The sequence below is a fragment of the Azospira sp. MPR-E4 genome (genome assembly GCF_058809645.1).
The window spans coordinates 1-56066 of the sequence record NZ_JBXAST010000007.1; the positions used below are offsets into that span (position 1 = coordinate 1).

Genomic DNA, 56066 nt, shown 5'->3' on the forward strand with positions numbered 1-56066 from the left:
GGGTAGGGATTTTCGTTGGTGTTCAGCTTCACCAGATTGGGCAGCTTGGGCTGCTCCCCGGGAACGTAGGGGGTGAGGCGATTTACCAGGGGGCTCCAGAATTTGCTCATGGCCGGACGGATCAGGGAAAAGTGGATGGGGCGGGCGGCGCGAAAGGGCACGCCGCCACGGCTGGTGCAGGGCTGAAATGGTATCATGGCCGCTGTTTCCGACTTACCCATTCAACGGTGCTCCCATGCGGCAAGCCGAAGTTTCCCGAAATACCCTCGAAACCCAGATCACGGTCCGTCTCAATCTGGACGGCACCGGCTGTGCCAAGCTCAATTCCGGCATTCCCTTCCTCGACCACATGCTGGACCAGATCGCCCGCCACGGCCTGATCGATCTGGAGGTGGAGGCCAAGGGCGACCTGCACATCGACGGTCACCACACGGTGGAAGATATCGGCATCGCCATCGGCCAGGCCCTCACCCAGGCCCTGGGCGACAAGAAGGGCCTGACCCGCTACGGCCACGCCTATGTGCCCCTGGACGAAGCCCTGTCCCGCGTCGTGGTGGACCTTTCCGGCCGCCCCGGCCTGGAGTTCCATGTGGACTTCAAGCGGGCCATGCTCGGCACCCTGGATACGGAACTGGTGCACGAGTTCTTCCAGGGCCTGGTGAACCATGCCTTCATCACCCTGCACGTGGACAACCTGCGCGGCGAAAACGCCCACCACCAGTGCGAGACCGTGTTCAAGGCCTTCGCCCGCGCCCTACGCATGGCGGTGAGCCCGGACCCGCGCACTGCCGGCGTCATTCCCTCCACCAAGGGAGCGCTGTAATGGGCAAGATCGCCGTCATCGACTACGGCATGGGCAACCTGCGCTCCGTCTGGCAGGCCCTGGAGCACGTGGCCGAAGGCAGGGAAGTGGTGGTCACCGCCGATCCGGCGGTGGTCGCCGCCGCCGAGCGGGTGGTCTTCCCCGGCCAGGGCGCCATGCCCGACTGCATGGCCGAACTGGACGCCCGGGGCCTGCGCCCCGCCGTGCTGCAGGCCGCCAAGGACAAGCCCTTCCTCGGCATCTGCATCGGCCTGCAGATGCTCTTCGAGCACAGTGAAGAGGGCGACGTGCCCGGCCTGGGCGTTTTCGCCGGCCAGGTGCGCCGTTTCCCCGCCGACAAGATGGTGGCCGCCGACGGCAGCCGTCTCAAGGTGCCCCACATGGGCTGGAACCAGGTGCGCCACACCCGGCCCCATGCCCTGTGGGAAGGCATCGAGGACGGCGCCCGCTTCTACTTCGTGCACAGCTACTACGTGACCCCGGAAGACCCGGCCGTGGTGGCGGGCACGGCCGACTACGGCATCCCCTTTACCTGTGCGGTGGCCCGGGATAATATTTTTGCGATCCAGTCCCACCCGGAAAAGAGCGCCCGCGACGGCCTCGCCCTGCTGCGCAACTTCATCCGCTGGCAGCCCTGACGGCCGCCGGCATCCCCTCCGACTTACTCTCTCTACGTATTCGCGATCATGCTGATCATTCCCGCGATTGACCTGAAGGACGGCCAGTGCGTCCGTCTCAAGCAAGGCCTGATGGAAGAGGCGACCGTCTTTTCCGAGTCCCCCGCCGAGCAGGCCCGCCACTGGCTGGACCAGGGCGCCCGCCGCCTGCACCTGGTGGACCTCAACGGCGCCTTTGCCGGCCAGCCGAAGAACCAGGGGGCCATCAAGGCCATCCTCAAGGAAGTGGGCGACGAGATCCCGGTGCAACTGGGCGGCGGCATTCGCGACCTGGACACCATCGAGCGCTGCCTCGATGCGGGCCTCACCTACGTCATCATCGGCACCGCCGCGGTGAAGAATCCTGGTTTCCTGCATGACGCCTGCGTCGCCTTCCCCGGCCACATCATCGTCGGCCTGGACGCCAAGGACGGCAAGGTGGCGGTGGACGGCTGGTCCAAGCTGACCGGCCACGACGTCATCGACCTGGCCAAGAAGTACGAGGACTACGGCGTCGAATCCATCATCTACACCGACATCGGCCGCGACGGCATGCTCTCCGGCATCAATATCGAAGCCACGGTGAAGCTGGCCCAGGCCCTGAAGATTCCCGTCATCGCCTCCGGCGGCCTCTCCAACCTGGACGACATCCGCAAGCTGTGCGAAGTGGAAGGCGAAGGCGTGGTCGGCACCATCGCCGGCCGGGCCATCTACGACGGCTCCCTGGACTTCAAGGCGGCCCAGGAAGCAGCAGACAAGGCCGGCAAGTAATGGCGCTGGCCAAACGCATCATCCCCTGCCTGGACGTGACCGCCGGTCGCGTCGTCAAGGGCACCAATTTCGTCGAACTGCGGGATGCCGGTGACCCGGTGGAAATCGCCCGCCGTTACGACGAGCAGGGCGCCGACGAAGTCACCTTCCTCGACATCACCGCCAGCTCCGATCAGCGCGACATCATCCTGCACATCATCGAGGCCTGCGCCTCCCAGGTGTTCATCCCCCTGACGGTGGGCGGTGGCGTGCGCAAGGTGGAGGACGTGCGCCGCCTGCTCAACGCCGGCGCCGACAAGGTCTCCATGAACACCGCCGCCGTGCAGAATCCGGACCTGGTGTCCGACGCCTCGGCCAAGGTGGGCTCCCAGTGCATCGTCGTCGCCATCGACGCCAAGCAGACGGCGCCGGGCCAGTGGTGCGTGTTCACCCACGGCGGCCGCAACAACACCGGCATCGACGTGGTGACCTGGGCCAAGGATGTGGCGGCCCGGGGCGCCGGCGAGATCCTGCTCACCTCCATGGACCGGGACGGCACCAAGAACGGCTTCGACCTGGCCCTGACCCGGGCGGTCTCCGATGCGGTGGCCATTCCCGTGATCGCCTCCGGCGGCGTCGGCAACCTGCAGCACCTGGCCGACGGCGTCACCCAGGGCGGTGCCGATGCGGTGCTGGCCGCCTCCATCTTCCACTTCGGCGAATACACGGTGCGCCAGGCCAAGGAATACATGCGCGACAGGGGCATCGAGGTGCGCCTCTAGGCAAACCATGAGCCACGATCTCGATCCCTCCCTGTCCTGGCTGGACGCCCTCAAGTTCGGCGCCGACGGCACCATTCCGGTGATCGCCCAGGACGCCGCCAGCGGCCGCGTCATCATGTTCGCCTACGCCAACCGGGACACCCTGGCAGAAACCGCCCGTACCGGCCGCGCCACCTACTGGAGCCGTTCCCGCAACAAGGTCTGGCGCAAGGGCGAGGAATCGGGCCACTTCCAGCACGTCAAGGAAATGCGCGCCGACTGCGACGGCGATGTGGTCCTGCTCAGTGTCGAGCAGGAAGGCGGCATCGCCTGCCACACCGGCCGCGAAAGCTGTTTCTTCTACCGGCGGGAAGGCGATCGCTGGATTCCGGCCGACCCGGTTCTCAAAGACCCGAAGGAAATTTACGCAAAATGAGCACTCACGACATCCTGCATCGCCTCTCCGACACCCTGGCTTCCCGCCGCAACGCGGACCCGGAGACTTCCTACACCGCCCAGCTCTTTTCCAAGGGCCCGGACTCCATCCTGAAGAAGATCGGCGAGGAATGCGCCGAGCTGATCATGGCCGGCAAGGAAGGCAAGCGCCTCAACATCGTCTGGGAATCCACCGACGTCATCTACCACATCCTGGTGCTGCTGGCCTTCTACGGCCTGTCCATCGAGGACGTGTCCCAGGAAATGCGCCGTCGTGAGGGTATTTCCGGGATTGACGAAAAGGCTTCCCGCACGAAATGATGCGGCTCCCCGCGATTTTTCAAGCCATCCGGACCTGATATGGACAACTGCATTTTCTGCAAGATCGTGCGCGGCGAGATTCCCTCGCGCAAGGTGTACGAGGACGAGCACGTGTTCGCCTTCCACGACATCAATCCCTTGCGGCCGGTCCATGTGCTGGTGATTCCCAAGCGCCACATCGAATCCCTGGCCCATGCCAGCGAGGCCGATGCGCCGGTGCTGGGGCGCCTGCTGGCGGTGGCCAACAAAATTGCGGTCGATCAAGGCAGCCCCGAGGGCTTCCGCGTCATCATCAACACCGGCCGCATCGGCCAGCAGGAAGTACCGCACCTGCACGCCCACATCGTCGGGGGCGACGCTCCCGTGGGGCCGATGCTGAAACGAATTCAAGGAGACTGATATGGGTAGCTTTAGCATTTGGCACTGGCTCATCGTTCTGGTGATCGTCATGCTGGTTTTCGGCACCAAGAAACTGCGCAACATCGGCCAGGACCTGGGCGGCGCGGTGAAGGGCTTCAAGGACGGCATCAAGGAAGGCACCGCCGAAGGCGGCACCACGCCGCCCCAGCAGGTCGCCGGCGGCCAGACCATCGAGGGCGAGGTCAAGGAAAAGACCAAGTCCTGAACCGTCCCTCCGGCCGGGGATTGGCGGAGATCGTCTGTCTCCCCGGCCCCGGTTTCCTTTTTCCTGGTTGCCTGACCTATGTTTGATATCGGTTTTTCCGAGCTAATCGTCATCGCCGTGGTGGCGCTGATCGTCATCGGCCCCGAGCGCCTGCCCAAGGTGGCGCGCACGGCCGGCCATCTGCTTGGGCGTCTGCAGCGTTACGTGAATGACGTGAAGTCCGACATCAACCGGGAAATGCAGCTGGAAGAACTGAAGAAGCTGCAGACCCAGGTGCAGGATTCGGCCCGCAGTTTCGAAAATTCCATCCAGCAGGGGCTCTCCAGCACGGAGCAGTCCCTCAACAACGCCATCCAGCCGCCGGCCGAAACGGTGGCGGCAGCGGAAGTACCACCGCCCGCCGCCGCTGCGCCTGCCGCGGAAGCTGCCGCAGCCGCCCCGGCTGAGGCGCCGAAAGCCTGATTGCCCCCATGAGTCTCGACAGCCAAGAGAGCGGCGCCGCCGAAGAATCCTTCCTCTCCCACCTGGTGGAGCTGCGGGACCGCCTGATCCGGGCCCTGCTGGCCGTGCTGGTGGTCTTCGTCTGCCTCTTCCCCTGGTCCCGGGAACTCTACACCCTGCTGGCCAACCCCCTGCTGGCCTCCCTGCCGGCCGGCGGCCAGATGATCGCCACCGACGTGGTGGGCGTGTTCCTGGTGCCGATGAAGATCACCCTGATGGTGGCCTTCCTCATCGCCCTGCCCTATGTGCTGTTCCAGGCCTGGGCCTTCGTCGCCCCCGGCCTCTATTCCCACGAGAAGCGGCTGGTGCTGCCCCTGGTCTTCGCCTCCGTGCTGCTCTTCTTCAGCGGCATGGCCTTCGCCTATTTCCTGGTGTTCCCGACGGTATTCGGCTTCATGGCCAAGGTGGCGCCGGAAGGGGTGGCCTGGATGACGGACATCGACAAGTACCTGTCCTTCGTCCTGTCCACCTTCGTCGCCTTCGGCGTCACTTTCGAGGTGCCGGTGATCGTCATCGTCCTGGTGCGCATCGGCCTGGTGGATATCGCCAAGCTGAAGGAATGGCGGCCCTACGTCATTGTCGGTGCCTTCATCATCGGCGCCGTGTTCACCCCGCCCGACGTGCTTTCCCAGATCATGCTGGCGGTGCCCCTGTGGCTGCTCTACGAACTGGGCATCATCCTGGCCAGCTTCATCGGCCGCCGGCCCCAGCCCGAGGTGGCGGCACCGGCGCCCAGCGATCCGGCTCCCGCGGCCGCTCCTGCCGCCGACTGGCAGCCCATGAGCGCCGGCGAAATGGACCAGGCCCTGGGCCACAGCCAGGCGCCGGAGCGGAAGCCGGACTGAACCGGCAGGCGGTGCCGGCAGCAATGAAAAAGGGCCCCGCGGGGCCCTTTGCTTTTGCGCTCCGCCCGGTCAGCCGCCGCCGCAGTGGTAGCGGCATTTCTCCGCCGGGCCGGCCACCGTGGGGGCCGAGGCCCGCACTTCCCCCTCCTCGAACCACCACAGGCTGCCCGGGGGCAGGGGCGTCCATACCTCGTCGTCGGTCAGGGGCTGGGTGGCGATCACCGCCACCCGGTCGTTGGGCGTGGTCACCTCGCTGAAGTCCACGGTCACGTCCTGGTCCGTCAGGTGGGCCTTGGCGAAGGGGGCCCGGCGCACGATGTAGGTAAGCTGGGTGGAGCAGTGGGCAAACAGCCAGTCGCCGTTGGAGAGCAGGAAATTGCATTCGCCGCGGCTGCCCAGGTCCACGCTCAGTTCGGTGAGGGCGGCGAAGAGTTCGGCGGTGGGCGGCGCCTGGTCGCCGAAGTGCCGGCGCAGGGCGGTCAGCAGCCAGCAGAAGGCCCGCTCGCTGTCCGTGTTGCCCACGGGCATGACGCTGCCGTCCAGGGACGGAGCGAAGTCCAGCAGGTTGCCGTTGTGGGCGAAGATCCAGTAACGGCCCCACAGTTCGCGCATGAAGGGATGGGTGTTTTCCAGGGCCACCACGCCCTGGGTGGCCTTGCGGATGTGGGCGATGACGTTGCGCGAGCGGATCGGATACTGGCGCACCAGGGCCGCCACCGGGGAGTGGGCCGAGGGTTCCGGGTCGAGGAAGACCCGGGTGCCCTTGCCCTCGAAGAAGGCGATGCCCCAGCCGTCCGCATGGACGTCGGTGAGGCCTCCCCGGGCCTGGAATCCGGTGAAGGAAAAGCAGATGTCCGTGGGGACATTGCAGTTCATGCCGAGCAACTGGCACATGGGACGTCTCCGGGAGGCGGGGCTTACTGGTCGGGGTCGCGCCGCATGGGCGGGCGCTTGCCGATCCTGACCTGGGGTTCCAGCAGGCTCTGGTTGCGGCGCAGCTTGAAGGGCACGCTGGCGCCGGGCTTGAGTTCGGCGATGAGGTCCAGCATCACCTGGGGATCCTTCACCTCCTTGCCACCCACCGCCAGCAGGATGTCGCCGGGCTTGATGCCGGCGCCGTCGGCCGGGCTGCCGCGCAGGACACCGGCGATGAGGGCGCCGCTGGCGTCGGGCAGGCCGAAGGACTCGGCCAGCTCGGCGGTGATTTCCTGGGCCTCGACGCCGATCCAGCCCCGGGTCACGGTGCCGGTCTGGATGATCTGCTCCATGATGCTCTTGGCGGTGGAGACGGGGATGGCAAAGCCGATGCCGAGGGAGCCGCCGGAGCGGGAGTAGATGGCGGTGTTGATGCCGATCAGGTTGCCCTGGGCGTCCACCAGGGCGCCGCCGGAGTTGCCCGGGTTGATGGCGGCGTCGGTCTGGATGAAATTCTCGAAGGTGTTGATGCCCAGGTGGGAGCGGCCCAGGGCGGAGACGATGCCCATGGTCACGGTCTGGCCGACGCCGAAGGGGTTGCCGATGGCCAGCACCACGTCGCCGACCCGGATGCCGTCCATCTGGCCGAAGACGATGGCCGGCAGCTTGTCCGCATTGACCTTGAGCACCGCCAGGTCGGTCTCGGGGTCGCTGCCGATGACCTTGGCCTTGAGCTTGCGCCCGTCGTTGACCGCCACCTCGATGTCGTCGGCGGCCTCCACCACGTGGTAGTTGGTGAGGATGTAGCCTTCGGGGCTGACGATGACGCCGGAGCCCAGGCCGGAGGAGCGCTGGGGCTCGTTGTCGAAACGGTCGCCGAAGAAGTGGCGGAACACCGGGTCGTCGAACAGGGGGTGGCGGCTGCTCTTCACTTCCTTGCTGGTGAAGATATAGACCACCGAGGGCAGGGAGCGGCGCACCGCCTCGCGGAAACCGCCGAGGCCGGCACCGCCGTCGGCGGCGGCCGGCGCGGCCTCCTGCAGGGCCACCACGCTGGCCCGATGGCCCAGCCATTCGGGTTTGAGGGTGCTGATGACGAACAGCACGGCGAGACTCACCGTTACCGTTTGTGCAAAAATCAACCAGGTCTTACGCATGAAGGAAAAAGGTCGCACCCATGAAACGTGAAGAATTGACGCGCTATCTCGATGAACTGCTGGAAGCGGGCCGGTTTCGGGATTATTGCCCAAACGGTTTGCAAGTGGAAGGCAAGGCCGAGATCGGCCGTCTGGTGGCCGGCGTCACCGCCAGCCAGGCCCTGCTCGATGCGGCCGTGGCCCAGGGCGCCGATGCCGTGCTGGTGCACCACGGCTGGTTCTGGAAGAACGAGGACGGGCGCCTCACCGGCTTTCGCAAGCGGCGCATGGCCACCCTCATGCAGCACGACCTCAACCTCATCGCCTACCACCTGCCCCTGGACGCCCATCCGGAACTGGGCAACAACGCCCAGTTGGCCCGGCTCTGCGGCTGGCAGCCGGAAGGCCGCTTCGGCGAGCAGGACATCGCCTGGTACGGCCGCCTGCCCGAGCCGCTCAGCGCCGGGGAACTGGCGGCCCGAACCGGCACCCTGCTGGGGCGCCCGGTGCAGCTGGTGGGCCCGCAAGACAAGCTGGTGAGCCGCCTCGGCTGGTGCTCCGGCGGCGCCCAGGGCTATTTCGAGCAGGCCGTGGCCCTGGGGCTGGATGCCTACATTTCCGGCGAGATTTCCGAGCAGAACACCCATCTGGCCCGGGAATGCGGCGTCCCCTACCTGGCCTGCGGCCACCACGCCACCGAGCGGGGCGGCGCCCGGGCCCTGGCGGCCCACCTGGCCGAGCGTTTCGGCCTGCACTGCCAGTTCATCGATATCGACAACCCGGTCTGACCGGAGAAAGCCTGCCCCCATGGATTACCTGTTCACTCCGCCACCCGTCGTTGCCCTGGCCATTGCCGGCAGCCAGGCCCGCTTCCCGGTGCGCCGGGTCTATTGCGTCGGCCGCAACTACGCCGACCACGCCCGGGAAATGGGCGCCGACACCCGGGAGCCGCCGTTCTTCTTCAGCAAGCCGGCCGACGCCCTGGTGCCGGTGGCTGACGGCACCGCCGCCACGGTGGCCTATCCGCCCGCCACCAACAACCTGCAGCACGAGGTCGAACTGGTGGTGGCTCTCGGCCCCCGCATCGCCGAGCTGGGTCAGCAGGGGCTCAACGTTCCGGTGGCGGCGGCCCTGGAGGGCGTCTTCGGCTATGCCGTGGGTTTCGACCTGACCCGCCGCGACCAGCAGCAGAAGGCCAAGGAAAAGGCCCATCCGTGGGACATGGGCAAGGGCTTCGACCAGTCCGGCCCCATCGGCGCCATTGTCCCGGCCACCCAGGCTGGGCACCCCGCCAGTGGCGGCATCTGGCTGGAGGTCAATGGCGAGCGGCGCCAGTCGGGCGATCTGGCCCAGATGAGCTGGAACGTGGCGGAGGTGGTGGCCAATCTGTCCACCTTCCTGCGCCTGGCCCCCGGCGACCTGATCTTCACCGGCACCCCGGCCGGCGTCTCCACCGTGGTGCGGGGCGATACCCTAGTGGGGGGCGTGGAGGGCGTCGGCCGGCTGGCCGTGACCCTGGCCTGAGGCAGGCCTCCGGCAAGGGCTTCCCTCCAGCCTGGGCGCCGGGCTGGAAGCCGCGTCCCTAAAGGGGTTTGGCGCCCCCTACGCCGATGGTAATATGGCTTCCGTAATGGGTATCCCTACCCGTAACCCTCTACGGAAGCCGGCGACAGAAACGATGAGCCTGAAAACCAAAATGGCCCTGGCCATCACGGCACTGGTGGTGCTCCTGGTGGCGCTGGGCAGTGCGGTGCAATTGCATTTGGCCCAGGCCCAGTTGAAGCAGACCGTCGCCGACCAGCAGTTTTCCCTGGTGTCCCGGGTGGCCGAGGAAATCGACCAGCGCATCCAGCTCAACCAGGCCTCCCTGGCCCGCACCGCCGCCGCCATCACCCCGGCCATGCTGGGCCAGCCGGAAAAACTGCAGGCCTTCCTCAACGACAAGTATTCCCTGCTGCTGCTCTTCGACGACCTCATCGTGGTCGGCCGGGACGGCCGCGTCATCGCCGATTCTCCGGTCATGCCCGAGCGCCGGGGCACCGACGTCTCCGCCTTTCCCCACGTCCGGGAGGCCTTGGAGGAGGGGCGGGCGGTGGTTTCCCGGCCCTTCTTGGGCCGCGTCACCCGCCTGCCCACCCTGGCCATGACGGCGCCGGTGCTGGACGGGGAAGGGCGGGTCATCGCCTCCCTCTCCGGCACCCTGCAGATCCTCAAGCCCCAGTTCCTCGGCGGCCTGGCCGGGCGCAAGGTGGGACGCAGCGGCCACTTCGTCCTGGTCACCCGGGACCGCACCACCCTGGTCAGCCGCTTCCCCGAGCGGGTGCTGCAGCCCAACGCGGCGCCGGGGCAGAACCCGGTTTTCGACCGGGCCATCGCCGGTTTCGAGGGCAGCGACGAGGGCGCCACCAGCTACGGCCAGCGGGTGCTGATGAGCTTCAAGTCCGTGCCGTCCACGGACTGGGTGCTGGGCGCCCTGCTGCCGGTGGAGGAGGCCTACGCCCCCATCGAGACGGGCCGCTGGGGCACGGTCTATTACCTGCTGCTGACGGCCCTGGCGGTGGCGGTCCTGGCCTGGCTGGCCATGCGCCGGGTGCTGGCCCCCCTTTCCCGCCTGCGCCAGCACGTGGTGGAGGTGCGCCAGGACCATGCGCGCAAGCTGGCCGACCCGGTCCTGGGCCAGGACGAAATCGGCGGTCTGGCGCGGGAGTTCTATCTGCTGCTGGACGAATTGGGCCAGGCCCGGGACGACCTGGGCAGCCGCATCGCCGAGATGGAATCCATCTTCGACGCCAGTCCGGTGGTCATCGGGGTGGTGCGGGACCGCTGCCTGATCCAGGCCAACCGGGCTTTCGAGCGGCTTTTCGGCGTCTCCCTGGAGACGGCCCTGGGACAGACCGTGGTGGGCTACTACCCGACGCCGGAGGAATTTGCCGAATTCGGCCAGCAGCTCTATCCGGCCGTGGCCGACGGCCGCGTCGCCCACTTCCTGCGCCGCTTCCGGCGGGCCGACGGCACTCTCTTCTGGGCCAACTTCTACGCCCGCCAGATCGACGCCCAGCAGCCCCAGCGGGGCATCATCATCGTCATCGAGGACGTGGACCAGGCCCGGCACCAGGAAGAGGTGCTGCGGGAAAGCGAAGAGCGCTACCGCCAGATGTTCGAGAACAACACCTCGATCAAATTGCTGATCGATGCCGGCGACGGCGCCATCGTCGATGCCAATCCGGCGGCGGCCGACTTCTACGGCTATCCCCTGGACACCCTGCGCCGCATGAACATCGCCCAGCTCAACCAGCTCTCGGTGGAGGAGGTGCGGGCGGAAATGGCCCTGGCGGACCAGCAGCAGCGCCGCTATTTCAACTTCCGCCATCGCCTGGCCAGCGGCGAGGTGCGAGAGGTGGAGGTGCACAGCGGCCCGGTGCTGCTGCGGGGGCGTCGCCTGCTCTATTCCATCATCCACGACATCACCGCCCGCCGCCGGGCCGAGGAGCAGCTGCGCCTCTCCGCCAAGGTCTTCGAGGGGGCCAGCGAGGGCATCGTCATCTGCGACCGCAACAACCGCATCATGTCGGTGAACCGGGCCTTCGTCGAAATCACCGGCTACGCCGAGGCCGAGGTCCAGGGGCGGGACCCGCGGGTGTTAAATTCGGGTCGCCACGACGCCGCCTTCTTCGCCAACCTGTGGCACCACCTGAAGACGGCGGGCACCTGGCAGGGCGAGATCTGGAACCGGCGCAAGGGCGGCGAGGTGTATCCGGAGTGGCTTTCCATCACCACCGTGCGCGACGAGGCGGGGGAGGTGAGCAACTACGTGGCCGTGTTCGCCGATGTTTCGGAACGCAAGCGCAACGAGGAACACATCCGCTTCCTCGCCGAGCACGACTACCTCACCGGCCTGCCCAACCGCTCCCTGCTGCACGACCGCCTGCAGCAGGCCATTGCCCTGGCCGAGCGCAATAGTGAGTCCCTGGCCCTGATGTTCATCGACCTGGACCGCTTCAAGAACATCAACGATTCCCTCGGCCACCAGGTCGGTGACCAGCTGCTGCAGGAGGTGGGGCGGCGCATCCAGGCCTGCGTACGCAGCGCCGACACGGTCAGCCGGCCCGGCGGCGACGAGTTCATCATCCTCCTGCCGTCCATCGAGACGCCCCAGGATGCGGCCCGGGTGGCGGAAAAGCTGCTGGAGTCCCTCAACCGCCCCTACCAGCTGGGCGGGCACGAACTGGTGATTACCGCCAGCATCGGCATCGCCGTCTTCCCCGAGGACGGCCGGGATTTCCAGACCCTGGTGAAGAATGCCGATGCCGCCATGTACTACAGCAAGGAGGCGGGCCGGGACAGTTTCCACTTCTTCACCCCGGACATGAATGCCCGGGTCTTCGAGCGCCTGTCCCTGGAGAACAGCCTGCGCCGCGCCCTGGAGCGGCAGGAATTCCTGCTCTACTACCAGCCCCAGGTGGACATGCCGAGCGGCCGGGTGATCGGTTTCGAGGCCCTGATCCGCTGGCAGCATCCCCAGATGGGCCTGGTTTCCCCGGCCCGCTTCATTCCCGTGGCCGAGGATTCGGGCCTCATCGTGCCCATCGGCGAATGGGTGCTGGGGGAGGCCTGCCGGCAGAACCGGGCCTGGCAGGAGCAGGGTATGCCGGCGGTGCCGGTGGCGGTGAACATTTCCGCCCTGCAGTTCCGCCAGCCCCAGTTCGAGGCCTCGGTGGAGCGGGCCCTGGCGGAAAGCGGCCTGGAGCCGGCCTGGCTGGAGCTGGAGTTGACGGAGAGCATGATGCTGCACCAGGGCCAGGGCGCCACGGACCTGCTGGACCGGCTCAAGGCCCGGGGGGTGCGCCTCTCCATCGACGATTTCGGCACCGGCTATTCCTCACTGGCCTATCTGAAGCGCCTGCCCCTGGACAAGCTGAAGATCGACCAGGCTTTCGTGCGGGATATCGCCAGCGACGCCGGGGGGGCGGCGATTACGGCCACCATCATCCAGATGGCCCACAACCTGGGGCTGTCGGTGATCGCCGAAGGGGTGGAGACGGAAGCCCAACTGGAGTTCCTGCAGGCCCACGATTGCGCTTCGGCCCAGGGCTTCTACTTTGCCCGGCCCATGCCGGCGGCGGACATCCGGGCCTTCTGGGACGGCCGGCGCTAGCCGGCCCTACATCAGCTTTTCGGGCTGGACCGTGAGGTCCAGGGCGTCGGCACTGACCACCCGGTTGCGGCCCTGGCGCTTGGCCTGGTAGAGGGCGATGTCGGCGCCGCGCAGCAGGTCCTGGGCCCGGTCGTTGCGCTGGGGCGTGTGGGTGGCGACGCCGACGCTGATGCTGAGATGGCTGGCGGCGTGGGAGTTGGCGTGGGGAATGCCCAGCCGGCTGATTTCCTGCTGCAGGCTGCTGGCCAGCTTGCAGGCGGCGCCGTGGCTGGCGCCCGGCAGCACCACCGCAAACTCCTCGCCGCCGTAGCGGGCGACGAAATCACCGCCCCGCTGCAGGCAGCGGCGCAGGGTGTTGGCGACTACGGTGAGGCAGGTGTCGCCGGCCTGGTGGCCGTAGCAGTCGTTGTATTCCTTGAAGTAATCGATATCCAGCATGAGCACCGAAATGTTGCTGCCGTGGCGCTGGGCCCGCTGGAATTCCTCCTGGAAGCGGGCATCGAAACTGCGCCGGTTGGCAACGCCGGTGAGGCCGTCGATGTTGGAGAGGGCCTGCAGCTGCTGGGCCTGTTCCCGCAACTGCTGTTCCCGCCTCACCGCCGCGGTGACGTCCTGGATCTGGATCAGGCAGTGGATATGGCCGGATTCCCGGGCCAGGGGGGCGATGGTGATGGCCTGCTCGATGGGGTGGGCGTCGTTGTGCAGATGATCCTGCAGGGGAAAGGGCCGCCGGTTCAGGGTCTGGGACAGGATGGCCGGCAACTGCTGCTGCAGGGCGGTCTGCACGGCATGGGCGAGGCGGCTGTTGGCCAGGTGGGGGAACACCTCTTCCAGGCGGCGCCCCTGGATTTCCTGGGCGCTGACGCCGGAACGCTCCGCCAGCCAGCGGTTCCACAATTGCACCTTGCCCTCGGCGTCGATCAGGATCAGGCCTTCATTGACCGTGTGGGCCAGCTCCAGCAGGAGCGGTGCCGCCAGATGCGGATGTCCCATCAGCGTCCTCCCATGGCCTGGGCGATGTAGCTGTCCACCTCGGCCACCAGGTTGGCGATGGAATCGACGCTGAGGAGGAAGGCCACATAGCCCTGGATCTCGTGCTGTTCCAGGGTCAGGTCGATGTGCAGCAGGAGCACCGCTTCGTCGTTGCCCTGGATCTGGCCGCCCAGCACTTCGTCCGGGCTGCCCAGGTGATAGGTGGGCAGGGTGCTGTTGAGGGGGCGGCGGAAGAGGTTGGCCAGGGTGCCGACGCAGGCGTTGAGCAGGATGTTGCCGATCTCGCTCATGGCCTCCTGTTCCAGCTCGGTCAGCTCCTTCAGGGAGAGGCTGTCGCCCACCATGCGGCGGACGATTTCCAGGCCATTTTCCTCGGGGAAGATGAGGAAGCCCTGGGCGTCGAAGGCGCCGGAGAAGCGCTGGGCCACGGCGCAGATCTTGTCGCTGTGGCGGAAGCTGAACTGCTGCATGGCCTCGTGCCGCGGGATCAGCTGCAGGGTCAGCACCGACAGCTTGACCTCCTCATTGACCATGCTGGCCAGGCTGGCTGCGGCCTGGCCGACGCCGATATTGAAGGCTTCCACCAGGGCGTCGCGCTGCAGCTCGTTCAGTTCCATGTCTCGGGTTTCGCTAGGGCAGGGAAGGAACCATTATAAATGGTCAGCCGCGGCCAGCCGCGACAATGGCTTCCGGGATGCGGTTGAGGGGCAGCACGGTGCGCGCCGCCCCCAGCTTGATGGCTTCCTTGGGCATGCCGAAGACGACACAGGTGGATTCGTCCTCCGCCACCGTGTCGGCCCCTGCATCCACCATTTCCTTGAGGCCCCGGGCGCCGTCGTCGCCCATGCCGGTCATGATGATGCCCAGGGCGTTGCGCCCGGCGAACTTGGCGCAGGAGCGGAACAGCACGTCAACCGAGGGGCGGTGGCGGTTCACCAGGGGGCCGTCCACCACTTCCACGGTGTACTGGGCGCCGCTGCGGGTCAGCATCATGTGCTTGCCGCCGGGGGCGATGAGGGCCCGGCCCGGGATCACCCGGTCGCCGTGCTTGGCTTCCCGCACCTCGATCTGGCACAGGCCGTTGAGGCGCTCGGCGAACATGGCGGTGAATTTCTCCGGCATGTGCTGGACGATGACGATGCCCGGGCAGACGGCCGGCAGCTTGGTCAGTACGGCTTCCAGGGCCTGGGTGCCGCCGGTGGAAGTGCCGATGGCGATGATCTTGTCGGTGGTCTTGACCATGGAGGCTCCGCTGCCCAGGCCGCCGGCGGAGATGACCGCGTCGGCGGACAGCTTGGGGGCGATGTTGAGGCCCTTGGCCACATTGGCGATGCGCTCGGCGTGGGAGGAGGTGCCGCTGGCCGTGGAGGTGATGATCTTGCGCACATTGGCGCGGGAGGCGGCCTTGACGGCGCCGAGCAGGTCGGACGAAGCGTCTTCGAGGAACTGCTTGAGGCCCATCTTGGGCTTGGTGATGATGCCCACCGCCCCCGCCGCCAGGGCGTTCATGGAGGCTTCGGCCCCCTTCTCCGCCAGGGAGGAGCAGATCACCACCGGCGTCGGACGTTCGGCCATGATCTTCTTGAGGAAGGTGAGGCCGTCCATGCGCGGCATCTCGATGTCCAGAACGATCACGTCCGGCCATTCCCGCTTCATGTGCTCCATGGCGAAGAGGGGGTCGGAGGCGGCGCCCAGCACCTTGATGCTCGGGTCGGTTTCCAGCGTTTGCTTGACGACCTGCCGCACCACGGCGGAATCGTCCACGATCATGACTTTGATGAGGCTCATAGGCTTCCCTAGTTCTTATTGGTCCCGGCTTCGCGAAATACCAGCCAGGCGTCTCCACTCCAGATGTCGAAGACCAGCTTGCGATGGCCGGCGCCTCCGAGGTGTTCGGCAACGACGGCGATTTTTCGTTCCGCCAGAAGCCGGTGCGCAACCTCTATATTACGCTGACCTATTTGTATGCCGGCATGGTTTTCCCGGCCGGGGAACATATTGCCTCCCCCGAATATCTTGGCCCGGTAGTCCTGGGGGCGGGTGCCGGCCCGGCCGATGGCCCGGTCGAACAGGCCCATGGCCTCGGTGGCGTAGCGGCCGTCCAGCTCCTGGCCGGCCGCGGGCTGGCCCCGTTCCGGCAGGATGAAGTGGCACATGCCGCCGAGCTTCCTTTCCGGATGCCACAGGGCAATGGAAACGCAGGAACCGAGCAGGGTCCGGATGCGGGTGTGGCCGCCGGCGAAGTGGAAATCCCCCGGATTGAGGAACACCTCCTGGACGGAGTCGGCAGGCATCAGGGTTTTTCGTAGATGGTGGGCCGCAGACACTTCAGCCGGTCGGTGATGCCGTTGAGGCTTTCCGAGTGACCGACGATGAAGGTGCCGCCCGGCTTGAGGCGGGTGATGAGGTTCTCCACCACCTTGCGCTTGGTTTCCATGTCGAAATAGATCATGACGTTACGCAGGAAAATAACGTCGAAGGGCCCCAGGTCCGGCGCCGGCTTGGTCAGGTTGACCTGGAGGAAGCGCACCCGCTCCCGCAGCTCCTTGGCCACCAGCAGGGTTCCCTCCTGGGAGCGGACGCCCTTCAGACAGTATTTCTTCAGGTACTGGGGCGGGATGCCCTCGGTCCGTTCCAGCGGGTAATGGCCTGCCTGGGCCTTGGCCAGGACCACGGTGGAAATGTCCGAGCCGACCACCTGCCAGGGCCGGTTGCCCAGGTGCTCGGCCAGGACCATGGCCAGGGTGTAGGGCTCTTCACCGCTGGAGCAGGCAGCGCTCCAGATGTTGAAGGGCACGCCGGGCTTGGCCTTGTGCGGCAGGATTTCCTGGGCCAGGTAGTCGAAGTGCTTGGGTTCGCGGAAGAAGTAGGTCTCGTTGGTGGTCAGCAGATCCACCATGGTCTGCAACTCCCGGCTTTCCTGGGGCGAAGTGACCAGCTGGTAATACTGGGCGAAGGTGCTGAGGCCGTAGTGCTTGAGCCGGCGGGAAAGGCGCCCCACCAGGAGCACCTTTTTCGCGTCGGAAAGCTGAATGCCGGCGATCTGGTAGATCAGGTCCCGGAAGCGGCCGAACTCCTGATCGGAGATGCCCGAAGGGCCGTCCATCAGGCTGCGCTGGGTTCGGCTGCGGGAGTGCTGCCGCCCAGGTCCGCCAGGAAGGTCATTTCCTCCAGGGACAGGACCCGGTCCACATTGAGGATGATGACGAACTTGCCGGCCACCTTGCCCATGCCGAGGATGAAGTCGGCCCGGATCTTGGCGCCGAAGGCGGGCGGCGGTTCGATATCGGTAGCCGGGATTTCCAGCACCTCGTTCACGCAGTCCACCACCACGCCGATGTCCTGGCGGGTTTCGCTGCCTTCGGACATCTGCACCATCTCCACGATGACGATGCAGGTGCGGCGGCCGATGGCCGCCGGGGTGCCGCCGAAGCGGGCCACCAGGTCGATCACCGGCACCACGGCGCCGCGCAGGTTGATCACCCCGCGGATGAAGCCCGGCATCATGGGAATCTCGGTGAGGCTGCCGTACTCGATGATTTCCTTGATGTTGAGGATGCCCAGGGCGAAGATTTCCCCGCCCAGGGTGAAGGTCAGGTACTGGCGGGACTCATCGCCGGTCTTGGCCGGAGTCGATCCGGCCTGGGGAACGAGGTTGCCCATGGCTATGCCTCCTCAGAAGCGCTCGAAATCGTGTTCGTCAGGGGCGGCCGTGGCCACGGGGCGGACCGGCTGGCTCTTCACCGCGCTGCGGGCGGTCTGGGCCGGACGGGCGCTGTAGGCCACTGCGCTGCGGCCTTCCTCGACCCGGAAGAACTGCATCAGGCCCTGCAGCTGTTCGGCCTGGCCGCCCATTTCCTCGGCGGTCGCCGCCAGCTCCTCGGAGGCGGAGGCGTTCTGCTGGGTGGCCTGGTTCAGCTGGTTCATGGCCTGGTTGATCTGGGCGATGCCGCCGGATTGCTCGGCGGAGGCGGAGGCGATTTCCTGCACCAGGTCGGAGGTCTTGCGGATGGTGGGCACCATGTTGTCCAGCAGGCCGCCGGCCTTTTCCGCCAGCTTGACGGAGGAGTCGGCCAGTTCGCCAATCTCCTGGGCCGCCACCTGGGAGCGTTCGGCCAGCTTGCGCACTTCCGCGGCCACCACGGCGAAGCCCTTGCCGTGCTCGCCGGCCCGGGCGGCCTCGATGGCAGCGTTGAGGGCCAGCAGGTTGGTCTGGTAGGCGATGTCGTCGATGATGCCGATCTTGCCTGCGATCTGCTTCATGGCCACCACCGTGTCCTTCACCGCCGTGCCGCCTTCGTTGGCTTCGTTGGCGGCCTTGGCGGCCATGTTGTCGGTGACCTTGGCGTTCTCGGTGTTCTGGTTGATGGAGGCGGTGGATTCTTCCAGGGTGGAGGTGATTTCTTCCACGGAAGCGGCCTGCTCGCTGGAGGACTGGGAGAGGGACTGGGCCGTGGCGGACACCTGCTCGGAAGCGGAGGAGAGGTTGTCGGCAGCGCCGCGCACTTCGCCGATGATCTGGGCCAGCTTGGCCACCATGGCCTGCATGGCGGCGAGCAGCTGGCCGGTTTCATCCTTGCTGGAGGCGTCGATGCGCACGGTCAGGTCGCCTTCGGAGAGCTTGTTGGCAACGCCCACGGCCTGGTTCAGCGGGGTGGTGATGCTACGGGTGATGAAGACGCCGAGGACGATGGCCAGCAGGCCGGCAATGATGCCCACGGTGATGATCTGGTTGCGGGTGGCCACCACCAGTTCGTCGGCGGACTTGCCGGTAGCCTCCATGGACTTGGTTTCCAGCTCGATCAGCTTTTCCAGGGTCTTGATGTAGTCGTTGAAGGACTTGCGCATGTCGCCCAGCAGGAGGGCGGTGCCTTCTTCCCGGGCGCCGTCATTGGCCAGCTTGATGACCTTGACCAGGTGGTCCCGGTAGGGGCCGCGGGCGGCATTGATTTCTGCCAGGACGGCCTTTTCCTCGTCATTCATGGGCATCTTGGAGATGGCGTCGAGCTCTTCGCTCATGCGCTTGCTCATGTCGGGCAGGCGGTCGGCCTCGCGCTTGATGTCATCGGCCTTGGTCAGCAACAGCATGTTGCGCACCACGCGGGCGTTGGCATTGAGGATGTCGATGATCACGTTGGCCTTGACCACCTTGGGGAAGCGGTCCTTGACGATGACGTTGAGCTCGTCGTTGATGGCGTTGGCCTTGGTGACGGAGAGCACGGCCACCCCGGTGAGGAGCAGGACGAGGATGGCAAAGGCAATACCGAGACGGGTGCCGATACGCAAGTTGGCGATCATCTGATTCTCCTGAAATTATTAAACTTGGCTGATGCGGGGTGTATTGACGGACGACGGGGCGGCCAGGCTGCGCTCTTCCCTGCCGATGGCGATCTGGGCCAGGGCCTGGACGTCCAGGATCAGGGCCACGTCGCCGCTGCCCAGGATGGTGGAGCCGCCGATGCCGCGCAGGTGGCGGAACAGCTGGCCGAGGGGCTTGATGACGGTCTGGAATTCGCCCAGCAGGGTATCGACCACGATCCCCGCCTTCTGGCCGGCTGCCTTGACCACCACCACGTTCTCGCGCTTGGGCGGCTCGCCGGGGATTTCGAAGAGGTCCCGCAGGCGGATGAAGGGCAGCACCTCGCCCCGCAGGTTGAGATAGTTGCGCTCGCCGCTGCTGGTGGCGTGGGCCTGGAGCTCCAGGCATTCCACCACCATATCCAGGGGGATGACGTAGGAGGCCCGGTCGGCCCCCACCAGGAAGCCGTCGATGATGGCCAGGGTCAGGGGCAGGCGGATGGAGAAGCGGGTGCCATGGCCTTCCTCGGAATGTACCTCGACCCGGCCCCGCAGGCCCTGGATGTTGCGCTTGACCACGTCCATGCCGACGCCGCGGCCGGAGAGGTTGGAGACCTTGTCCACCGTGGAGAAGCCGGGTTCGAAGATGAGGTTGGCGATTTCCTGGTCGGAAAGATGGACGCCGGCCTGGACCAGGCCCTTTTCCACCGCCTTCTTGAGAATCTTGTCCCGGTTGAGGCCGCCGCCGTCGTCGGCCACGTCGATGACGATGCTGCCCGAATCGTGGTAGGCGTTGAGGGAGAGCCGGCCCCGGGGCGACTTGCCCTTGGCCTGGCGCACCTCGGCGGACTCGATGCCGTGGTCCATGGCATTGCGCACCAGGTGCATCAGGGGGTCGCCGATTTTCTCGACCACCGACTTGTCCAGTTCTGTCTCGCCGCCGGCAATGGTCAGCTCGATGTCCTTGCCCAGTTCCTTGGAAACGTCCCGCACCACCCGCTGGAAGCGGTTGAAGGTTTCGCCGATCTGCACCATGCGCAGCTGCAGGGCGGAGTCGCGGATCTGTTCCACCAGCCGGTTGAGCAGGGAGGTGGCTTCGTTGAGGTCGGACAGGCCGGCGCGGCTGGCCAGCAGGTTGGTGCTGGCCCCGGCGATCACCAACTCGCCCACCAGGTCGATGAGGCGGTCCAGCTTGTCGGCCTGGATGCGGATCAGGCGCGCTTCGGCGGCCTTCTTCTCCGACACCTGTTTCTGCTTGATGACGGCGGCTTCCACCAGCTCGGGCTGCACCACCTTCTGTTCGATGAGGATTTCACCCAGGGGCGGGGGCGGCGAGGCCTCTTCGCCGCCTTCCTCTGGCGGCACCGCATGCTGCTGCTTGAGGCCGTCGTCCAGCTCGGCCTGGGTCAGGGCGCCGATCTTCACCAGGATCTCGCCCAGGCGCATGGTGTTTTCCGGCAGGGCCTGCAGCAGGGCGATGTAGTCCGCCAGCTTGCTGTTGGGCGGCAGGATGTGCAGGGTGCATTCGTCGCGCACGAAGTCGAAGACGGCCTCGATGGCGGCCTTGTCCGCGTCGCTCTTGAACTTGATCTCGAAGCCCAGGTAGCAGGCTTCCGGGTCCATCTCCTCGGCGCTGGGCATGGCATCGGGAATGGTCTCGATGTGCACGATCTGGCCCAGGGTGGAGAGGTAGCGCAGGAAGGAAATGGGGTCCATGCCGTTGCGCAGGACGCCGGCGCCGAAGCGCAGGGAGATGTGCCAGAAATCCGTTTCCACCAGGCCGCCGCCGGAAGCCTGGACGTCGTCCACCTTCTCCACCGGGGGGCGGTTGGGCTGCACGCTGGCCGCCGGGGCCTCTTCCTTGGCGTCGAGCCAGTCGCGCTGCAGGCGGGAGAGCAGGGAATCGCCCTCGGCCCGCAGATCCTCGTCGGGTTCGGCGGCGCCGGCCTCCAGCACGGAGAGCAGGTTGCCGATGTGGTCGCAGCAGCCCAGGAGCACGGCCACCAGGTCGCTGCTGACCTTGATGTCGCCGTTGCGCAGCTTGTCCAGGGCGTTTTCCGCCACGTGGGTGAAGGCGACGATGAAGTTGCACTCGATGACGCCGGCGCCGCCCTTGATGGTGTGGGCCGGGCGGAACACGGCGTTGATCAGGTCGCTGTCTTCCGGATTGGCCTCCAGCTGCAGCAGGGCCTCCTCCATGGCGGCCAGCTGTTCCCGGCTCTCGGTGACGAATACGGTGGTCAGTTCGTCCATGATTCCTCCTCAGCCCTGTTCCCGGGCCGGGATGACCAGGGGGTCGCCGAAGAAGGCGGCCATGTTGAAGAAGTCCAGCAATTCCCGCACGGCGGGGCTGTGGGCGACGATGCGGGCGGTCTTGTTCTGCAGCGCGGCTTCCCGCTTGGTCAGCAGGAGCAGCTGGAAGCCTGCGGTATCGACCTCGCCGACGTGGGACAGGTCGATTTCCAGGTCGCGGCACTGGCCCAGGGCTTCCATGAAGGCGGCCTTCTGGGTCAGGGCGTTGTAGATGGTCAGGTCATCCAGGATGGTGACGCGATGGGTGCCGGTGCTCACGAGTCCCCCTTAGAAGAGCTCCACCTGGGGCAGGTCCGGCTCGCCGCCGGGGGCGGACTGGTGCAGGGCCTGCTTGTGGGTGGTGCGTTGCTGTTTCATCACATAGCGGCTGTACAGCTGGTCCAGGTGCTCGGACAAAGGCTGGTACTGGAAATTGGGGTTTTCCGCCTGGCGCAGGCGTTCGGACAGGGTGGCGGCGTGCTGCTGCAGTCGGGACAGGGCTTCGATGGTGGTTTCGATCTGCTGCCGGGTGACGTCCTGGAACTGCACGCTGGCCACCGCATCCATGAACATGGCCGCCAGTTCCTGGCTGCTGCTCTGGACGGTGGCGATCACCGTGCTCTGGTGCTGCATGACCTGCTCGTAGCTATGGCCCAGGGTGGTGAGCTGGGTGGCGAACTGCTGCAGGGCGGCCCGCTCCCGGTCCAGGTTGGAGTGGGAGAGCTTGTCCTGGAATTGCTGTTCGATGGTGCTGGCGACGCCGACGATGCCCTGGTTGATCTGGGTCACCGCCGCCTCGGTTTCGCTGGAGAGCTTGCGCACCTCGTCGGCCACCACGGCAAAGCCGCGGCCCGCCTCGCCGGCCCGGGCCGCCTCGATGGCGGCGTTGAGGGCCAGCAGGTTGGTCTGGCTGGCGATGCCCTTGATCAGCTTGGTCAGGGATTCCAGGGAGCGAGCCTCGGCCACCACCTGGGCCACCCGTTCCTGGTCGGCCTGGGCTTCCTGGATGCGGTTTTCGATGTAGAGGCCCATCTCGACGATGAGCTTCTGGTTGTCGGCGATGCGGCTTTCCGACTCGTTGACCATCTGGCTCGACTCGGTGGAACTGGTGCTGACGAACTCGTTGAGGTGGGTCACCACCCCGTCCACCGCCTGCAGCCGCTCCGTGATCTGGTAGGCCGCCTCTTCGGTGGCCTGGATGACGCTGTGCAGCTGGCCCTGCAGCACCTCGTTGAAGGCCGGCACGGCCGCCAGTTCTTCCGCCACCTCTTCGGCCACGGCCTGGTAGTTGGTGTTGGTGCTGGCGAAGACCTCCTGGTTGCGCGCCAGGCCGAACATCATGTCCCGGTAGAAGGCGATGGAAACCAGGCGTTGGGCCAGGTAGGCGACGACGACGATGATTACCGTGCCGATGGCGTCGCCCAGGGGCTGGGCAACGTCGAAGGAATTCAGGAAGTCGCTATGGAACCAGTCGTGCAGGAAGTAGACCATGAGGCCTGCTCCGATGGCGACGATGGCGAATACCAGGGAGGCCCGCCGTAGCAACAGTCCGAAGTCCATGGGCTTAGCGCAGTACCAGTTTGATGGTGTTGAGGAGCTGGTCGGCGGTGGCCGGCTTGACGATCCAGCCGGAGGCCCCTGCCGCCTTGGCTTCAGCCCGCTTTTCCTGCTGCGACTCGGTGGTCAGGAACAGGATGGGCATGAACTTGTAATTGGGCAGCTTGCGCACTTCGCGGATGAACTGGATGCCGTTCATGCCGGGCATGTTGAGGTCGGTGATGAGCAGGTCCACCTTCACCCCGGCCTGGAACTTCTTCATTCCCTCTTCCGCATTTCCAGCCTTTTCAACAGCATAGCCTGCCTTGGCGAGGATGTTGGAGATGGATAGCAGAATGGTTGCCGAATCGTCGACAAGGAAAATGGTTTTCATGGAGCAGCTTCCCTCAAGGCGTTTTTAGCTTCGAATAATGGGGGATAGGGGCGGCAGCGGTCAATTATTTCTGATTTATATCAGAGACAAGGCCCATCTGCCGCCCAGGGCTTGCGGATGCGCCCTGGCGGGCGATCCGGGGGGCGCCGGGCGGGGCTCAGCGGGGGCGTTTGTCGATGACCCGCTTGGCCTTGCCGACGGAACGTTCGATGCCGCCGACCTCGACGATGCGCACCTGGGTGGAAATGCCGATGTAGGACTTGATGTGGTGCTGCAGTTCGTGGGCCACGTATTCCTTCTCGGCGGCGGTGGCGATGCCGAACTCCGGCTTCATTTCCACGTTCACGGTGATGCTGTCCAGGTGGCCGTCCCGCGCCACTTCCAGCAGGTAATGGCCGGACAGCTTGGCCTGTTTGAGGATCAATTCCTCGATCTGGCTGGGGAACACATTAACGCCACGAATAATCAGCATGTCATCGGAGCGGCCGGTGATCTTGCCGATGCGGCGGAAACTGCGGGAGGTGGGCGCCAGCAGGCGGGTCAGGTCCCGGGTGCGGTAGCGCACCACCGGCAGGGCCTCCTTGGAGAGGGAGGTGAATACCAGCTCGCCCTGGCTGCCCTCGGGCAGGACTTCGCCGGTGTTGGGGTCGATGATTTCCGGGTAGAAGTGGTCTTCCCAGATCACCGGGCCGTCCTTGGACTCGATGCACTCGTTGGCGACGCCGGGGCCCATGACTTCGGAAAGACCGTAGATGTCCACCGCGTCGATGCCCAGCAGGTTCTCGATTTCCTGGCGCATGCCGTCGGTCCACGGCTCGGCGCCGTGGATGCCGATGCGCAGGGAGGTGCCCCGGGGATCCATGCCCTGGCGCTTGAACTCGTCGGCGATGTTGAGCATGTAGGAGGGCGTGCACATGATGATGCGCGGCGCGAAGTCGGCGATCAGCTGCACCTGCTTTTCCGTCTGCCCGCCGGACATGGGGATGACCGTGCAGCCCAGGGCCTCGGCCCCGTAGTGGGCGCCCAGGCCGCCGGTGAACAGGCCGTAGCCGTAGGCGACGTGGATGATGTCGCCGCGGCGGCCGCCGGCGGCGTAGATGGAGCGGGCCATGAGGTGGGCCCAGGTGTCGATGTCCTTCTGGGTGTAGCCGACCACGGTGGGCTTGCCGGTGGTGCCGCTGGAGGCGTGCACCCGCACCACCTCTTCCCGGGGCGTGGCGAACATCTTGAAGGGGTAGTTGTCCCGCAGGTCCTGCTTGGTGGTGAAGGGGAACTTGCGCAGGTCGTCCAGGCTGTGGAAGTCGTCCGGATGCACGCCCTGGGCGTCGAACTTGGCCCGGTAGTGGGGCACGTTGTCGTAGGCGTGCTTCAGGGTCCAGCGCAGACGTTCCACCTGCAGTGCGGTGATTTCGTCGCGGCTGGCATTTTCGATGGCGTCGAGGCCGATCTTTGCTGCCGTCATTTTTATATAGTCCTTGTCATGGCCCCCTCCTCCCTAACGGCTGGGGCAAGTCACGCATTTTCCGGGATTTTTCCCCCCCGCTCAATGCATTTGCCACGAAGGAGGCGGGGCGCCCCGTCGGCGGCCTGCCTTCCCTTATATACTGCGGGCGCCATGACCGCTTCCGTTCCTGCTTCTGCCGCTCCCCGCCTGGGGGAGGAAATCCGCCACATTGCCCGGCACGCCTGGCCGATCCTGGTGGCCCAGCTGGCCTCCATGGGCCTGATGCTGATCGACACGGCCCTGCTCGGCCACTACGGTGCCGCCGACCTGGCGGCGGTGGCCATCGGCGGCGGCATCTACATTGCCGTCATCATGGCCTGCGCCGGCGTGCTGCAGGCGGTGGCGCCGGTGGTGGCCCACCTGAATGGCGCCGGGCGCCACGGGGAAATCGCCGCCGCCCTGCAGCAGGCCTTCTGGGTGGCCCTGGTGCTGGCCGTGCCGGCCTGCCTGCTGATGCGCTTCCCCGACCCGCTACTGGCCATGGCCACCATGGAGCCGGCGGTGGAAGCCAAGACCCGGGCCTACCTCAACCTGCTGGCCTGGGGCCTGCCCCTGGTGCTGCTGTACCGTACCCTGTTCGCCTTCGCCAATGCCCTCGGCCATTCCCGGCCCTTCATGCTGATCAGCCTGGCGACCACCGCCCTGCACCTGCCCCTCTCCTGGTGCCTGATCCAGGGGCGCTGGGGTGGCCCGCCCTTGGGGGGGGAGGGCACCGGCTGGTCCACCCTGATCATCGTCGGGGTCGGTTTTTTCTGCGGTTTCGCTTATCTGCGGCGCTCGGCCGCCCTGGCGCCCCTGGCCCTGCTGGGTCGCTGGCACCGGCCCCAGTGGGCGCGCTTGCGGGAGCTGCTGCGCCTGGGGCTGCCTATGGGCTTTTCCAACCTGGTGGAAATCAGCGCCTTCACCCTGATCGCCCTCTTCATCGCCCGGGAAGGGGCGACCGTGGTGGCGGGGCACCGCATCGTCGCCAACCTGGCGGCCCTGCTCTACATGCTGCCCCTGGCGGTGGCCATCGCCACCCTGGCCCGGGTCGGGCGGGCTGCCGGGGCCCGGGATCAGGCCGGCATGGAGCGGGCGGTCGGTGCCGGCATGGTCCTGGCCACCGGCCTGTCGCTGCTGTTCGGGGGCTTGCTGTGGTGGGGCGCCGGGCCCCTGGTGGGAGCCGCCACGGGGGATGGCCGGGTGGCCGCGGTGGCCGTTGGCCTGGTGGGTTATCTGGCGGCCTACCAGCTGTTCGACGCGATCCAGACGGTGGCGGGCTTTTCCCTGCGGGGCTGCAAGATTACCTTCCTGCCCATGCTGATCCATACCCTCTGCTTCTGGGGTGTCGGCCTGGGGGGCGGCTGGTGGCTGGCCTACGGCAGCCCGGCCATGGGCGTGGCCGGCTACTGGGCCGCATCCACCGCCAGCCTGGTGCTGGCGGCGGTGCTGCTGGGCGGCCTGCTGTGGCGGGTGCTGGCGGCAACCCGGGAATAGGGCGCTTCGCCGGTCCTGCCTGAAAAGGCGCGTCCCGTCTCGTTGTCAGGCAAGGCGCGGCTGGCAGCGGCGTCCTGCCTGCCTTCCAGGCGATGCCGCTATTGCGGCCGCTTGTCCACCACCCGCCGGGCCTTGCCGCCGACGGCCCGTTCGATGCTGCCCACCGCCTCCACCCGCACCCGGGTGGAAATGCCGATGTAGGACTTGATGTGATGCTGCAGCTCCCGCGCCGCCTGCTCGGAGACGTGGGTGCCCGCATTGGCGAACTCGGGTTTCAGTTCCACCCGGATGTCCAGCTTGTCCAGATGGCCTTCGCGCCACACCTCCAGCTGGTAGTGGGGCGACAGTTCGGCCTGCTTGAGGATGAATTCCTCGACCTGGCTGGGGAAGACATTGACGCCGCGGATGATCAGCATGTCGTCGGAACGGCCGGTGATCTTGCCGATGCGGCGGAAGCTGCGGGCCGTGGGCGGCAGCAGGGTGGTCAGGTCCCGGGTGCGGTAGCGCACCACCGGCATGCCTTCCTTGGTCAGGGAGGTGAACACCAGTTCGCCGTGGGCGCCGTCGGGCAGGACTTCGCCGGTATTGGGGTCGATGATCTCCGGGTAGAAGTGGTCTTCCCAGATGGTGGGGCCGTCCCGGGATTCGATGCATTCGCTGGCGACGCCGGGGCCCATCACTTCCGACAGGCCGTAGAGGTCCATGGCGGCGATGCCGAAGCGGCGCTCGATCTCCGCCCGCATGCTTTCGCCCCAGGGCTCGGCGCCGAAGAGGCCGATGCGCAGGCTGGAGCCGGCCAGGTCGAAGCCCTGGTGCTCGCATTCGTCGGCCAGGTTGAGGGCGTAGGAGGGCGTCACCACCAGCACCGTGGGCTTGAAGTCGGCGATGAGCTGCACCTGGCGCTCGGTCTGGCCGCCGGAAACGGGCACCGCCGTGGCGCCCAGGCGCTCGACGCCGTAATGGACGCCGAGGCCGCCGGTGAACAGGCCGTAGCCGTGGGCCACATGGACGATGTCCTCCGGTCCGGCGCCGGCGGCGCGCAGGGCCCGGGCCATGATGTCGGCCCAGCGGTCGATGTCGCCGGCGGTGTAGCCGACCACGGTGGGCTTGCCGGTGGTGCCGCTGGAGGCGTGCACCCGCACGATGTCGCGCATGGGCACGGCGAAGAGACCGTAGGGGTAGTTGTCCCGCAGGTCCTGTTTGCCGGTGAAGGGGAACCTGGCCAGGTCCGCCAGGGTCTTCAGGTCGTCCGGATGGACGCCGTGGGCGTCGAACTTGGCCCGGGTATGGGGCACCTTCTCGTAGGCGTGGCGCAGGGTCTGTTGCAGGCGCTTGAGCTGCAGGGCGGCGATTTCGTCCCGGCTGGCGCGGGCGATGCGTTCCCCTTCCAGGGCGGCGGCGGACTCCCGGTGCATGGTTTTCTCCCCGACTTTTTGTCGTTGTAATAATGCTGTCCGGGATTCTGGGGGCGGCGCGGCGGGGGGCGCTTAATCTGGATCAAATGGAGGCGCTGCGGGCCCGGGATTTGTATCCATAATTATGAATGCAAAACAGCGGGACGCCTTTTTTCTTGTGTTAATATTGGCGGACTAACAATAAGATAGCGCTCCGCTGCTGTAATCCGTTGCATAAAGAATCCGGCCTCCCCATGCCACTTTCCCCTGCCCCTGTTGCCCGCCAGCGCCTGCACGTCCGCAGCATCCAGTTGTATGGCTTCAAGCGCGAGGATGGTCTGTGGGACGTGGAGGCGCGTCTGACCGACGTCAAGGATCATGATTACCCCCTTTCCTCCGGGCTGCGGCCAGCAGGAGAACCGGTGCACGATATGTGGGTACGGGTCACCATCGATCGGGAATTCAACATTCTCGCGGCGGAGACCCGGACGGACGGCATGCCCTATGTGGGACAATGCGACCGTATCAACGCGGATTACAACAGGCTGGTAGGCTTGAATCTGTTTCACGGCTTCCGCAGGGCGGTCAAGGAGCGTTTTGGCGATGTCAAAGGCTGCTCCCATCTGACCGAGCTGGTCATGGTGCTGCCGACGGCGGCGATCCAGACCTTTGCCAGTGAAATGAAAGACAACGAGGACCATGGTCACAAGCCTTATCAGCTTGACCGCTGCCATGCCCTCGAATCCACTTCGGAAGCGGTCCAGCGCTATTACCCGCGCTGGTACCGTGACCAGAAAATGGGGTAGGGGAGACACTCCTGCCTTTTGCTCGCAACTTCAACCAAGCAAGGAAAGCGCATGAAAATTCATGAATATCAGGGTAAGGAGATCCTGAGAAAGTTCGGCGTGACGACGCCGCGCGGCAAGCCTGCCTTCTCCGTCGACGAAGCTGTCAAGGTCGCCGAGGAACTGGGCGGCAAGGTGTGGGTCGTGAAGGCCCAGATTCACGCTGGTGGCCGCGGCAAGGGCGGTGGCGTGAAGGTTGCCAAGTCCCTGGATGAAGTGCGCCAATACGCCACCCAGATTCTGGGCATGCAACTGGTGACCCACCAGACCGGCCCGGAAGGCCAGAAGGTCCGCCGCCTGCTGATTGAAGAAGGCGCCGACATCAAGAAGGAATACTACCTGGCTGTCCTGACCGACCGCGCTACCCAGAAGGTCGCCGTCATGGCCTCCTCCGAAGGCGGCATGGACATCGAGGAAGTGGCCCACGCCACCCCCGAGAAGATCCTCAAGGAATTCGTTGATCCCCTGGTCGGCATCACCGACCAGCAGACCCTGAACCTGGCCCAGGGCATCGGCGTTCCCGCCGACTCCGTGGCCAAGGCCCAGGCCGAGATCAAGAAGCTGTACCAGTGCTACATGGAAACCGATGCCTCCCTGGCGGAAATCAACCCGCTGATCCTGGAAGGCAACGGCAACATCAAGGCTCTGGACGCCAAGTTCAATTTCGACTCCAACGCCCTCTTCCGTCATCCCGAAATCGTTGAATACCGCGATCTGGATGAAGAAGACGCCGACGAAATCGAAGCCTCCAAGTTCGACCTGGCCTACATCTCCCTGGACGGCAACATCGGCTGTCTGGTGAACGGTGCCGGTCTGGCCATGGCCACCATGGACACCATCAAGCTGTTCGGCGCCGAGCCGGCCAACTTCCTGGACGTGGGCGGCGGTGCCACCACCGAGAAGGTCACCGAAGCCTTCAAGATCATGCTCAAGAACCCCAAGGTCAAGGGCATCCTGGTCAACATCTTCGGCGGCATCATGAAGTGCGACACCATCGCCACCGGCGTGGTGACCGCGGCCAAGGAAGTGAACCTGTCCGTGCCGCTGGTGGTCCGCATGAAGGGCACCAACGAGGACCTGGGCAAGCAGATCCTGAAGGATTCCGGTCTGCCGATCATTTCCGCCGATACCATGGCCGAAGCGGCCCAGAAGATCGTCGACGCGGTCAAGTAAGGAGTTATTGAATGTCCATCCTGATCAACAAAGACACCAAGGTCATCACCCAGGGCATCACCGGCAAGACCGGCCAGTTCCATACGGAAAAGTGCCAGGAATACGCCAACGGCAAGAACTGCTTCGTTGCCGGCGTGAACCCCAAGAAGGCTGGCGAGAAGATCTTCGACATCCCCATCTACGCCACCGTCAAGGAAGCTGCCAAGGACACCGGCGCCACCGTTTCCGTCATCTACGTGCCGCCCGCCGGCGCTGCTGCCGCCATCTGGGAAGCCGTTGAAGCCGACCTGGACCTGGCCATCTGCATCACCGAAGGCATCCCCGTGCGGGACATGCTGGAAGTGCGCAACAAGATGAAGGAAAAGGAAGCCAAGGGCGGCAAGAAGACCCTGCTGCTGGGCCCCAACTGCCCCGGCCTGATCACCCCCGATGAAATCAAGATCGGCATCATGCCCGGTCACATCCACAAGAAGGGTCGCATCGGCGTGGTTTCCCGCTCCGGCACCCTGACCTACGAAGCCGTTGCCCAGCTGACCGAAATCGGTCTGGGCCAGTCTTCCGCCGTGGGTATCGGTGGCGACCCCATCAACGGTCTGAAGCACATCGACGTCATGAAGATGTTCAATGACGATCCGGATACCGACGCCGTCATCATGATCGGCGAAATCGGCGGTCCCGATGAAGCCGAAGCCGCCATGTGGTGCAAGGCCAACATGAAGAAGCCCATCGTCGGCTTCATCGCCGGTGTGACTGCCCCCGCGGGCAAGCGCATGGGCCATGCTGGCGCCCTGATTTCCGGTGGTGCCGACACCGCTGACGCCAAGCTCGCCATCATGGAAGAGTGCGGCTTCACCGTGACCCGCAACCCCTCCGAAATGGGCCGTCTGCTCAAGGGTCTGCTGAAGTAAGCAGCGTCCCCGGCGCAATGCCAAGGCGGGCCTTCTGGCCCGCCTTTTTCTTTTGGGGCGTGCCCTGGGAGGCGGGCGGGGCGCCGCTGCTGGCGATGCCATGCCGGAAATGCCCGTCCTTCCTGCCTGAGCGGCCCCATGCTCTGTCATCGCAGACCCTGCCTGTCCGGGAAATGCCGGGCCAGGGCCCGGCCACGGTACAATCCGGCCCCATGGAACTCGACCTCACTTCTCCCGTTTTCTGGCTGGCGGTGGCCCAGATCATCGCCATCGACGTGGTGCTCTCCGGCGACAACGCCGTGGTCATCGCCCTGGCCTGTCGCAACCTTTCCCCCGAGCAGCGCAAGAAAGGCATCTTCTGGGGCGTCGCCGGCGCCGTCAGCCTGCGCGTGGTGCTGACCACCTTCGCCGCCCTGGTGATGAACCTGCCCTGGCTCAAGCTGGTGGGCGGCCTGCTGCTGCTGTGGATCGGCATCAAGCTGCTGCTGCCGGAGGACGACGACGGCCACGACATCAACGCCGCCGACCACCTGTGGGGCGCGGTGAAGACCATCATCGTCGCCGACTTCGTCATGAGCCTGGACAACGTCATCGGCGTTGCCGGCGCCTCCCACGGCAGCCTGTTCCTGCTGCTCTTCGGCCTGGCCGTGAGCATTCCCCTGATCGTCTGGTCCAGCCAGCTGATCCTCAAGCTGATGGAGCGCTGGCCGGTGGTGGTGACCCTGGGCGCCGCCCTGCTCGGCTTCGTCGCCGGCGAAATGATCGCCGCCGATCCCGGCCTGGCGCCCTGGCTGACCGGCACTCCGGCCTGGCTGCCCAAGGCCGTCGGCCTCCTCGCCGCCGTGCTGGTGGTGCTGGCCGGCAAGGTGCTGCAGGCCCGGCGCCCGGCCCCCGTCGATATTACCGTGGAGTAAGAATGGCCCTGTATCTGAGCGAAGCCGACGTCCAGTCGGTGCTGACCATGCCCATGGCCCTGGAGGCCGTGGAAACCGCCCACCGCGAACTGTCCCGGGGGGGCGCCCTGGCCGCCCAGGATACGCCTCGGGCCCGCACCCGCCTGCCCCAGACGGCCCTGCACCTGCTGCACGGCGGCCTGCCCGGGCTGGGCATCCTGGGCTACAAGGCCTACACCAGCAACCGCAGCGGCAACCGCTTCAACGTCTTTCTCTTCGACGCCGCCAGCGGCGTGTTGCAGGCCGTGGTGGCAGCCGATTACCTGGGCATGATGCGCACCGGCGCCGCCTCGGGCATCGCCGCCAAATGGCTGGCGCGGCCCGATTCCGAAGTGGCCGGCGTCTTCGGCAGCGGCTGGCAGGCCCGGGGTCATGTTGAAGCCATCTGCACCGCCCTGCCGCTGCGCCGGGTCAAGGTTTACGGCCGCAAGCGGGACAAGCAGGAAGCCTTCTGCACCGAGATGGGCCAGCGCCTGCCCGGGGTCGAGATCGTCCCCGCCGCCGATGCGGAAGCGACGGTGCGCGGCTCCGATGTGATCGGCACCATCACCACGGCCGCCGCCCCCCTGTTCGACGCCGACTGGCTGGTGCCGGGCGTGCACATCAATGCCGCCGGTTCCAATGCCCTGATCCGCCAGGAACTGTCCGAAGCCGCCGTGCGCCGTTGCGACCTGGTGGCGGTGGATACGGTGGATACGGCCCTGAAGGAGGCCGGGGATCTGGTGCCCCTGCTGGAGAAGGGCCGCCTTTCCGCCCGCCAGCTGGTGGAACTGGGTGATGTCATCGTCGGCCGCCGTGCCGGGCGCACTTCGCCCGAGCAGATCACCCTGTTCGAATCCCAGGGATTGGCGGTGCAGGATCTGGTGCTGGCCTCCCTGGTGCTGGCCCAGGCCCGGGCCCGGGGGCTGGGCCAGGAGCTGCCGTTCGGCGGCTGAAAACGCCCGTTTGTTTCTCGCCCGCCGGGGAGCGTGAATTATGGCGCGCCCGGCGCCGGCTTTCTCGGCGAGAATCCCATTTGACTGAGTTAAGGCGGCACTGTAAGAATGCAGAATACGCCGCTGAATAATAGGGTTGCGGCACGAGGGAGCCGGAGGGAGCCAGCATTGGGCCATTCCGGCAGGCCATAGAAGAAGACAACTAATCAATTTGGCATTGGAGGCCCTGCGCCATGCGCAAAGCCGGATTCTGGAAGACCGACTGGTTCCTCGGCCTGGCCCTGTCCCTGGCCATGCTGGCCGCGGCCAATGGAGAGTTGATCCAGAGCCTGGAGCGCAAGGCCTACGACATGGGCGTGGCCGCCTCCAGCCGGACCCCGTCCGAGCGGGTGGCGGTGATCGCCATCGACGACCAGAGCATCGCCAACATCGGCCGCTGGCCCTGGTCCCGGGACGTCCATGCCCGCCTCACCGACCTCCTGGTGGGGGCCAAGGCCAAGGTCATCGGCAACACGGTGCTGTTCTCCGAGCCCCAGATCGATCCGGGCTACGCCTACATCACCCGGCTGCTGGAACTCTCCCGCCAGGGCGCCATGCCGGCGGAGGCCGCCGGCATCCTGCAGGAGGCCGAGGCCGCCCTCAACACGGACCGCCGCCTGGCCCAGAGCTACGGCGCCACCGACACGGTGCTGCTGCCCATGCTGTTCCAGCTGGGCGATCCCCTGGGGCGGCCGGACCAGCCCCTGCCGGAGTTCGTCAGCCGCAACCAGCTGACCCGGGTCAATGCCGGCAGCGGCTTTGCCCTGCCCACCAACGCGGTGCAGCTGCCGGTGCCGGGCATCGGCGAGAAGGCCGCCGCCATCGGCCATCTCAACGCCTCCGTGGACGTGGACGGCGGCATCCGCAGCGAACCCCTGGTGCTCAGCTACTACGACCAGTTCTATCCCTCCCTGTCCCTGCTGATCGCCGCCCGCAGCCTCAATCTCGGGCCCGCCGACATCCAGGCGACCCTGGGGGAGTCGGTGCGCCTGGGCAAGCTGCGCATCCCGACAGACCCGGCCAGCCGCATGCTGACCTTCTTCTACAAGGACCGGGAGGGCAAGCCCGCCTTTGCGGTGGATTCCTTCTACGACGTGCTGTCCGGCAAGATTCCCGCCGCCAAGTACCAGGACAAGATCGTCCTCATCGGCGCCACCGCCGCCGGGGTCGGCGCCAGCCAGGTGACGCCCGTATCCCCGGCCATGGCACCGGTGCTGACCCTGGCCCACTCCGTCTCCAGCATCCTGCAGGAACACTTCTTCGTCATCCCGGCCTGGGGCCTGGGGGCCGAGCTGGCCGCCTACCTGCTGGTGGCCCTGTACCTGATCCTGTTGCTGCCCCGGCTTTCCGCCGGCGTCGGCGCCGGCCTCACCGCCCTGCTGCTGGCGGCCCTGCTCGGCCTGCATTTCGGCCTGATGCTGGGGGCCGGCCTGTGGCTGCAGCTGATGGGCGCCGCCACCCTGCTGCTGCTGGGTCATCTCCTGCTCACCACCAAGCGCTTCCTGGTGACGGAGCGGGGCAAGGAGAAATCCGACCAGGAATCGGCCGAGTCCAACCGCATGCTGGGCCTGGCCTTCCAGGGCCAGGGCCAGCTCGACATGGCCTTCGACAAGCTGCGCAAGTGCCCCCTGGACGACCAGTTGATGGAGAACCTCTACAACCTGGCCCTGGACTTCGAACGCAAGCGCCAGTTCAACAAGGCCGAGGCCGTGTTCCGCTACATGTCCGGCTACAACCCCAAGTTCCGGGACCTGGAAATGCGCCTGTCCCGGGCCAAGGCCATGTCGGAAACCATCATGCTCGGCGGCGCCGGCGCCCGCAGCAGCGGGGGCACCCAGATCCTCACCGGCGGCGAGGTGGAAAAGCCCATGCTGGGCCGCTACCAGGTGGAAAAGGAGCTGGGCAAGGGCGCCATGGGTGTGGTCTACCAGGGGCGCGACCCCAAGATCAACCGGGTGGTGGCCATCAAGACCATGGCCCTGGCCCAGGAGTTCGAGGAAGACGAGCTGGCCGACGTCAAGGAGCGCTTCTTCCGCGAGGCGGAAACCGCCGGCCGCCTCAACCATCCCAACATCGTCACCATTTTCGATGCCGGCGAAGAGCACGACCTGGCCTATATCGCCATGGAGTTCCTCAAGGGCAAGGACCTGGTGCCCTTCACCAAGGCCGACCACCTGTTGCCGCCCGAGCGGGTAGCCGACATCGTCGCCCGGGTGGCCGAGGCCCTGGACTACGCCCACCGCAACAACGTGGTGCACCGGGACATCAAGCCGGCCAACATCATGTATGAGCCCGAGTCGGACCAGGTCAAGGTGACCGACTTCGGCATCGCCCGCATCACCGATTCGTCCCGCACCCGTACCGGCATGGTTCTCGGCACCCCGTCCTACATGTCGCCGGAGCAGCTGGCAGGGAAGAAGATCGACGGCCGCTCCGACCTGTTTTCCCTGGGCGTGACCCTGTACCAGTTGTGCTGCGGCCAGCTGCCGTTCCATGGCGAATCCATGGCCCAGCTGATGTTCAAGATCGCCAACGAGGCCAGCCCCGACGTGCGCCTGGCCAATCCGGCCGTGCCCGCGGCCCTGGCGGAAATCATCAACAAGGCCCTGGTCAAGGACGCGGAGCAGCGTTACCAGACCGGGGCGGAAATGGCGCGCGACCTGCGTGCGGCCTGCGCCCCCGGCGCCGGCGGCGCCGGCGGCGTGGACGTGACGCTCTGAGGGGGAGGAAAACTGCGTGCATAAGAGTCTGAGCGAGGCCCTGGAAATCGCCGTCAAGACCGATCCGGGCATGGTTCGGGGCCACAACGAGGATGCGGTCTTCGCCAATCCCCACCTGGGCCTGGCCATCCTGGCCGACGGCATGGGCGGCTACAACGCCGGCGAGGTGGCCAGTGGCATGGCCACCACCCTGCTCTCGGGCGAGATCGAGGAAGGCCTGATCCTGAAAGGCGCCTGGGAGGTGGAGCCCGACGGCGAGCCCTACGCCAACGCCCTGCTGCGGGAACGTATCGCCACCGCCAATTCGGCCATCTACCACGCCGCCCAGAGCCAGCCCCAGTACGCGGGCATGGGCACGACCCTGGTGTTGGCCCTGTTCGCCGACAACGTGGTGACCGTTGCCCACATCGGCGACTCCCGCCTCTACCGCCTGCGCGGCGAGGAATTCGTGCGGGTCACCCGGGACCATTCCCTGCTGCAGGAGCAGCTCGACAGCGGCATGCTGACGCCGGAACAGGCCCGGCTGTCCATGAACAAGAACCTGGTGACCCGGGCCCTCGGCGTGGACCCGGAGGTGGAGCCGGAGATCCGCTCCTACCCGGTGCTGCCGGGCGACATCTTCCTGCTCTGTTCCGATGGTCTCAACGACATGGTGGAGGACGAGGAAATCGGCCTCACCCTGCAGACCCTTTCCGCCAACCTGGAGCTGGCCGCCACCCAGCTGATCCAGATGGCCAACGACAACGGCGGCCGCGACAACGTGTCCGTGATCCTGGTCAAGGTCCTGCGCGACTTCGCCGCCCCCCGCGGCTGGTGGTCCCGTTTCCTGGCCTGGTTGAAATGATTTTTCGCTAAGGAATTGCACTATGGCAAAGCTGATTCTCTCCATGGACGGACTGGTCCTGAAGGAAATCCCGCTCACCAAGGAGCGGATGACCATCGGCCGCAAGCCCCACAACGATATCCAGATCGACAATCTGGCCATCAGCGGGGAACACGCGGCCCTGGTGACCATCCTCAACGATTCCTTTCTCGAGGACCTGAACAGCACCAACGGCACCCTGGTGAACGGCCAGCCCATCAAGAAGCACTTCCTGCAGAACGGCGACGTGGTGGAACTGGGCAAGTACAAGCTCAAGTTCATCAGCGACCTGCCCGCCGCCCGTGAGGGGGAGACCGACTTCGAGAAGACCATGGTGCTGCGTCCCGGCAGCATCCAGCCCCAGGAGGCGCCCGCCGCCTCCGCCGTGGGCGAGGCCACCCATGCCAACTTCGGCGACGTGCGCATCCCGTCGCCGCCGCCGGCTGCCCCTGCCGCCGCCGCGGCGCCCCTGCTGGGGGTGGTGCAGATACTCAACGGCGCCAATGCGGGCAAGGAACTGGAACTGGTGAAGACCCTCACCACCTTGGGCAAGCCCGGCGTGCAGGTGGCCGTCATCACCCGGCGGCCCCATGGTTATTTCATCACCCATGTGGAAGGTGGCCAGTTCCCGGTGGTCAACGGCAAGACCCTGGACGCCCAGGCCCATCCCCTGGCGGACCACGATGTGGTTGAGATCGCCGGGGTGAAGATGGAATTCTTCCTGAAGAACTGAGGGGCGCGGACGCAGCGGCGCCGCACGGCCAGCCGGGGGCAAATTGAAAAAGAACCTTGTCAGAATCGCCCTCGGCCTGGCGCTGGTGCTGCTCACCCTGGGGCATTCCATCCGCCTCTACCAGCATCCCCTGCTGTCCCACCTGGATGCCATCACCTACGATGCCCGCCTGCGCCTGACCCAGCCTGGCGGCCTGGACAGCCGGGTGGTGGTGGTCGATATCGACGAGAAGAGCCTGGCCGAAGTGGGGCGCTGGCCCTGGAGCCGGGACAAGGTGAGCCGGCTGGTGCGGCAGCTGACGGACCACTACGGCGTGCAGCTGGTCGGCTTCGACGTGGTCTTTGCCGAACCCGATGAAAGCTCCGGCCTGCGGGTCCTGGAGCGCATGGGCGCCACCAGCCTGAAGGGCGACGCAGCTTTCCTTGCCTCCCTCTCCTCCCTGCGCGGCAGCCTGGATTACGACGGCCAGTTCGCCGCCACCCTCAAGGGGCGGCCGGTGGTGCTGGGCTTCTACATGTCCAACGGCATTCCCCAGGGGGCGCTGCCGCCGGCGGTGCTGCCGGCCGGCACCTTCCAGGGGCGCAACATCCTGTTCACCTCCTGGCGCGGCTACGGCGGCAACCTGCCGGCCTTCCAGGCGGCGGCCCCGGCCGGCGGCCACTTCAATCCCCTGGTGGATTTCGACGGCATTTCCCGCCGGGTACCCATGCTGGTGGAGCACGGCGGCCAGTACTACGAATCCCTCTCCCTGGCCATGGTGCGCCTGCTGCTGGGCAATGTGCCGGTGCGGCCGGGCTACGCCGAAGGGGGCGGCGGTTCCGGCTATGCCGGCCTGGAATGGCTGGACCTGCCGACCCCCCGGGGGGCGCTGCGCATTCCCGTGGACGAGAACGTGGCCACTCTGGTGCCCTACCGGGGCGGCCAGGGCAGCTTCGTCTACCTGTCGGCGGCGGACGTGCTGCAGGGGCGGGTGGCGCCGGCCAGCCTGCAGGGGAAGGTGGTGCTGGTGGGCACCACCGCGCCCGGCCTCATGGATTTGCGGGCGACCCCGGTGGGCGAGGCCTATCCGGGGGTGGAAATCCACGCCAACCTGATTGCCGGCATGCTCGACGGCAGCCTCAAGCACAAGCCGCCCTACGCCCTGGGTTTCGACGTGGTCCAGGTGCTGCTGGTGGGCCTGCTGCTGTCCCTGCTGCTGCCGTCCCTGTCGCCATCCCGGGCCACCCTGCTCACCGGGGCGGTGCTGGCCGGGGTGGTGGGGCTCAACCTCGCTTTGTGGCAGTCCGGCCTGGCCCTGCCGGTGGCCGGCGTGCTGCTCCTGATCCTGGCCCTCTACGCCATGAACATGTCCTGGGGCTACTTCGTCGAATCCCACAGCAAGCGCCAGCTGACCCAGCTCTTCGGGCAGTACGTGCCGCCGGAGCTGGTGGACGAAATGGCCCGGGACCCGGAGCGCTACAGCATGGAAGGCCGCAACGCCGAGCTGACCGTGCTGTTCTCCGACATCCGCGGCTTCACCAGCATCTCGGAAGGCCTGGACCCCAAGGACCTGGCCCATCTGATCAACGAATACCTGGGCGCCATGACCACGGTGATCCGGCACCACCGGGGCACCCTGGACAAATACATCGGCGATGCCATCATGGCCTTCTGGGGGGCGCCGGTGGCCGACCCCGACCATGCCCGTCACGCCCTGCTGGCGGCTCTGGAGATGCAGGTGGAGCTGCGCCGTCTCGACGCCCCCTTCGCCGCCCGGGGCTGGCCGGCCCTGCAGATCGGCATCGGCATCAATACCGGCCTCATGACCGTCGGCGACATGGGCTCGCCCCTGCGCCAGGCCTACACGGTGATGGGCGATGCGGTGAACCTGGGTTCCCGCCTGGAGGGCCTGACCAAGCAGTACGGCGTCGGCATCATTGTCGGCGAGGCCACCCGGGCGGCGGTGCGGGACGGCGTCTTCCGCGAGCTTGACCGGGTCCGGGTGAAGGGCAAGGATGAGCCGGTGGCCATTTATGAGCCTCTGGGCCTGGTGGGCAGCGTGCCCCAGGCCCTGCTGGATGAACTGAAACTGTGGCAGCAGGCCCTGCGCTGTTATCGTGCCCAGGAATGGGACCAGGCCGAGCTGCAGCTGATGAACCTGGTGCGCCTCAACGGTGACTGCCGGCTCTATCAGCTTTACGGCGAGCGCGTTGCCCATCTGCGGCAGCAAGCTCCGGGTGACGGCTGGGACGGCGTCACCACTTTCGAAACCAAGTAGCGGCCGGAAAATCATGAAAATCAGGATTCTCGGTTGTAGCGGCGGCATCGGCGGCCGGCATTTGCGGACCACCTCCATGCTGGTGGATCACGATGTGCTGGTGGATGCGGGAACCGGCGTGGCGGACCTTTCCCTGGCGGAGCTGGGGGCGATCGACCACATCTTCCTCACCCATTCCCATCTCGACCACATCGCCTCCCTGCCCCTGCTGATCGACACCGTCATGGACATGCGCATCGGCCGGCCGGTGACGGTGCACGCCAGCGAGGCCACCCTTGCCATCCTGCGCCAGCATGTCTTCAACTGGCTGGTATGGCCCGACTTCAGCGAAATCCCTAGCCGGGAAGAACCCTGTCTGCAGTTCCAGGCCATGGAGCTGGGGCAGCGGGTAGACCTGGGTTGTGGCCGCAGCATCACCGCCCTGCCGGCGGAACACACGGTGCCGGCCGTAGGCTATCTGCTGGATTCGGGCAGCAACAGCCTGGCCTTCAGCGGCGACACCACTAGCAACGACAGCTTCTGGCCCCGGGTGAACGAGGTTGCCAACCTGCGCTACCTCATCATCGAGACGGCCTTCTCCAACAAGGAGCGGGCCCTGGCCATCGCCTCCAAGCACCTCTGTCCAAGCCTGCTGGCGGAGGAACTGGCCAAGCTGGTGCGACCGGCCGAGGTTTTCATCACCCACCTGAAGCCCGGCCAGATCGAGCAGACCATGCAGGAGATCGAGGAAGGCGTGGCCGGCTTCAAGCCCCGCATGCTGCAGAACAACCAGGTCTTCGAACTGTGAGCGCGTCATGGCCAAGGTGAGCGTGGAAGCCCTGGCGCGCCTTTCGCCCCTGGGCAATCTGTCGGGAGAGCGGCTGGCTGAACTGGCCGCTTACTGCCGCCTGGAAAGCCTGGCCCCGGGCCAGGCGCTGCCGCGCCAGCGCCTGGAGGCCGGGCTTTCCCTCTACCTGCTGCAGGGCGAACTGCGGCTGTCGTTTGCCGACGGCAGCGGCGCCGTGCTGCAGGCCGGCAGCGAGGCGGCTGCCTGGCCCCTGGGCCTGCAGGAGCCCCGGCCCCAGGCGCTGGTGGCGGTGGGGAACGTTGAACTGCTGGGCGTTGATGGGCAGTTGCTGGACATCCTGCTTACCTGGGAACAGCTGGCGGCCAATGCGGGCGTGCAGAAAGCCCCGGCCGTTGCCCCTGCCGCCCCGGAGGAGACCACCGACTGGCGGCAGATGTCCGGCGCCTTCAATGTCCAGGTGCTTACCGCCAGCGCCCTGGGCCAGCTGCCGCCGGCCCACATCGATGTCCTGCTGCAACGCTTCCGCCGCCTGCGGGTGCCGGCCGGCGAAGTACTGATCCGGGAAGGGGACGTGGGCGATGCCTACTACCTGATTGAGTCCGGCAACTGCGAGGTGACCCGCCGCCTCGGCAACAAGGAGGTCGTCCTGGCCCAATTGGGGGCCGGCCAGGCTTTCGGCGAGGAGGCCCTGGTGGCCAATGCCCGGCGCAACGCCAGCGTCACCATGAAGAGCAAGGGCGTCCTGCTGAAGCTGGGCAAGGAGGATTTCGATGCCCTGTTGCGGGCGCCCCTGCTCAAGGGGCTGTCCCGCGACGAGGCCCAGGATCGGGTGGCCCGGGGGGCCGTCTGGGTGGATGTGCGCTATCCGGCGGAGTTCCGTTTCGACGGCCTGCCCGGGGCCATCAACCTGCCGGTGAACGAGGTGCGCGGCGCCTTCGGCAGCCTCGATCCGAACCGGGAATACGTGGTCTATTGTCAAAGCGGGCGCCGCAGCTCGGCCGTCGCCTTTCTCCTGACGCAGCAGGGCTATCAGGCCTGGTGGCTGGAAGGCGGGCTCTGGGGCCCCCTGGCCGAAACGAAGGAACAATAATGAACGCAGCACATCCCACCCCCGACAGCAGCGCCCAGGGCGACGTCAATAGCCGCCTGCTCTTTTTCAAGAACCTGCAGGCGGTCACCAACAAGATCCACGCCACCAGCAATATTGACGAGATCATGCTGGAGCTGTCCCAGGACATCTGCAATCTCTTCAATGCGGACCGGCTGACCATCTACACCGTCAGCGAAGACCGCAGCAGCATCGTCTCCAAGGTGAAGACCGGCCTCAATTCCTTCAAGGACCTGAAGCTGCCCATCACCGAGCAGAGCGTGGCCGGCTACGTGGCCATGACCCAGAAAATGGCCAATATCCGGGACGTCTACGACGACGTGGAGCTGAAGGCCTATTCCCCCAAGATGAACTTCCTGCAGGAGGTGGACAAGCGCACCGGCTATCGCACCAAGCAGATGCTGGTGGCGCCCATCAGCGACGGGGAGGGGGCTTTGCTGGGGGTGGTGCAGATCATCAACAACCGGGACGATGTACCCTTTGCCGCCGTGGCGGAGGAGGGCGTCCAGGGCCTGGCCCAGACCCTGGCCATCGCCTTCACCCAGCGCCAGAAGGCGGTGCCCGGGGTGCGCTCCAAGTACGACGGCCTGGTCAGCGATGCCGTCATCTCCGCCGCCGAACTGGACCTGGCCCAGCGCTCGGCCCGGCGCAAGGGGCTCGATCTGGAGGAGGTCCTGGTCAAGGAATTCCAGGTCAAGCCGGCGGCCATCGGCCAGGCCCTGGCCAAGTACTTCGGCGACCCCTACGAGCCCTACCGCAGCGAGCGGGTCAAACCCATCGACCTGCTGCGCAACCTCAAGCGCGACTATCTCGAATCCCAGCAATGGGTGCCGGTGGAGGAAACCCGGGAAGGCGTGGTGGTGGTGGCGACGGACCCGGAGCGGGTGCGCAACTCCCGGGTGGTGAACAACATCTTCCCCAAGAGCAAGGTGGTCTACCGGGTCACCACCAACCGGGAATTTCTCCAGGTGCTGGACCATTTCTTCGGTGCCCTGGCGGACGTGGCCTCGGTGGGCGACCTGCTCTCCGACCTGGGGGACGGCGACGACGAGGCAGGCGACGTTGTCGGCGACGACGTTTCTGCCGCCGCCGAGAACGAGCTGGTCAAGCTGGTGAACAAGATCATCATCGAGGCTTACCAGCAAGGGGCTTCCGACATCCACATCGAACCCCGGCCGGGCAAGGAAAAGACCCTGATCCGCTTCCGCAAGGACGGCTCCCTGGTGCCCTACATCGAGATTCCCGCCTCCTACCGCAATGCCCTCATCGCCCGCCTGAAAATCATGTGCGATCTGGATATCTCGGAGAAGCGCAAGCCCCAGGACGGCAAGATCAAGTTCAAGAAATACGGCCCCCTGGATATCGAGCTGCGGGTGGCCACCATCCCCACCGCCGGCGGCATGGAAGACGTGGTGATGCGCATCCTGGCCGCCGGCGAGCCCATTCCCCTGGACAGCCTGGGCCTGACGCCCCACAACCACGAGACCCTGAAGAGCATCATCAGCAAGCCCTACGGCCTCTTCTTCGTCTGCGGCCCCACCGGCTCGGGCAAGACCACCACCCTGCATTCCATCCTGGGCCACATCAACACGCCGGACACCAAGATCTGGACCGCGGAAGACCCGGTGGAAATCACCCAGAAGGGCCTGCGCCAGGTGCAGATCAACAAGAAGGCCGGCCTGGATTTTGCCACGGTCATGCGCTCCTTCCTGCGGGCCGATCCGGATGTGATCATGGTGGGCGAAATGCGGGATGCGGAAACCACCGGCATCGGCATCGAGGCCTCCCTCACCGGCCACCTGGTGTTCGCCACCCTGCATACCAACAGCGCCCCCGAATCGGTGATCCGCCTGCTGGACATGGGCATGGACCCCTTCAATTTCGCCGACGCCCTGCTCGGCATCCTGGCCCAGCGCCTGGCCAAGCGCCTGTGCAAGGAGTGCAAGGAGGCCTACCAGCCCTCGCCGGAGGACATGAAGCGGCTGCTGACCGAGTACTGCGAGGAGCTGACCAACACCGACAGCTGGAAGAAGGACCCCAAGGGCTCCTACGAAGCCGTCTACCGGGACTGGAACAGCCGCTACGCCAAGGACGGCCAGTTCACCCTGTATCGTGCCAAGGGCTGCCCCGCCTGCAATGACACCGGCTACAAGGGCCGGGTCGGCCTGCACGAGCTGATGGCCGGGACCGACGGCGTCAAGAAACTGATCCAGGAACATGCCCGGGTGGCCGAGCTGGTGGCCTGCGCCCTCAACGACGGCATGCGCACCCTGAAGATGGACGGCATCGACAAGGTGCTGCAGGGCATTACCGACATGAAGCAGGTACACGCGGTCTGCATCAAATAGGAGGTAGGGCATGGATACCCTGGACGATCTTTTCCGGCGCCTGGAGCAACTCAACGAGATCGGGGCGGCCCTCTCCCACGAGCGCAACCTGGATCGCCTGCTGGAGCGCATCCTGCTGGCGGCCAAGCAGATCACCCACGCGGACGGCGGCACCCTCTACCGCATGACCGAGGACGGGCGCCATCTGCGCTTCGAGATTGTCCGCACCGACTCCCTGGCCATCGCCTTTGGCGGCAGCAGCGGCCAGCCCCTCTCCTCCAAGTTCCCCGACCTGCCGCTGTACACCGAAAGCGGCGAGCCCAACAATTCCATGGTGGCCGCCTACAGCGCCCTCAATCTGCAGACGGTCAACATCGCCGACGCCTACACGGCGGAGGGCTTCGATTTCTCCGGCACCCGGGCCTTCGACGCCCGCACCGGCTACCGCTCCCAGTCCTTTCTCACGGTGCCCATGAAGAACCATGAGAACGAGGTGATCGGCGTCTTGCAGCTGATCAACGCCCAGGATCCCGTCAGCGGTGAAGTGCGGGCCTTCTCCTATGCGGACCAGCGCCTGGCCGAATCCCTTGCCTCCCAGGCGGCCATCGCCCTGACCAACCGGCAGCTCATTTCCCAGCTGGAAGAACTGTTCGAGTCCTTCATCCAGCTCATCAACACCGCCATCGACGAAAAATCCCCCTACACCGGCGGCCACTGCCAGCGGGTGCCGGAGCTGACCATGATGTTGGCCGAGGCGGTGAATGCCACCACGGAAGGCCCCCTGGCCGACTTCAGCATGTCCGACAAGGACCGCTACGAGCTGAAGATGGCCGGCCTGCTGCACGATTGCGGCAAGGTGACGACGCCGGTGCACGTGGTGGACAAGGCGACCAAGCTGCAGACCATCTTCGACCGCATCCATCTGTTGGATACCCGCTTCGAGGTGATCCGCCGCGATGCCCAGATTCGCATGTGGCAGGCCATTGCCGGCGGCCGTGGGGAAAGCCAGGCGCGCCAGGAACTGGAAGCGAGTCTGGCCCAGATGGAAGAAGACCAGCGCTTCCTGCAGCGCTGCAATGTGGGCGGCGAAGCCATGCAGCCGGAAGACCAGGAGCGGGTACGGCAGATCGCCCGCCGCTACCGCTGGCAGGATGCGCAGGGCAAGGAAAACGATTTCCTCAGCGCGGACGAAGTGGAGAACCTGACCATCCGGGCCGGCACCCTGACCGAGGCCGAGCGGGAGATCATCAACCACCACATCGTCGCCACCATCCGCATGCTGGAATCCCTGCCCTGGCCCAAGCACCTGAAGAACGTGCCGGAATACGCCGGCGGCCACCATGAGCGCATGGACGGCAAGGGCTATCCCCGGGGCCTGACCCGGGAACAGATGAGCATCCAGGCCCGGATCATGGGCATCGCCGACATCTTCGAAGCCCTCACCGCCCGGGACCGGCCTTACAAGGAAGGCATGAAGCTGTCCCAGACCCTGGCGATCATGGAGCGCTTCCGCGCCGGCGGCCACATCGATCCGGACCTGTTCGACGTCTTTATGCAGCAGAAGGTCTATGCCACCTATGCCCGCCGCTTCATCAGCCCGGAACAGATCGATATCTGAGGCCGGGGTGACGTGTATCGTTCAATGTGACGTAATTTGTCACCTCGGTCTTGCGCCGGGGGACTAGCCATAGTTCAGGGAGAACAACGGCTTGCCTGGTTCCGTGTCGGTTGGCATCTTTCCTGCTAATATTCCATCGGCGTCGCAAGGCGTTCTATTACTTGCTAAGGAGATTTACTCATGAAAAGCATTCAGAAGGGCTTTACCCTGATTGAACTGATGATCGTGGTTGCGATCATCGGCATTCTGGCCGCCGTTGCACTGCCGGCCTATCAGGACTACACCGTCCGTGCCAAGATGTCCGAAGTGATCCTGGCCGCTTCCGCCTGTCGTACCACCATCAGTGAAGTTGTGCAGTCTTCCTCCTCTTTGCCTGCGGGCGGCTCCTGGGGTTGCGAAAACTCTGCCACTGGTGGCGCTTCCAAGTATGTGAAGTCCATCAGTACCAGTGACGCAGGTGTTGTGTCTGTGGAAATCCAGAACATTAATGGTGATGTAAATGGTAAGACCGTTACTTTGACCCCCTATACCGATGCGGCCGGCTCTAACCCGCTGACTTCCAGCGATGCCGGTAAAACTGTGGCCCTGTGGAAGTGCGGCCCCGGTACCGGTTTGCAGGCCAAGTATCTGCCGGGTTCCTGCCGCGGTTAATTTCCGGGCTTAACCAGAAAAGGGCATGCGTGACGCATGCCCTTTTTTCATTTTTGTCTTGAGCTATGGCCAAATCTATTCGCACTCAAATTGCTATTGTTCTGCCGGCATACAACGAATCGACGACTATTGCTGCCTGTATTCGGGAGTTCCATCGGGTACTGCCGGGGGCGCAGATCATCGTGGTCGATAACAATTCGAGCGATGATACCGGTAGTGTCGCCTTGCAAACTTTGCAGTTTTCCGGCATTTCCGGCTGCGTTTTGTCGGAGCGCCGGCAGGGGAAAGCAAATGCTGTTCGGCGAGCTTTTCTTGAAGTGGATGCCGATGTTTATGTTATGGCAGATGCAGATCTGACTTATCCGGTAGATATTCTGCCGAAGCTATTAGACCCGGTATTGAGTGGCCAGGCAGACATGGTTGTCGGAGATCGGCTCAGCTCGGGGGCGTATGCTCGAGAAAACAAGCGCCCCTTCCATGGGTTTGGCAACTCTTTGGTTGCATGGATGGTGAACTCCCTTTTTTATGCCAGATTGACCGATATCATGAGCGGTTACCGTGTGATGACGCGACAGTTTGTCGAGAATTACCCCTGTCTAGTCGAAGGGTTCGAATTGGAAACGGATTTAACTCTCTATGCTGTAAATGGGCGGTTCCGTGTCGTCGAACTACCGGTACATTATCAAGATCGTCCGGCAGGGAGTTATTCAAAGCTGAATACCTTTACAGATGGCGCCAAAGTCATTTTTGCCATTGCCCAGATACTTCGTTATTACAAGCCATTTAAGTTTTTTGGCTGTTTATCGCTGCTTTTCTTCTTGAGTGGTCTTGTGGCCGCAGTTCCCGTGTTGACCGACTGGGTGCGGGAGCGCTATATCCACCACCTCCCTCTGGCCATCCTGGCCACGGGCCTTGAGCTAGTCGCTGTTCTTTCCCTTGCCATCGGTTTGATCCTGGACTCTGCCGCCTATCAGCAGCGCAAAGAACTGGAAATTAACTTGCGGCGTACCGGACGATAAGCATGCACTACATTTCTCCGAGACGGCTTGAGTATGCTGCCGTAGCGCTAGTAGTCGTTGCCGTCTTTCTGTGGGTGTTCTTGGCTGGGAAAGATGTAAATTGGGATTTGATCAATTACCACTATTACGGCGCCTATCAGTTTCTGGAAGGTCGGGTTGCGCAGGATTTTCTCGCCGCAGGCGTCCAGAGCTATATCAATCCCATAGGATATCTTCCCTTCTATGGGTTGATAAAACTAGGGTTACCCAGTTTTGCCATTGCAGCCCTGCTTACGCTCGTTCATGTCTGCAATCTTCTGCTGTTATGGGGGCTCAGCTTTCGTTTGCTGCCTGGCAATGACGGCGCGACTTCCTTTTTTCGGGCTGTAGGCGTCGCTCTATCAGCTGTATCTCCCGTTTTTCTGACGACGGTTGGCAGTAGCTTTATCGATCCGATTTCGTCGTTGTTGATTATGGCGGCATTGTATGCTGTTACCTTTGAGACCACGCGGTGGCGCATATTCTCGGGGAGCGCTTTGCTGGGTGCCGCCATCGGTCTGAAGCTTACCAACATCTTCTTCGCACCCGCTTTTCTCGGATTTGTTTTGGTTGCACTTGGCCGCTCTTTCTGGAGCTGGCGGGTGATTCTGCAAGGAGTTGGCGGAGCCGTAGCTGGTGGGGCTTTGCTGCACGGCTATTGGGGCTGGCTGTTGTGGCAAGAGTTCGGCAATCCGATATTTCCTTTTGCTAATAGCTTCTTCCACTCTCCGGATTTTCCGTTTGTCAGTATTCATGATGGACGCTTTCAACTTGGGGGCGTCAAGGATTTGCTGCTGCTTCCCCTCCGGATGATGGAAGCTCGTTCCGGTATCTATACGGAAAACCTGAGCCCAGATTTGCGAATTTTTCCCCTTCTCCTTGCGCTCGTTTGGGTGGCTATTGCTAGCATTCGCTCCACAGAGATTCGAGTGTCAAAATGGCCGTTCGCCTTGGTGTGCTTCTGGCTACTGGGATTTTCCGCCTGGCTGTGGGGCTCCACAATCGGACGCTATGCGCTCCCTTTATGGTTGTTGGCGGGACTTCTGTTGCCGGTGGTGCTCATCAGAATCATGCCGCTCCGATGGGCTGCCTTGATCACGGGGTGTTTGTTGGTTTTGCAAGTGGCCCATGGGTATGTCAGTGTTGGTAATTTCCGCTGGCAACCTACTGCATGGGAAGGCGCCTGGATCGAAGTGGATGTTCCGGACATACTTAGGAACAAAAAAGCATTTTTTCTTTCGGTCGGAGTCCAAACCTATTCAATGGCGATTCCATTCCTTCATCGCGATTCTGTTGTTACGAATATCGTGGGCCAGTACACCCTGCCGTATGGGAGGCAGATGTTGCCGCGGTTGAGAAAAATGATCAATGCATGGGATGGGGATTTTTATGTCTTGGGAGCGACTGTTCGGGCCCATGAGGAGGGGTTGCCACAGCGAATTCAGGATGATTTGTCTGCCCTAGTCGAGCCTTATGGGTTTGTGCTGACCGGGCGGCCGTGCATGCAGATTCGATTGAAAGGGAAGGGCGTGGTCGAGTGGGCTGGGAGCGGATTACTGAATCCGGAACAGGAAGACTATTTTCAGATGTGGGCGTGTCCCCTGGTTATTAGTCCTACAACACCGCAGGCCCTTGAGAGAATGGCTCGGGTTGAACGAATTTTTGATACGGCAGAGAAGGCTTGTTCTTCCCTCCTGGGGCCTAGCCCGACACTGGCAATGCAGGGGCGAGGAGGCTGGCAGCGGCTATACTTTAATCAGCAAGCCGCTCTAATCCTCAAGGATGAAGTGGTGATATATCGACCTTATTTGGCAATGGGTGATCGGCTGGTCGGCAGTGCCCCTGATCTTGAGAAAGGAACGATGCTCAGTAGGGAGTGGTGCCATTAATCCGACTCCCTCATTGCAGCAATAAAAATATTTTTCCCCACCCATTTTCCAAGTAAACGATCAACTAGAAGGGATAGGGGGAAACAGTACCGGTCATACAGTTTTAGCGCCCGGGAACTGACTTCCCCATCTTTACTGCCAATAAGTTTAAAAAGTAGGGATGCAAAGAAACCCAAGCTATCAACATAGTGCCACTGCATAACACGAAATCCTGCGGCAACCAGTTTATTCTGGATGTCTGACGCCGAGTATCTCCGATGGTGACCAACCCGTTCATCCATCCTGCTCCAGATTAATTTGAATGCAGGGAGGTAGAGGCATAGCCTGCCATTTTTCTTTAGCTTTCCCAAGAGCTCCTGCAGTGTGGTGAGGTCGTCCTCAATGTGCTCCAGAACATTGGAGGAATAAATTAGGTCCATGCTGTCGTTCTCGATGTCGCTTAGCGACTTTGCGACAGGGTGCTTTGTGCTTAGGTAGGCCGCTAGCTCTGGATCAATTTCTAGGCATTTTATGGTGCCGTATTCGGACATTCTGTCCGCCAAAATTCCATACCCAGCCCCGAAATCGAGTATGGCTTTATCCTTGTTGGAGTGGGCTAGATGTGTTGCAAAAAGCGAGCAAATATGAGCGTTGTAGTTACGCAGAAGTGCCGTGGCATAGAGCTCCTCCTTTCCTGAGTAATGTACTCCCCCTTGTCGTTGCAATGCGGGCTGTTCGGATTTTGTCATGATGAAATTTAATTTAGATGGTTATATTGGTCTGTTAGCCGCAGGGGCTATTGTTTTGAATGTGGGTGCTCAGGTAGTGACCAAATACATGGGCCGGAATGGGTTGCACGAATGGCAGGACTGGGTTTCTCCGTGGATTGTGTCAGCCATTGCCATGTATTTTTTCAGCTTTCTATTGGTTGCCAAAATTCTAAGCAGAGCGCCTCTTTCCCTGGCGTCCCCACTTCTTGCTGGCGGAACTTTCATTCTAGCTGCTATTGGGGGCGTGTATTTTTTTGGTGAATCAATCAGTCCCTTGCGGTGGCTGGGCATCGTGATGATTGTGATTGGCATCTTGTGCGTCAGCAGATAGCTTTGAGCTTTGTTCTCATGAGAAAAGCTTTCGTTGACAGGTGGAGCTTGCGACTGCCTCTGCGTCAAGCGATAGAGACTCTTGTGATTGCGGTCCTGCTGGGAACGATCCACTTTGCAAGTGCTAGTGTTTTTCAGGACTTTTACTGGAAAGACTGGCGTGGAATCCGTTGGATTGCCATCCTCATGTCTCTATGCCCAATGGCCTTGGGCTACTTACTTTTGCGCTTTGCTTTCCCTCCCTTGATTGCGGCGGCTCTGCTGGGGGTTTTGTCTTTTGCGCTTGGCTATATCCACTGGACTAAGTTGGGGCTGACCGCAGAGCCTTTAGTGTGGGCTGATCTCCGGTCCACCAACAATTACTCCATCGTTTTCCACTATTTATCTGTTTCTAGCTCTTTATTGTTGCTGTTGCTCACTATGATCATTTTCGCCTCTGCTTTCCGAGCAAGGCGTACATGGTGGGCATCCCTGGTCCGTGGAAGCCACCTACGGATAGTCGGTTGCTGTGTTCTGCTGCCTATCGTGCTTTCTCCTTACGCGGTATTTCTCAATGGGAAAATCGCAGGGTGGGTTGAGTTCGGCTTGAAACAGGGCGGGGTTGATTACGTATATTGGGACTGGGATGGGAACGTCAAGAAAAACGGTTTGTTATTCCACTTGGTCCAGACTAGTGTTCGCCGCCTGCCGAATGTGCCTTCCCCATCAGAGGTTCAGGAATTTACATCCCTGAGCCAGCCCCAAGTAGAGGGCCTAGCGCGCCCCCCCCATATCATCGCCATTCTGTGCGAGTCATGTTGGCACGATGCTCAGTTTTTCTCTGATAGTTTTTCCCCTTTGGTCGAACGTGGTTTTGTCCCCTTTCGTACCATCTCGCCTGTCTACGGTGGCAATACAGCCAATGCATCGTTTGAATTTTTGACTGGTTTGCCCTCTCAAGGAGGTGGGTTGAAGGGTATTGTCTACCAGGAATATGCAGATTTTATGCGGCCAGATGTTTATGCGTTGCCGCGATCATTGGTGGGGGCCGGGTATCAGACCGTCGTCATCCACAACCACAAAAGAAAGTTCTGGAATCGGGATAAGGTCAAGCCGAAACTTGGATTCCAAAGCTTCATATCGCTGGAAGACATGCCCCACGACGGTAGTCCGTTCTGGGCGGATGATGCGTATCTCTATGACGCAGCTCTCAACGTAATCAAGGAAAGCAAAAGTTCCCCGTTATTTCTCTACCTGATCACTGTCTATAACCACGGAGGATATAAAGGCGGGAACGATTTTGGTGCCAGTGACTACCATCGCCGTCTTAGTTTCTCCATTAAGCGGATGGCGAGTTTCGTGGATGCCGCCCGGAAGGAGATTCCAGATGCCCTTTTTGTTGTTTATGGCGACCACAAGCCCGGGCTGACCCGTTTCTTTTACGAGAACAATGTGCTGACAAAAGAACAGTTTGATCTTGTAGGGAATCTCAACGAATCGTTCAAGTTTTCCTCCAGTGGTTCTTTGGAAGTGCGAGGAGATGTACCGGCTTATGCGGCTTATCCGGCAAAAGACCGGCTGAAACGTTTTGCGGAACAGGCAAGTGGCAAGCCGCTTTTCTGTCTTTCCTACGCACTAAATAGTGAGTTCTTGCATGCGGGACTCCCTGCGCTGGAGTATGCAAAGAGGAAGTCGCTCTGTGATCGTCCTCCGTCAGGTAATTATCGTGAGGTAGTAACAGCCTACCCCCCATGGCTCTATTACTTGTCCATGTTTGGGAATCAGCAATTGTTGCCGAAGTGAGTTTTGGTAACGTCCATCAAGTGAAGCAACTCACCCGCGGAGGTTTTACCCGCTTCCCGCTAATGACCAAGTACATTGAGCTGCTTTCAAGATAGTCTGGGTTTCCCCCTGCCTGACCCGGTTGGAGAACCACCATACAGCGCCTTTTTTGACCGTCCACGGCGCTTCCTGGCCGGAGAGGAGCAGGGCGGCCAGCTGGCCCAGGGTGGGCTGGTGGCCGACGATGAGGATGGTCTGCCGGCTGTCGGGCCAGCCGGCGGCTGAGAGCAGGTCGTAGACGCTGGCGTCGGGCGCCAGCTTGCGGCTGGTTTCGTAGGGCAGTTCCAGGGCGTCGGCGGTTTGCTGGGTGCGCACCGCCGGGCTGACCAGGATGCGGGTGTGCTTGGGCAGGCGGGGCTTGAGCCAGGCGGCCATCTGCCGGGCCTGCTTGGCGCCGCGGACGGTGAGGCGGCGGGCCAGGTCGTCGCTGCCGACCTCGGCTTCGGCGTGGCGCCAGAGGATCAGGTCCATGGCGGTCTCCGGGGACAAAGGCGCCATCCTAGCCGCTCCGCTTTGCAGTCTTGTTGCGCTTGCCGGGGGATTTTTCCCAGGGCGCCGTCTGGGCCAGGAAATCCTCGAGGAAGGCCGGCAGTTCTTCCAGCAGCAGGTCGCTGCGGCCCCCGAGCCAGCCCATGACCAGGCCGGGCCGGGCCGGCAGGGTGGGGGCCAGCAGCTCCCGGGCGGTGGCCAGGTCGTTGAGGCGCCCCAGGTGTTCCTGCAGGCGGGCCAGGGCTTGGGCGTAAGGGGCGCCGTTGCCGCCGGCGGGGGCAAGGAACTCGATGGCGTAACGCAGCTTCTTGAAGGCGATGCGCAGGCGGTGGCGGCCGGCGTGGTCCAGCTCCGCCAGGTTGCGGGCCAGACGGCTGGCCTGGCGGGCGCGGCGGTCGAGGCGGCGGGCGGCGAAGTCGGCCAGGGGGCGCTGGCCGGCCGGCTCTTCCCCGAGGGCGAAGAGGTCGGCGCTGAATTCCAGCAGCAGGCGGGAGTAGGCCGGCGAGCCCAGCAGGCGGCGCACGGCGAGGTGGGCAGCCTGGGAGCGGCTATTGGCGTGCCGTTCCAGGCGGGTCAGCTCGGCAACGCCGGGGAATGCGGCGTTCAGGGGAGGCAGGGTTTCGCTGAGGAACACGTCCCAGTTGCGGGCTTCTCCCAGGCCCCGGCCCAGGTCGCGCCAGGGGCCGGTCCAGCGTTGCCGGAAGGCTTCCGGCAGCACCGGGGCGAACAGTTTGAGCAGGGAACGCAGGCGGCGGATGGCGACCCGCACCTGGTGCACGTATTCCGGGCTGTCGCCGCGCTGGGCGCCGGCCTCGTTGGCCTGCAGGTGCTGCAGGCAGTCCAGGGCGGCGCTGCGGCAGGCGGCCAGGGGCGTCAGGTTCGTCTCCAGGGGCGCCGGACGGGCTTTCTGGGGCGGGCTGCGGCGGCCGGTGAACAGGGCGTAGCCCCGCTCCGCCTTGCTCGCCGCCACCGGGTGCAGGGCCTGGCGTTCGCCAAGGGCGGTGGACAGTTCCCGGGCCAGGGCGAAGAGGGCGGTCTCGGGGCCGGCCAGGAGCTCCAGTTCCAGTTCCCCCAGGGGCTCCCGCTGACCCTTGCTCTGGATGGTGCCCCGGTCCAGGGCGATCTCGATGCGGGTGCCGGGTGCCGGTTCGACAATCCAGGCGAGGCGGGTGAAGTCGGTGGTGAAGGCGGCTTCCAGGCGGGGCGTGCGCTTTTCCAGCCAGTGCCGCAGGTCCCCATCGTCCACGTGGGAAAAATCGAACTGGCCGGGTGCCACCTTGGCTTCCCACTCGTTGCGCCGGGCCAGGCCGCCGCTGGCCGGGTTGGCGGTCTTCACCGTCAGCAGCCAGTCCCAGCCCTTGCGCCGGTGGCGCAGGGCCATGCGCTGGCCGAGCAGTTCCAGGTCGGGGGTGTCGTAATAGGTGTTGAGCAGCCGCTGGCGCTGGGGGGCGCTGCCGGCCAGGAGCGGATGCCGCAGGAGGCGGGCGGCGCCGCCGGGGGGCAGGCGCAGCTTGAGTTCGGTTTCGAGGGCCATGGCGGGGATTCTACACCCGGCGATTTATCCCAATATGACAGCGGCCCCTTCGCCGCCGGGCCTGCCGCAGAAAACAAAAAAGCCCCGGCAGAGGGGCTTTTTCGCGGACTGCGGGCGCCGCGCCGGCGGCCCCGGAATGCCTAGAGGTCGAAGGTGCGCAGCTTTTCCACGTCGGGGATATGGATCTTGCGGCCTTCCACCTTGATCAGGCCCCGCTCGGACAGTTCGTGCAGGATGCGGGAGAAGTGTTCCTGGGTCAGGTTGAGGCGGGAGGCGATGATGCCCTTGTTGGTGGGCAGGTTCACCGTGGTTTCCTTGGGCAGGTGTTCCTCGTCCGGCAGGTCCCGCAGCAGGTAGCCGATGATGCGCTGGCGGCCGGAGTGCAGGGAATAGGATTCCACGTCGGTGATGATCTGGTGCAGGCGCATGGAGAGGCCGGCGATCATCTTGCGGCCCAGCTTGGGGTCCCGTTCCAGTTCCTCGAACAGCACGGCCTTGGAGATGTGCAGCAGCTGGGAGTCGGTGAGGGCCTGGGCGTAGACGATGTAGGGCTTGTCCATGAACATCAGGGCTTCGCCGAAGGTCTGGCCCTGGCCGAGGATTTCCACCACCTTCTCGCCGCCCTGGGCGGAGGTGAAGGCCAGTTTGACCTGGCCGTAGACCACCAGATGCAGGCCCTGGCAGGGATCGCCCTTGTGGAACAGGATGTCGCCGCGTGCCGCGTGGATTTCCCGGGTACCGCGGGCAATGCGGGCAATTTCGTCCGGGGCCAGGCCATTGAACATGGGCACATAGGACAGCAAGGCGTCGATGTTCAGATTGCTGGTGGTCACGAACGGCACTCCTCGAATGGAAAAATGGGCTCCATGGTCGCATTAGAGGCCCACGCTGACAAGCCCGGGAAGTCCCCGTCATTTATGGGGATTAGCCGCTGCCGGCGCCCGATACGGCGGCGGTCCCCATTCCCGGCAGGCGACGGGCCGGGGACGGCTATAATCGGCCCATCATTGCGCCTCTGCCGACAGCCCGGAATCCCGACTCCCCCCACTGCCATGTCCAAGCCCGATCTCTCCCGCCTCAGCCTCAAACGGGGGCCTGCCGCTCCGGCCGCGCCCCGCTCCCGCCGCCGCACCTGGCTCATCGGCGCCACTGTCCTCGTGCTGGGCGGCCTGCTGCTGGCCTCCCTCTCCCGGCGCGAGACCGAGGTGGAAACGGTCTCCGTCACCACCGCCTATCCCTACCAGGGCGTCACCCTGCTCAATGCGGCCGGCTACGTGGTGGCCAGCCGCAAGGCCTCTGTCGCCTCCAAGGCCACCGGCCGCCTGGAATGGCTGGGGGTGCTGGAAGGCAGCCGGGTCAAGGCCGGCGAGGTGCTGGCCCGGCTGGAGAACAAGGATGTGCAGGCCCAGGCCGACCAGGCCGGCGCCGGCGTGCTGTCGGCCCAGGCCGAACTGAAGGACGCCCGGGCCGCCCTGGAGCGGGCGAAGGACCTGGCCCAGAAGAAGTTCGTCTCCGGTTCCTCCCTGGATACGGCCCAGGCCCGCTTCGACAAGGCCGCCGCCGCCGTGGCGGTGGCCCAGGCAAATCTGCGGGCGGCCCAGGTGGGGGTGGAGCAGACCCTCATCCGCGCCCCCTTCGACGGCGTGGTGCTGACCAAGACCGCCAACATCGGCGACGTCATCACCCCCTTCTCCTCGGCCCTGGAAAGCAAGGGCGCGGTGGTGACCATGGCCGACATGGAGAGCCTGGAGGTGGAAGCCGACGTGGCCGAATCCAACCTGGCCAGGATCAAGGTGGGGCAGCCCTGCGAAATCCAGCTCGACGCCTTTCCCGAGTTGCGCTTCCGCGGCGAGGTGAGCCGCCTGGTGCCGACGGTGGACCGCTCCAAGGCCACGGTCATGACCAAGGTGCGCTTCGTGGACCGGGACGAGCGCATCCTGCCGGAAATGAGCGCCAAGGTGGCCTTCCTGGAAAAGCCCATGGGCGACGGTGAGCGCCAGCCCCTGGTGGCGGTGCACAAGGATGCCCTGGCGGCCGACGGCAAGTCCCTGTTCCTGGTCGAGGCCGGCAAGGCGAAGCGGGTGGAAGTGACGGTGGGCCGCCAGATCAACGATCTGCTGGAAGTAAGCGCTAACCCGGCGTTGCAGCCGGGAGCCAAGGTGGTGGCCCGTCCCGGCGAGCGCCTGGGGGACGGGGACCGGGTCAAGGTGGTGAGCAAGTGAGCGGCGCGGTGGACGGAAGCGCCGCCGCGGGCAGCGTGCTGAACGCTGTCGGCCATCAAGCCGGACTGGGTGCCGGGACAGGTGACACTGGCAGCGGCACCCCCGCGGCGCCCCTGATCGTCCTCGACAACCTTTCCAAGAGCTACCGCCGGGGCCAGCAGGTGGTGCCGGTGCTGGAGCGCATCAGCTTCGGCATCGCCGCCGGCGAGTTCCTGGCCCTGATGGGGCCGTCCGGTTCCGGCAAGAGCACCCTGCTCAACCTCATCGCC

Annotated in this window: 53 protein-coding genes and 1 pseudogene (1 of these 54 running past the window's edge); 34 read left to right on the forward strand and 20 right to left on the reverse strand. The window is 64.6% G+C overall.

What is annotated here, in order from left to right; translation table 11 throughout:
* A pseudogene (locus AC1RTA_RS03605) lies at positions 1–197 on the reverse strand (hypothetical protein); the annotation flags it as partial.
* Between the two features lie 38 nt (positions 198–235).
* Between AC1RTA_RS03605 and hisB the strand changes: the two are divergent.
* From hisB to tatC, 10 genes are all read left to right on the forward strand, one after another.
* On the forward strand, positions 236–823 hold the full coding sequence (gene hisB, locus AC1RTA_RS03610) for an imidazoleglycerol-phosphate dehydratase HisB (protein ID WP_014236511.1): 588 nt from the start codon (positions 236–238) through the stop codon (positions 821–823).
* Complete coding sequence (gene hisH, locus AC1RTA_RS03615; RefSeq protein ID WP_014236512.1) at positions 823–1461, forward strand: imidazole glycerol phosphate synthase subunit HisH; 639 nt, start codon at positions 823–825, stop codon at positions 1459–1461. The genes hisB and hisH overlap by 1 nt, the downstream gene beginning before the upstream one ends.
* Before the next feature lie 48 nt (positions 1462–1509).
* The gene (hisA, locus tag AC1RTA_RS03620; RefSeq protein WP_014236513.1) at positions 1510–2250 is read left to right on the forward strand and encodes a 1-(5-phosphoribosyl)-5-[(5-phosphoribosylamino)methylideneamino]imidazole-4-carboxamide isomerase; all 741 of its coding nucleotides are present in this window, start codon (positions 1510–1512) and stop codon (positions 2248–2250) included.
* Entirely contained in the window at positions 2250–3011 is a 762-nt protein-coding gene (gene hisF / locus AC1RTA_RS03625) for an imidazole glycerol phosphate synthase subunit HisF (RefSeq protein WP_130460139.1), read from the forward strand. Before hisA ends, hisF begins: the two co-directional genes overlap by 1 nt.
* Before the next feature lie 7 nt (positions 3012–3018).
* Positions 3019–3426 carry a phosphoribosyl-AMP cyclohydrolase gene (gene hisI, locus AC1RTA_RS03630; RefSeq protein WP_492783976.1) on the forward strand — a complete coding sequence of 136 codons (408 nt, stop codon included), beginning with the start codon at positions 3019–3021 and terminating at the stop codon, positions 3424–3426.
* Positions 3423–3746: a phosphoribosyl-ATP diphosphatase gene (locus AC1RTA_RS03635; protein WP_014236516.1), complete on the forward strand. Its 324-nt coding sequence runs from the start codon at positions 3423–3425 to the stop codon at positions 3744–3746. Before hisI ends, AC1RTA_RS03635 begins: the two co-directional genes overlap by 4 nt.
* A gap of 39 nt (positions 3747–3785) precedes the next feature.
* A complete protein-coding gene (locus AC1RTA_RS03640) occupies positions 3786–4145 on the forward strand; it encodes a histidine triad nucleotide-binding protein (protein WP_014236517.1) in 360 nt (119 codons plus the stop codon).
* Position 4146: 1 nt separating this feature from the next.
* Positions 4147–4371: a Sec-independent protein translocase subunit TatA gene (gene tatA, locus AC1RTA_RS03645; protein WP_014236518.1), complete on the forward strand. Its 225-nt coding sequence runs from the start codon at positions 4147–4149 to the stop codon at positions 4369–4371.
* A gap of 78 nt (positions 4372–4449) precedes the next feature.
* Positions 4450–4833 (forward strand): Sec-independent protein translocase protein TatB, encoded by a 384-nt coding sequence (gene tatB / locus AC1RTA_RS03650; RefSeq protein ID WP_014236519.1) that lies wholly within the window; start codon positions 4450–4452, stop codon positions 4831–4833.
* Positions 4834–4841: 8 nt separating this feature from the next.
* On the forward strand, positions 4842–5717 hold the full coding sequence (tatC, locus tag AC1RTA_RS03655; protein ID WP_492783977.1) for a twin-arginine translocase subunit TatC: 876 nt from the start codon (positions 4842–4844) through the stop codon (positions 5715–5717).
* A 69-nt stretch (positions 5718–5786) separates the two neighbouring features.
* Here the strand turns inward: tatC and AC1RTA_RS03660 are convergent, their stop codons facing one another.
* Together AC1RTA_RS03660 and AC1RTA_RS03665 are read right to left on the reverse strand one after the other, a co-directional pair.
* Positions 5787–6611: a class II glutamine amidotransferase gene (locus AC1RTA_RS03660; RefSeq protein WP_492783978.1), complete on the reverse strand. Its 825-nt coding sequence runs from the start codon at positions 6609–6611 to the stop codon at positions 5787–5789.
* A gap of 23 nt (positions 6612–6634) precedes the next feature.
* The gene (locus AC1RTA_RS03665; protein WP_014236522.1) at positions 6635–7789 is read right to left on the reverse strand and encodes a Do family serine endopeptidase; all 1155 of its coding nucleotides are present in this window, start codon (positions 7787–7789) and stop codon (positions 6635–6637) included.
* Between the two features lie 20 nt (positions 7790–7809).
* Here AC1RTA_RS03665 and AC1RTA_RS03670 point away from each other — a divergent pair, with 20 nt between their 5' ends.
* From AC1RTA_RS03670 to AC1RTA_RS03680, 3 genes are all read left to right on the forward strand, one after another.
* Positions 7810–8556 (forward strand): Nif3-like dinuclear metal center hexameric protein, encoded by a 747-nt coding sequence (locus tag AC1RTA_RS03670; RefSeq protein ID WP_205231087.1) that lies wholly within the window; start codon positions 7810–7812, stop codon positions 8554–8556.
* A 19-nt stretch (positions 8557–8575) separates the two neighbouring features.
* Entirely contained in the window at positions 8576–9292 is a 717-nt protein-coding gene (locus AC1RTA_RS03675; protein ID WP_492783979.1) for a fumarylacetoacetate hydrolase family protein, read from the forward strand.
* Between the two features lie 154 nt (positions 9293–9446).
* Positions 9447–12923, forward strand: a complete 3477-nt coding sequence (locus tag AC1RTA_RS03680) for a bifunctional diguanylate cyclase/phosphodiesterase (protein ID WP_492783980.1) — start codon at positions 9447–9449, stop codon at positions 12921–12923.
* Positions 12924–12929: 6 nt separating this feature from the next.
* Here AC1RTA_RS03680 and AC1RTA_RS03685 read toward each other — a convergent pair whose 3' ends face one another.
* The 12 genes from AC1RTA_RS03685 to paaK (AC1RTA_RS03740) form a co-directional block, all read right to left on the reverse strand.
* Positions 12930–13916, reverse strand: a complete 987-nt coding sequence (locus AC1RTA_RS03685) for a GGDEF domain-containing protein (protein ID WP_492783981.1) — start codon at positions 13914–13916, stop codon at positions 12930–12932.
* Complete coding sequence (locus AC1RTA_RS03690) at positions 13916–14533, reverse strand: chemotaxis protein CheC (RefSeq protein WP_492783982.1); 618 nt, start codon at positions 14531–14533, stop codon at positions 13916–13918. The genes AC1RTA_RS03685 and AC1RTA_RS03690 overlap by 1 nt, the downstream gene beginning before the upstream one ends.
* A gap of 43 nt (positions 14534–14576) precedes the next feature.
* Positions 14577–15704 carry a protein-glutamate methylesterase/protein-glutamine glutaminase gene (locus AC1RTA_RS03695; RefSeq protein ID WP_014236528.1) on the reverse strand — a complete coding sequence of 376 codons (1128 nt, stop codon included), beginning with the start codon at positions 15702–15704 and terminating at the stop codon, positions 14577–14579.
* 8 nt (positions 15705–15712) lie between these two features.
* On the reverse strand, positions 15713–16210 hold the full coding sequence (locus AC1RTA_RS03700) for a chemotaxis protein CheD (protein ID WP_014236529.1): 498 nt from the start codon (positions 16208–16210) through the stop codon (positions 15713–15715).
* The gene (locus AC1RTA_RS03705) at positions 16210–17022 is read right to left on the reverse strand and encodes a CheR family methyltransferase (RefSeq protein ID WP_014236530.1); all 813 of its coding nucleotides are present in this window, start codon (positions 17020–17022) and stop codon (positions 16210–16212) included. Before AC1RTA_RS03705 ends, AC1RTA_RS03700 begins: the two co-directional genes overlap by 1 nt.
* Positions 17022–17579 (reverse strand): chemotaxis protein CheW, encoded by a 558-nt coding sequence (locus tag AC1RTA_RS03710; RefSeq protein WP_014236531.1) that lies wholly within the window; start codon positions 17577–17579, stop codon positions 17022–17024. The genes AC1RTA_RS03705 and AC1RTA_RS03710 overlap by 1 nt, the downstream gene beginning before the upstream one ends.
* Positions 17580–17591: 12 nt before the next feature.
* Positions 17592–19214: a methyl-accepting chemotaxis protein gene (locus tag AC1RTA_RS03715; RefSeq protein WP_014236532.1), complete on the reverse strand. Its 1623-nt coding sequence runs from the start codon at positions 19212–19214 to the stop codon at positions 17592–17594.
* An 18-nt stretch (positions 19215–19232) separates the two neighbouring features.
* Entirely contained in the window at positions 19233–21467 is a 2235-nt protein-coding gene (locus tag AC1RTA_RS03720) for a chemotaxis protein CheA (protein WP_130460129.1), read from the reverse strand.
* Between the two features lie 9 nt (positions 21468–21476).
* On the reverse strand, positions 21477–21785 hold the full coding sequence (locus AC1RTA_RS03725) for an STAS domain-containing protein (protein WP_014236534.1): 309 nt from the start codon (positions 21783–21785) through the stop codon (positions 21477–21479).
* A gap of 9 nt (positions 21786–21794) precedes the next feature.
* Positions 21795–23066 carry a methyl-accepting chemotaxis protein gene (locus AC1RTA_RS03730; RefSeq protein WP_130460128.1) on the reverse strand — a complete coding sequence of 424 codons (1272 nt, stop codon included), beginning with the start codon at positions 23064–23066 and terminating at the stop codon, positions 21795–21797.
* Positions 23067–23070: 4 nt separating this feature from the next.
* On the reverse strand, positions 23071–23436 hold the full coding sequence (locus AC1RTA_RS03735; RefSeq protein WP_014236536.1) for a response regulator: 366 nt from the start codon (positions 23434–23436) through the stop codon (positions 23071–23073).
* 157 nt (positions 23437–23593) lie between these two features.
* Positions 23594–24898: a phenylacetate--CoA ligase PaaK gene (gene paaK, locus AC1RTA_RS03740; protein ID WP_416243119.1), complete on the reverse strand. Its 1305-nt coding sequence runs from the start codon at positions 24896–24898 to the stop codon at positions 23594–23596.
* 153 nt (positions 24899–25051) lie between these two features.
* Here paaK (AC1RTA_RS03740) and AC1RTA_RS03745 point away from each other — a divergent pair, with 153 nt between their 5' ends.
* Entirely contained in the window at positions 25052–26416 is a 1365-nt protein-coding gene (locus AC1RTA_RS03745) for an MATE family efflux transporter (RefSeq protein ID WP_492783983.1), read from the forward strand.
* Between the two features lie 98 nt (positions 26417–26514).
* On the opposite strand, the gene paaK (AC1RTA_RS03750) is transcribed toward AC1RTA_RS03745, so the two are convergent.
* Positions 26515–27831, reverse strand: a complete 1317-nt coding sequence (paaK, locus tag AC1RTA_RS03750) for a phenylacetate--CoA ligase PaaK (protein ID WP_492783984.1) — start codon at positions 27829–27831, stop codon at positions 26515–26517.
* 233 nt (positions 27832–28064) lie between these two features.
* On the opposite strand from paaK (AC1RTA_RS03750), the gene AC1RTA_RS03755 reads away from it, so the two are divergent.
* The 16 genes from AC1RTA_RS03755 (at position 28065) to AC1RTA_RS03830 (ending at position 48652) form a co-directional block, all read left to right on the forward strand.
* Positions 28065–28616, forward strand: coding sequence for a DUF2889 domain-containing protein (locus AC1RTA_RS03755; protein WP_014236540.1), 552 nt, complete (start codon positions 28065–28067; stop codon positions 28614–28616).
* A 51-nt stretch (positions 28617–28667) separates the two neighbouring features.
* The gene (gene sucC, locus AC1RTA_RS03760; RefSeq protein ID WP_014236541.1) at positions 28668–29828 is read left to right on the forward strand and encodes an ADP-forming succinate--CoA ligase subunit beta; all 1161 of its coding nucleotides are present in this window, start codon (positions 28668–28670) and stop codon (positions 29826–29828) included.
* A gap of 11 nt (positions 29829–29839) precedes the next feature.
* Positions 29840–30736: a succinate--CoA ligase subunit alpha gene (sucD, locus tag AC1RTA_RS03765; RefSeq protein WP_014236542.1), complete on the forward strand. Its 897-nt coding sequence runs from the start codon at positions 29840–29842 to the stop codon at positions 30734–30736.
* 212 nt (positions 30737–30948) lie between these two features.
* Positions 30949–31650 (forward strand): TerC family protein, encoded by a 702-nt coding sequence (locus AC1RTA_RS03770; RefSeq protein WP_014236543.1) that lies wholly within the window; start codon positions 30949–30951, stop codon positions 31648–31650.
* Positions 31651–31652: 2 nt separating this feature from the next.
* Positions 31653–32624: an ornithine cyclodeaminase family protein gene (locus AC1RTA_RS03775; protein WP_492783985.1), complete on the forward strand. Its 972-nt coding sequence runs from the start codon at positions 31653–31655 to the stop codon at positions 32622–32624.
* 233 nt (positions 32625–32857) lie between these two features.
* Entirely contained in the window at positions 32858–35383 is a 2526-nt protein-coding gene (locus AC1RTA_RS03780) for a CHASE2 domain-containing serine/threonine-protein kinase (protein ID WP_492783986.1), read from the forward strand.
* A 16-nt stretch (positions 35384–35399) separates the two neighbouring features.
* Entirely contained in the window at positions 35400–36227 is an 828-nt protein-coding gene (locus tag AC1RTA_RS03785) for a Stp1/IreP family PP2C-type Ser/Thr phosphatase (RefSeq protein ID WP_014236546.1), read from the forward strand.
* Between the two features lie 22 nt (positions 36228–36249).
* Complete coding sequence (locus tag AC1RTA_RS03790) at positions 36250–36978, forward strand: FHA domain-containing protein (RefSeq protein WP_130460122.1); 729 nt, start codon at positions 36250–36252, stop codon at positions 36976–36978.
* Between the two features lie 43 nt (positions 36979–37021).
* Complete coding sequence (locus AC1RTA_RS03795) at positions 37022–39235, forward strand: CHASE2 domain-containing protein (protein WP_492783987.1); 2214 nt, start codon at positions 37022–37024, stop codon at positions 39233–39235.
* Positions 39236–39248: 13 nt separating this feature from the next.
* On the forward strand, positions 39249–40022 hold the full coding sequence (locus AC1RTA_RS03800; RefSeq protein WP_492783988.1) for an MBL fold metallo-hydrolase: 774 nt from the start codon (positions 39249–39251) through the stop codon (positions 40020–40022).
* A 7-nt stretch (positions 40023–40029) separates the two neighbouring features.
* Positions 40030–41112: a cyclic nucleotide-binding domain-containing protein gene (locus tag AC1RTA_RS03805; RefSeq protein ID WP_205231391.1), complete on the forward strand. Its 1083-nt coding sequence runs from the start codon at positions 40030–40032 to the stop codon at positions 41110–41112.
* A complete protein-coding gene (locus AC1RTA_RS03810; RefSeq protein ID WP_492783989.1) occupies positions 41112–43478 on the forward strand; it encodes a GspE/PulE family protein in 2367 nt (788 codons plus the stop codon). The genes AC1RTA_RS03805 and AC1RTA_RS03810 overlap by 1 nt, the downstream gene beginning before the upstream one ends.
* A 10-nt stretch (positions 43479–43488) precedes the next feature.
* Entirely contained in the window at positions 43489–45075 is a 1587-nt protein-coding gene (locus AC1RTA_RS03815; RefSeq protein WP_492783990.1) for an HD domain-containing phosphohydrolase, read from the forward strand.
* A gap of 180 nt (positions 45076–45255) precedes the next feature.
* Positions 45256–45726, forward strand: a complete 471-nt coding sequence (locus tag AC1RTA_RS03820) for a pilin (RefSeq protein WP_492783991.1) — start codon at positions 45256–45258, stop codon at positions 45724–45726.
* Positions 45727–45791: 65 nt separating this feature from the next.
* Positions 45792–46745 carry a glycosyltransferase family 2 protein gene (locus AC1RTA_RS03825; protein WP_492783992.1) on the forward strand — a complete coding sequence of 318 codons (954 nt, stop codon included), beginning with the start codon at positions 45792–45794 and terminating at the stop codon, positions 46743–46745.
* Between the two features lie 2 nt (positions 46746–46747).
* Entirely contained in the window at positions 46748–48652 is a 1905-nt protein-coding gene (locus tag AC1RTA_RS03830; protein WP_492783993.1) for a glycosyltransferase 87 family protein, read from the forward strand.
* On the opposite strand, the gene AC1RTA_RS03835 is transcribed toward AC1RTA_RS03830, so the two are convergent.
* Positions 48649–49380, reverse strand: a complete 732-nt coding sequence (locus tag AC1RTA_RS03835) for a class I SAM-dependent methyltransferase (RefSeq protein ID WP_492783994.1) — start codon at positions 49378–49380, stop codon at positions 48649–48651. The genes AC1RTA_RS03830 and AC1RTA_RS03835 overlap by 4 nt on opposite strands.
* On the opposite strand from AC1RTA_RS03835, the gene AC1RTA_RS03840 reads away from it, so the two are divergent.
* Together AC1RTA_RS03840 and AC1RTA_RS03845 are read left to right on the forward strand one after the other, a co-directional pair.
* Positions 49379–49732 (forward strand): DMT family transporter, encoded by a 354-nt coding sequence (locus AC1RTA_RS03840; RefSeq protein ID WP_492783995.1) that lies wholly within the window; start codon positions 49379–49381, stop codon positions 49730–49732. The genes AC1RTA_RS03835 and AC1RTA_RS03840 overlap by 2 nt on opposite strands.
* 83 nt (positions 49733–49815) lie before the next feature.
* Positions 49816–51513: an LTA synthase family protein gene (locus AC1RTA_RS03845; protein WP_492783996.1), complete on the forward strand. Its 1698-nt coding sequence runs from the start codon at positions 49816–49818 to the stop codon at positions 51511–51513.
* A 45-nt stretch (positions 51514–51558) separates the two neighbouring features.
* Here the strand turns inward: AC1RTA_RS03845 and sixA are convergent, their stop codons facing one another.
* From sixA to AC1RTA_RS03860, 3 genes are all read right to left on the reverse strand, one after another.
* Entirely contained in the window at positions 51559–52023 is a 465-nt protein-coding gene (gene sixA / locus AC1RTA_RS03850) for a phosphohistidine phosphatase SixA (RefSeq protein ID WP_492783997.1), read from the reverse strand.
* A 28-nt stretch (positions 52024–52051) separates the two neighbouring features.
* On the reverse strand, positions 52052–53575 hold the full coding sequence (locus AC1RTA_RS03855; RefSeq protein WP_492783998.1) for a CYTH and CHAD domain-containing protein: 1524 nt from the start codon (positions 53573–53575) through the stop codon (positions 52052–52054).
* 140 nt (positions 53576–53715) lie between these two features.
* The gene (locus AC1RTA_RS03860; protein ID WP_014236556.1) at positions 53716–54408 is read right to left on the reverse strand and encodes a Crp/Fnr family transcriptional regulator; all 693 of its coding nucleotides are present in this window, start codon (positions 54406–54408) and stop codon (positions 53716–53718) included.
* A 219-nt stretch (positions 54409–54627) separates the two neighbouring features.
* Here AC1RTA_RS03860 and AC1RTA_RS03865 point away from each other — a divergent pair, with 219 nt between their 5' ends.
* Together AC1RTA_RS03865 and AC1RTA_RS03870 are read left to right on the forward strand one after the other, a co-directional pair.
* Positions 54628–55797: an efflux RND transporter periplasmic adaptor subunit gene (locus AC1RTA_RS03865; protein WP_492783999.1), complete on the forward strand. Its 1170-nt coding sequence runs from the start codon at positions 54628–54630 to the stop codon at positions 55795–55797.
* Between the two features lie 35 nt (positions 55798–55832).
* Positions 55833–56066, forward strand: partial view of an ABC transporter ATP-binding protein gene (locus AC1RTA_RS03870; RefSeq protein ID WP_287874349.1) — the 5' end (the start) only. 531 nt of this gene lie beyond the right edge of the window; only the first 234 of its 765 coding nucleotides appear in the window; its start codon is at positions 55833–55835; its stop codon lies beyond the right edge, outside the window.

Excerpts from the sequence above, each read along its gene's own strand:
- hisA (WP_014236513.1), top strand. The coding sequence starts at position 1,510 with ATGCTGATCATTCCCGCGATTGACCTGAAGGACGGCCAGTGCGTCCGT.
- AC1RTA_RS03640 (WP_014236517.1), top strand. The coding sequence starts at position 3,786 with ATGGACAACTGCATTTTCTGCAAGATCGTGCGCGGCGAGATTCCCTCG.
- AC1RTA_RS03770 (WP_014236543.1), top strand. The coding sequence starts at position 30,949 with ATGGAACTCGACCTCACTTCTCCCGTTTTCTGGCTGGCGGTGGCCCAG.
- AC1RTA_RS03700 (WP_014236529.1), bottom strand. The coding sequence starts at position 16,210 with ATGCCTGCCGACTCCGTCCAGGAGGTGTTCCTCAATCCGGGGGATTTC.
- AC1RTA_RS03705 (WP_014236530.1), bottom strand. The coding sequence starts at position 17,022 with ATGGACGGCCCTTCGGGCATCTCCGATCAGGAGTTCGGCCGCTTCCGG.
- tatA (WP_014236518.1), top strand. The coding sequence starts at position 4,147 with ATGGGTAGCTTTAGCATTTGGCACTGGCTCATCGTTCTGGTGATCGTC.
- sixA (WP_492783997.1), bottom strand. The coding sequence starts at position 52,023 with ATGGACCTGATCCTCTGGCGCCACGCCGAAGCCGAGGTCGGCAGCGAC.
- AC1RTA_RS03780 (WP_492783986.1), top strand. The coding sequence starts at position 32,858 with ATGCGCAAAGCCGGATTCTGGAAGACCGACTGGTTCCTCGGCCTGGCC.
- AC1RTA_RS03720 (WP_130460129.1), bottom strand. The coding sequence starts at position 21,467 with ATGGACGAACTGACCACCGTATTCGTCACCGAGAGCCGGGAACAGCTG.
- AC1RTA_RS03690 (WP_492783982.1), bottom strand. The coding sequence starts at position 14,533 with ATGGAACTGAACGAGCTGCAGCGCGACGCCCTGGTGGAAGCCTTCAAT.
- AC1RTA_RS03820 (WP_492783991.1), top strand. The coding sequence starts at position 45,256 with ATGAAAAGCATTCAGAAGGGCTTTACCCTGATTGAACTGATGATCGTG.
- AC1RTA_RS03825 (WP_492783992.1), top strand. The coding sequence starts at position 45,792 with ATGGCCAAATCTATTCGCACTCAAATTGCTATTGTTCTGCCGGCATAC.
- AC1RTA_RS03715 (WP_014236532.1), bottom strand. The coding sequence starts at position 19,214 with ATGATCGCCAACTTGCGTATCGGCACCCGTCTCGGTATTGCCTTTGCC.
- AC1RTA_RS03755 (WP_014236540.1), top strand. The coding sequence starts at position 28,065 with ATGCCACTTTCCCCTGCCCCTGTTGCCCGCCAGCGCCTGCACGTCCGC.
- sucD (WP_014236542.1), top strand. The coding sequence starts at position 29,840 with ATGTCCATCCTGATCAACAAAGACACCAAGGTCATCACCCAGGGCATC.
- AC1RTA_RS03810 (WP_492783989.1), top strand. The coding sequence starts at position 41,112 with ATGAACGCAGCACATCCCACCCCCGACAGCAGCGCCCAGGGCGACGTC.
- AC1RTA_RS03675 (WP_492783979.1), top strand. The coding sequence starts at position 8,576 with ATGGATTACCTGTTCACTCCGCCACCCGTCGTTGCCCTGGCCATTGCC.
- AC1RTA_RS03660 (WP_492783978.1), bottom strand. The coding sequence starts at position 6,611 with ATGTGCCAGTTGCTCGGCATGAACTGCAATGTCCCCACGGACATCTGC.
- AC1RTA_RS03775 (WP_492783985.1), top strand. The coding sequence starts at position 31,653 with ATGGCCCTGTATCTGAGCGAAGCCGACGTCCAGTCGGTGCTGACCATG.
- tatC (WP_492783977.1), top strand. The coding sequence starts at position 4,842 with ATGAGTCTCGACAGCCAAGAGAGCGGCGCCGCCGAAGAATCCTTCCTC.
- AC1RTA_RS03710 (WP_014236531.1), bottom strand. The coding sequence starts at position 17,579 with ATGGGCAACCTCGTTCCCCAGGCCGGATCGACTCCGGCCAAGACCGGC.
- AC1RTA_RS03790 (WP_130460122.1), top strand. The coding sequence starts at position 36,250 with ATGGCAAAGCTGATTCTCTCCATGGACGGACTGGTCCTGAAGGAAATC.
- AC1RTA_RS03735 (WP_014236536.1), bottom strand. The coding sequence starts at position 23,436 with ATGAAAACCATTTTCCTTGTCGACGATTCGGCAACCATTCTGCTATCC.
- AC1RTA_RS03805 (WP_205231391.1), top strand. The coding sequence starts at position 40,030 with ATGGCCAAGGTGAGCGTGGAAGCCCTGGCGCGCCTTTCGCCCCTGGGC.
- hisH (WP_014236512.1), top strand. The coding sequence starts at position 823 with ATGGGCAAGATCGCCGTCATCGACTACGGCATGGGCAACCTGCGCTCC.
- AC1RTA_RS03835 (WP_492783994.1), bottom strand. The coding sequence starts at position 49,380 with ATGACAAAATCCGAACAGCCCGCATTGCAACGACAAGGGGGAGTACAT.
- AC1RTA_RS03830 (WP_492783993.1), top strand. The coding sequence starts at position 46,748 with ATGCACTACATTTCTCCGAGACGGCTTGAGTATGCTGCCGTAGCGCTA.
- tatB (WP_014236519.1), top strand. The coding sequence starts at position 4,450 with ATGTTTGATATCGGTTTTTCCGAGCTAATCGTCATCGCCGTGGTGGCG.
- AC1RTA_RS03680 (WP_492783980.1), top strand. The coding sequence starts at position 9,447 with ATGAGCCTGAAAACCAAAATGGCCCTGGCCATCACGGCACTGGTGGTG.
- AC1RTA_RS03695 (WP_014236528.1), bottom strand. The coding sequence starts at position 15,704 with ATGAGCCTCATCAAAGTCATGATCGTGGACGATTCCGCCGTGGTGCGG.
- AC1RTA_RS03815 (WP_492783990.1), top strand. The coding sequence starts at position 43,489 with ATGGATACCCTGGACGATCTTTTCCGGCGCCTGGAGCAACTCAACGAG.
- sucC (WP_014236541.1), top strand. The coding sequence starts at position 28,668 with ATGAAAATTCATGAATATCAGGGTAAGGAGATCCTGAGAAAGTTCGGC.
- paaK (WP_416243119.1), bottom strand. The coding sequence starts at position 24,898 with ATGACGGCAGCAAAGATCGGCCTCGACGCCATCGAAAATGCCAGCCGC.
- paaK (WP_492783984.1), bottom strand. The coding sequence starts at position 27,831 with ATGCACCGGGAGTCCGCCGCCGCCCTGGAAGGGGAACGCATCGCCCGC.
- hisI (WP_492783976.1), top strand. The coding sequence starts at position 3,019 with ATGAGCCACGATCTCGATCCCTCCCTGTCCTGGCTGGACGCCCTCAAG.
- AC1RTA_RS03800 (WP_492783988.1), top strand. The coding sequence starts at position 39,249 with ATGAAAATCAGGATTCTCGGTTGTAGCGGCGGCATCGGCGGCCGGCAT.
- AC1RTA_RS03840 (WP_492783995.1), top strand. The coding sequence starts at position 49,379 with ATGATGAAATTTAATTTAGATGGTTATATTGGTCTGTTAGCCGCAGGG.
- AC1RTA_RS03865 (WP_492783999.1), top strand. The coding sequence starts at position 54,628 with ATGTCCAAGCCCGATCTCTCCCGCCTCAGCCTCAAACGGGGGCCTGCC.
- AC1RTA_RS03855 (WP_492783998.1), bottom strand. The coding sequence starts at position 53,575 with ATGGCCCTCGAAACCGAACTCAAGCTGCGCCTGCCCCCCGGCGGCGCC.
- hisB (WP_014236511.1), top strand. The coding sequence starts at position 236 with ATGCGGCAAGCCGAAGTTTCCCGAAATACCCTCGAAACCCAGATCACG.
- AC1RTA_RS03685 (WP_492783981.1), bottom strand. The coding sequence starts at position 13,916 with ATGGGACATCCGCATCTGGCGGCACCGCTCCTGCTGGAGCTGGCCCAC.
- AC1RTA_RS03670 (WP_205231087.1), top strand. The coding sequence starts at position 7,810 with ATGAAACGTGAAGAATTGACGCGCTATCTCGATGAACTGCTGGAAGCG.
- hisF (WP_130460139.1), top strand. The coding sequence starts at position 2,250 with ATGGCGCTGGCCAAACGCATCATCCCCTGCCTGGACGTGACCGCCGGT.
- AC1RTA_RS03635 (WP_014236516.1), top strand. The coding sequence starts at position 3,423 with ATGAGCACTCACGACATCCTGCATCGCCTCTCCGACACCCTGGCTTCC.
- AC1RTA_RS03745 (WP_492783983.1), top strand. The coding sequence starts at position 25,052 with ATGACCGCTTCCGTTCCTGCTTCTGCCGCTCCCCGCCTGGGGGAGGAA.
- AC1RTA_RS03665 (WP_014236522.1), bottom strand. The coding sequence starts at position 7,789 with ATGCGTAAGACCTGGTTGATTTTTGCACAAACGGTAACGGTGAGTCTC.
- AC1RTA_RS03730 (WP_130460128.1), bottom strand. The coding sequence starts at position 23,066 with ATGGACTTCGGACTGTTGCTACGGCGGGCCTCCCTGGTATTCGCCATC.